At 40.1% G+C, this 51,653-nt stretch carries 49 protein-coding genes, 2 tRNA genes and 2 pseudogenes (1 of these 53 only partly in view); 48 read left to right on the forward strand and 5 right to left on the reverse strand.

Annotation, left to right across the window (positions count from 1 at the left end; translation table 11 throughout):
* From ORD22_RS07740 to chrA, 24 genes and pseudogenes are all read left to right on the forward strand, one after another.
* Positions 1 to 1,530, forward strand: the 3' portion of a protein-coding gene (locus tag ORD22_RS07740; RefSeq protein ID WP_317645346.1) for a long-chain-fatty-acid--CoA ligase. 174 nt of this gene lie to the left of the window's left edge; 1,530 of the gene's 1,704 nt are visible here — the last part of the coding sequence; its start codon lies off the left edge, out of view; its stop codon occupies positions 1,528 to 1,530.
* 88 nt (positions 1,531 to 1,618) lie between these two features.
* Positions 1,619 to 2,203 carry a fatty acid metabolism transcriptional regulator FadR gene (gene fadR, locus ORD22_RS07745; RefSeq protein WP_317645347.1) on the forward strand — a complete coding sequence of 195 codons (585 nt, stop codon included), beginning with the start codon at positions 1,619 to 1,621 and terminating at the stop codon, positions 2,201 to 2,203.
* Between the two features lie 26 nt (positions 2,204 to 2,229).
* Positions 2,230 to 3,003, forward strand: coding sequence for an enoyl-CoA hydratase (locus ORD22_RS07750; protein WP_317645349.1), 774 nt, complete (start codon positions 2,230 to 2,232; stop codon positions 3,001 to 3,003).
* 23 nt (positions 3,004 to 3,026) lie between these two features.
* The gene (locus ORD22_RS07755) at positions 3,027 to 3,800 is read left to right on the forward strand and encodes an electron transfer flavoprotein subunit beta/FixA family protein (protein ID WP_317645351.1); all 774 of its coding nucleotides are present in this window, start codon (positions 3,027 to 3,029) and stop codon (positions 3,798 to 3,800) included.
* A 34-nt stretch (positions 3,801 to 3,834) separates the two neighbouring features.
* Complete coding sequence (locus ORD22_RS07760; RefSeq protein ID WP_317645352.1) at positions 3,835 to 4,809, forward strand: electron transfer flavoprotein subunit alpha/FixB family protein; 975 nt, start codon at positions 3,835 to 3,837, stop codon at positions 4,807 to 4,809.
* A 91-nt stretch (positions 4,810 to 4,900) separates the two neighbouring features.
* Positions 4,901 to 5,215 carry a thioredoxin gene (gene trxA / locus ORD22_RS07765; RefSeq protein WP_317645353.1) on the forward strand — a complete coding sequence of 105 codons (315 nt, stop codon included), beginning with the start codon at positions 4,901 to 4,903 and terminating at the stop codon, positions 5,213 to 5,215.
* Positions 5,216 to 5,269: 54 nt separating this feature from the next.
* Positions 5,270 to 7,078, forward strand: a complete 1,809-nt coding sequence (gene uvrC, locus ORD22_RS07770; protein WP_317645354.1) for an excinuclease ABC subunit UvrC — start codon at positions 5,270 to 5,272, stop codon at positions 7,076 to 7,078.
* Positions 7,079 to 7,422: 344 nt separating this feature from the next.
* Complete coding sequence (locus ORD22_RS07775; protein WP_317645355.1) at positions 7,423 to 8,031, forward strand: succinate dehydrogenase cytochrome b558 subunit; 609 nt, start codon at positions 7,423 to 7,425, stop codon at positions 8,029 to 8,031.
* A 58-nt stretch (positions 8,032 to 8,089) separates the two neighbouring features.
* Positions 8,090 to 9,844, forward strand: coding sequence for a succinate dehydrogenase flavoprotein subunit (gene sdhA / locus ORD22_RS07780; RefSeq protein ID WP_317645356.1), 1,755 nt, complete (start codon positions 8,090 to 8,092; stop codon positions 9,842 to 9,844).
* A 5-nt stretch (positions 9,845 to 9,849) separates the two neighbouring features.
* Entirely contained in the window at positions 9,850 to 10,635 is a 786-nt protein-coding gene (gene sdhB, locus ORD22_RS07785) for a succinate dehydrogenase iron-sulfur subunit (protein ID WP_317645357.1), read from the forward strand.
* Between the two features lie 63 nt (positions 10,636 to 10,698).
* The gene (locus tag ORD22_RS07790) at positions 10,699 to 10,869 is read left to right on the forward strand and encodes a hypothetical protein (RefSeq protein ID WP_317645358.1); all 171 of its coding nucleotides are present in this window, start codon (positions 10,699 to 10,701) and stop codon (positions 10,867 to 10,869) included.
* Between the two features lie 74 nt (positions 10,870 to 10,943).
* Positions 10,944 to 11,370, forward strand: a pseudogene (locus ORD22_RS07795) (acyl-CoA thioesterase).
* Between the two features lie 241 nt (positions 11,371 to 11,611).
* Positions 11,612 to 11,824 (forward strand): helix-turn-helix domain-containing protein, encoded by a 213-nt coding sequence (locus ORD22_RS07800; protein WP_081244721.1) that lies wholly within the window; start codon positions 11,612 to 11,614, stop codon positions 11,822 to 11,824.
* Positions 11,825 to 12,018: 194 nt separating this feature from the next.
* Entirely contained in the window at positions 12,019 to 12,426 is a 408-nt protein-coding gene (locus ORD22_RS07805) for a MarR family winged helix-turn-helix transcriptional regulator (RefSeq protein WP_411567636.1), read from the forward strand.
* Positions 12,427 to 12,435: 9 nt separating this feature from the next.
* Entirely contained in the window at positions 12,436 to 13,224 is a 789-nt protein-coding gene (racE, locus tag ORD22_RS07810; RefSeq protein WP_317645359.1) for a glutamate racemase, read from the forward strand.
* Between the two features lie 134 nt (positions 13,225 to 13,358).
* Complete coding sequence (gene rph / locus ORD22_RS07815; protein ID WP_317645360.1) at positions 13,359 to 14,114, forward strand: ribonuclease PH; 756 nt, start codon at positions 13,359 to 13,361, stop codon at positions 14,112 to 14,114.
* Complete coding sequence (locus ORD22_RS07820) at positions 14,114 to 14,725, forward strand: XTP/dITP diphosphatase (protein ID WP_317645361.1); 612 nt, start codon at positions 14,114 to 14,116, stop codon at positions 14,723 to 14,725. The genes rph and ORD22_RS07820 overlap by 1 nt, the downstream gene beginning before the upstream one ends.
* Positions 14,725 to 15,216 (forward strand): metallophosphoesterase, encoded by a 492-nt coding sequence (locus tag ORD22_RS07825; RefSeq protein ID WP_317645362.1) that lies wholly within the window; start codon positions 14,725 to 14,727, stop codon positions 15,214 to 15,216. The genes ORD22_RS07820 and ORD22_RS07825 overlap by 1 nt, the downstream gene beginning before the upstream one ends.
* A 68-nt stretch (positions 15,217 to 15,284) precedes the next feature.
* Positions 15,285 to 15,358, forward strand: a tRNA-Arg gene (locus ORD22_RS07830).
* Between the two features lie 426 nt (positions 15,359 to 15,784).
* Positions 15,785 to 16,072, forward strand: a complete 288-nt coding sequence (locus ORD22_RS07835; RefSeq protein WP_317645363.1) for a metal-sensitive transcriptional regulator — start codon at positions 15,785 to 15,787, stop codon at positions 16,070 to 16,072.
* Between the two features lie 92 nt (positions 16,073 to 16,164).
* Entirely contained in the window at positions 16,165 to 16,368 is a 204-nt protein-coding gene (gene copZ, locus ORD22_RS07840; RefSeq protein ID WP_317645365.1) for a copper chaperone CopZ, read from the forward strand.
* A gap of 101 nt (positions 16,369 to 16,469) precedes the next feature.
* Positions 16,470 to 18,887, forward strand: a complete 2,418-nt coding sequence (locus tag ORD22_RS07845; RefSeq protein WP_317645366.1) for a heavy metal translocating P-type ATPase — start codon at positions 16,470 to 16,472, stop codon at positions 18,885 to 18,887.
* A 316-nt stretch (positions 18,888 to 19,203) separates the two neighbouring features.
* Positions 19,204 to 19,512, forward strand: a complete 309-nt coding sequence (locus tag ORD22_RS07850; RefSeq protein ID WP_317645367.1) for a PadR family transcriptional regulator — start codon at positions 19,204 to 19,206, stop codon at positions 19,510 to 19,512.
* Positions 19,513 to 19,530: 18 nt separating this feature from the next.
* On the forward strand, positions 19,531 to 20,709 hold the full coding sequence (gene chrA, locus ORD22_RS07855; RefSeq protein ID WP_317645368.1) for a chromate efflux transporter: 1,179 nt from the start codon (positions 19,531 to 19,533) through the stop codon (positions 20,707 to 20,709).
* Positions 20,710 to 20,762: 53 nt separating this feature from the next.
* Here chrA and ORD22_RS07860 read toward each other — a convergent pair whose 3' ends face one another.
* Entirely contained in the window at positions 20,763 to 21,230 is a 468-nt protein-coding gene (locus ORD22_RS07860; protein ID WP_317645369.1) for a YehS family protein, read from the reverse strand.
* Between the two features lie 161 nt (positions 21,231 to 21,391).
* On the opposite strand from ORD22_RS07860, the gene ORD22_RS07865 reads away from it, so the two are divergent.
* The 4 genes from ORD22_RS07865 to ORD22_RS07880 all read left to right on the forward strand — a co-directional run bounded on the left by ORD22_RS07865 (position 21,392) and on the right by ORD22_RS07880 (position 27,137).
* Entirely contained in the window at positions 21,392 to 22,111 is a 720-nt protein-coding gene (locus tag ORD22_RS07865) for an endonuclease V (protein WP_317645371.1), read from the forward strand.
* A gap of 46 nt (positions 22,112 to 22,157) precedes the next feature.
* Positions 22,158 to 22,919, forward strand: a complete 762-nt coding sequence (locus tag ORD22_RS07870; protein WP_317645372.1) for a DUF7225 domain-containing protein — start codon at positions 22,158 to 22,160, stop codon at positions 22,917 to 22,919.
* A gap of 413 nt (positions 22,920 to 23,332) precedes the next feature.
* Positions 23,333 to 25,315 (forward strand): hypothetical protein, encoded by a 1,983-nt coding sequence (locus ORD22_RS07875; protein ID WP_317645373.1) that lies wholly within the window; start codon positions 23,333 to 23,335, stop codon positions 25,313 to 25,315.
* Positions 25,316 to 25,442: 127 nt separating this feature from the next.
* A complete protein-coding gene (locus tag ORD22_RS07880) occupies positions 25,443 to 27,137 on the forward strand; it encodes an FAD-dependent oxidoreductase (protein ID WP_317645374.1) in 1,695 nt (564 codons plus the stop codon).
* Between the two features lie 170 nt (positions 27,138 to 27,307).
* Here the strand turns inward: ORD22_RS07880 and ORD22_RS07885 are convergent, their stop codons facing one another.
* Complete coding sequence (locus ORD22_RS07885; protein WP_317645375.1) at positions 27,308 to 28,186, reverse strand: hypothetical protein; 879 nt, start codon at positions 28,184 to 28,186, stop codon at positions 27,308 to 27,310.
* Between the two features lie 405 nt (positions 28,187 to 28,591).
* Between ORD22_RS07885 and ORD22_RS07890 the strand changes: the two genes are divergently transcribed.
* The 5 genes from ORD22_RS07890 (at position 28,592) to ORD22_RS07910 (ending at position 32,487) form a co-directional block, all read left to right on the forward strand.
* Positions 28,592 to 30,358 carry a choline/carnitine O-acyltransferase gene (locus tag ORD22_RS07890; protein WP_317645376.1) on the forward strand — a complete coding sequence of 589 codons (1,767 nt, stop codon included), beginning with the start codon at positions 28,592 to 28,594 and terminating at the stop codon, positions 30,356 to 30,358.
* A gap of 126 nt (positions 30,359 to 30,484) precedes the next feature.
* A complete protein-coding gene (locus ORD22_RS07895; RefSeq protein WP_317645377.1) occupies positions 30,485 to 30,883 on the forward strand; it encodes an SET domain-containing protein in 399 nt (132 codons plus the stop codon).
* Between the two features lie 60 nt (positions 30,884 to 30,943).
* Positions 30,944 to 31,017 (forward strand) — tRNA-Arg (locus ORD22_RS07900).
* 296 nt (positions 31,018 to 31,313) lie between these two features.
* The gene (locus tag ORD22_RS07905; protein ID WP_317645378.1) at positions 31,314 to 31,838 is read left to right on the forward strand and encodes a YceI family protein; all 525 of its coding nucleotides are present in this window, start codon (positions 31,314 to 31,316) and stop codon (positions 31,836 to 31,838) included.
* Between the two features lie 169 nt (positions 31,839 to 32,007).
* Positions 32,008 to 32,487: an OsmC family protein gene (locus ORD22_RS07910; protein ID WP_317645379.1), complete on the forward strand. Its 480-nt coding sequence runs from the start codon at positions 32,008 to 32,010 to the stop codon at positions 32,485 to 32,487.
* A 141-nt stretch (positions 32,488 to 32,628) separates the two neighbouring features.
* Here the strand turns inward: ORD22_RS07910 and ORD22_RS07915 are convergent, their stop codons facing one another.
* Positions 32,629 to 33,648: an LCP family protein gene (locus ORD22_RS07915; protein WP_317645381.1), complete on the reverse strand. Its 1,020-nt coding sequence runs from the start codon at positions 33,646 to 33,648 to the stop codon at positions 32,629 to 32,631.
* A 92-nt stretch (positions 33,649 to 33,740) separates the two neighbouring features.
* Positions 33,741 to 34,376, reverse strand: coding sequence for a DUF1232 domain-containing protein (locus tag ORD22_RS07920; protein WP_317645382.1), 636 nt, complete (start codon positions 34,374 to 34,376; stop codon positions 33,741 to 33,743).
* A gap of 275 nt (positions 34,377 to 34,651) precedes the next feature.
* On the opposite strand from ORD22_RS07920, the gene ORD22_RS07925 reads away from it, so the two are divergent.
* Positions 34,652 to 35,278 carry an HD domain-containing protein gene (locus ORD22_RS07925; protein WP_317645383.1) on the forward strand — a complete coding sequence of 209 codons (627 nt, stop codon included), beginning with the start codon at positions 34,652 to 34,654 and terminating at the stop codon, positions 35,276 to 35,278.
* A gap of 138 nt (positions 35,279 to 35,416) precedes the next feature.
* Here ORD22_RS07925 and ORD22_RS07930 read toward each other — a convergent pair whose 3' ends face one another.
* Positions 35,417 to 35,632 carry a hypothetical protein gene (locus tag ORD22_RS07930; RefSeq protein ID WP_317645384.1) on the reverse strand — a complete coding sequence of 72 codons (216 nt, stop codon included), beginning with the start codon at positions 35,630 to 35,632 and terminating at the stop codon, positions 35,417 to 35,419.
* 120 nt (positions 35,633 to 35,752) lie between these two features.
* On the opposite strand from ORD22_RS07930, the gene ORD22_RS07935 reads away from it, so the two are divergent.
* The 14 genes and pseudogenes from ORD22_RS07935 to hemL all read left to right on the forward strand — a co-directional run bounded on the left by ORD22_RS07935 (position 35,753) and on the right by hemL (position 51,424).
* Positions 35,753 to 36,379: an SIMPL domain-containing protein gene (locus ORD22_RS07935; protein WP_317645385.1), complete on the forward strand. Its 627-nt coding sequence runs from the start codon at positions 35,753 to 35,755 to the stop codon at positions 36,377 to 36,379.
* Positions 36,380 to 36,442: 63 nt separating this feature from the next.
* A complete protein-coding gene (locus ORD22_RS07940; RefSeq protein ID WP_317645386.1) occupies positions 36,443 to 37,363 on the forward strand; it encodes a diacylglycerol/lipid kinase family protein in 921 nt (306 codons plus the stop codon).
* A gap of 32 nt (positions 37,364 to 37,395) precedes the next feature.
* A pseudogene (locus tag ORD22_RS07945) lies at positions 37,396 to 37,642 on the forward strand (LacI family DNA-binding transcriptional regulator); the annotation flags it as partial.
* Between the two features lie 248 nt (positions 37,643 to 37,890).
* Complete coding sequence (locus ORD22_RS07950; RefSeq protein WP_317645387.1) at positions 37,891 to 38,841, forward strand: tetratricopeptide repeat protein; 951 nt, start codon at positions 37,891 to 37,893, stop codon at positions 38,839 to 38,841.
* A 248-nt stretch (positions 38,842 to 39,089) separates the two neighbouring features.
* Positions 39,090 to 40,367, forward strand: coding sequence for a trigger factor (gene tig, locus ORD22_RS07955; protein ID WP_317645388.1), 1,278 nt, complete (start codon positions 39,090 to 39,092; stop codon positions 40,365 to 40,367).
* Positions 40,368 to 40,559: 192 nt separating this feature from the next.
* Complete coding sequence (gene clpX, locus ORD22_RS07960) at positions 40,560 to 41,828, forward strand: ATP-dependent protease ATP-binding subunit ClpX (RefSeq protein ID WP_317645389.1); 1,269 nt, start codon at positions 40,560 to 40,562, stop codon at positions 41,826 to 41,828.
* 127 nt (positions 41,829 to 41,955) lie between these two features.
* Positions 41,956 to 44,277 (forward strand): endopeptidase La, encoded by a 2,322-nt coding sequence (gene lon, locus ORD22_RS07965; RefSeq protein WP_317645390.1) that lies wholly within the window; start codon positions 41,956 to 41,958, stop codon positions 44,275 to 44,277.
* On the forward strand, positions 44,274 to 44,855 hold the full coding sequence (gene yihA / locus ORD22_RS07970; protein ID WP_317645391.1) for a ribosome biogenesis GTP-binding protein YihA/YsxC: 582 nt from the start codon (positions 44,274 to 44,276) through the stop codon (positions 44,853 to 44,855). The genes lon and yihA overlap by 4 nt, the downstream gene beginning before the upstream one ends.
* A 129-nt stretch (positions 44,856 to 44,984) precedes the next feature.
* On the forward strand, positions 44,985 to 46,361 hold the full coding sequence (gene hemA / locus ORD22_RS07975; protein WP_317645392.1) for a glutamyl-tRNA reductase: 1,377 nt from the start codon (positions 44,985 to 44,987) through the stop codon (positions 46,359 to 46,361).
* A 260-nt stretch (positions 46,362 to 46,621) separates the two neighbouring features.
* Positions 46,622 to 47,452: a cytochrome c biogenesis protein CcsA gene (ccsA, locus tag ORD22_RS07980; RefSeq protein WP_317645393.1), complete on the forward strand. Its 831-nt coding sequence runs from the start codon at positions 46,622 to 46,624 to the stop codon at positions 47,450 to 47,452.
* Positions 47,453 to 47,467: 15 nt separating this feature from the next.
* Positions 47,468 to 48,397 (forward strand): hydroxymethylbilane synthase, encoded by a 930-nt coding sequence (gene hemC / locus ORD22_RS07985; protein ID WP_317645394.1) that lies wholly within the window; start codon positions 47,468 to 47,470, stop codon positions 48,395 to 48,397.
* Complete coding sequence (locus ORD22_RS07990; protein WP_317645395.1) at positions 48,390 to 49,154, forward strand: uroporphyrinogen-III synthase; 765 nt, start codon at positions 48,390 to 48,392, stop codon at positions 49,152 to 49,154. Before hemC ends, ORD22_RS07990 begins: the two co-directional genes overlap by 8 nt.
* On the forward strand, positions 49,151 to 50,131 hold the full coding sequence (hemB, locus tag ORD22_RS07995) for a porphobilinogen synthase (RefSeq protein WP_317645396.1): 981 nt from the start codon (positions 49,151 to 49,153) through the stop codon (positions 50,129 to 50,131). Before ORD22_RS07990 ends, hemB begins: the two co-directional genes overlap by 4 nt.
* Positions 50,132 to 51,424, forward strand: coding sequence for a glutamate-1-semialdehyde 2,1-aminomutase (gene hemL, locus ORD22_RS08000; protein WP_317645397.1), 1,293 nt, complete (start codon positions 50,132 to 50,134; stop codon positions 51,422 to 51,424). It begins immediately after the preceding gene.
* Positions 51,425 to 51,653: the final 229 nt, after the last annotated feature.

The following is a 51,653-nucleotide window of genomic DNA, read 5'->3' on the forward strand; positions in this document are numbered from 1 at the left end:
TTGAAGTTTGCGACATACTTGCAAAAACTAGGTGTCGTAAAAGGCGATCGGGTGGCAATTATGCTTCCAAACTGTCCGCAAGGTGCGATTGCGTACTATGGAATCCTTTACGCGGGAGGAATCATCGTACAGACCAATCCGCTATATACTGAAAATGAGCTGAGCTACCAAATGGCGGACTCTGGAGCAAAAGTTATTATTTCACTTGATATTTTATTTCCAAGAATATCAAAAGTTATGAAAGATACCTCGTTAGAACATATTATTATTACAGGAATCAAAGATTATCTACCATTCCCCAAAAATTTAATCTATCCATTTATGCAGAAGAAAGAGCATAAATTGACGGTGAAAGTAGAACATCGTGGGATTCATCATTTATATACTGAAATAATGAAGTCTACACAACCCGAGCCTATTCATGTTTCATTTGAGAAAGGTGATATTGCATTATTGCAGTATACGGGAGGAACTACAGGACCGCCAAAAGGAGTGGAATTGACACATGCCAATTTGATTAGCAATACGGAAATGTGTAGTGCTTGGTTATACAGAACAGAAGACGGAAAAGAAACAATTATGGGTGTGTTACCGTTCTTTCACGTGTATGGTATGACTACCGTGTTGATTTTCGCTGTTATGAAAGGGCACCGTATGGTATTGATTCCTAAATTTGATTTTAAGACCACATTGAAGGAAATTGATAAACAGAAGCCGACACTATTTCCAGGTGCGCCAACGATTTACATCGGTCTATTAAATCATCCAGATATAGAAAAATACGATTTATCTTCTATTAAGGCGTGTATTAGCGGATCAGCTGCCTTACCTGTCGAAGTTAAAGATAAATTCGAAGCAGTAACAGGAGGGAAATTGGTAGAAGGTTATGGCTTGACTGAAACATCACCTGTAGCGATGGCGAACTTTGTGTGGGGTGGACTAGAAAAGAGAGGCTCTGTAGGCGTGCCTTGGCCGGATACGGATGCGTGTATTTTAGGGCCGAGTTCAACTGATCCTTTGCCAATAGGAGAAATAGGAGAAATCGCTATTAAAGGTCCTCAAGTGATGATAGGTTATTGGAATAGACCCGATGATACGCTAGAGGCGTTCCGAGACGGTTGGTTATTAACAGGCGACCTAGGGTATATGGATGCTGATGGATACTTCTATATCGTGGATCGGAAAAAGGACATGATTATCGCGAGTGGTTTTAATGTCTATCCCCGTGAAATCGAAGAAGTACTTTATGAACATCCAGCAATTCAAGAGTGTATTGTGGCAGGTGTTCCAGATCCATATCGCGGAGAAACAGTTAAAGCATATATTGTCTTAAAAGAAGGATATTCCGTAACAGAAAAAGAATTGGATCAATACTGCAGAAAACAATTGGCAGCATTTAAGGTTCCAAGACATTATGACTTCCGTGAGGATCTACCGAAAACAGCTGTCGGTAAAATTTTACGTAGGACGTTAGTGGAAGAAGAAAGAAAAAAACTAATGGAAACTAATGATACATTGAAAACACTGTAACAAAATGCTTGACTACAACTTAAAAATTTATTAATATGAAAATATGAATGAATAGCCATTCATATTTTCTTTTTGGTGGTGAATCGTAATGAAACGTACAAAACCTAAATATAAACAAATAGTAGATGCTGCAGTTATTGTAATTGCAGAAAATGGGTACCACCAGGCACAAGTTTCGAAGATCGCTAAAGAAGCTGGTGTTGCGGATGGAACGATTTATCTTTATTTTAAAAATAAAGAAGATATCCTCGTATCTGTGTTTAGAGAGAAAATAGCTATTTTTGGAGAGAACATCAAAGAAATACTAGCGAAAGATCTTCCTATTTCTGAAAAGTTACTATTAGTTGTAGAAAACCATTTTAGAATATTACAAGAAGATCCGTATCTAGCAATCGTTACACAACTGGAATTAAGACAGTCAAATAGAGAGCTACGGTTCCAAATTAATAACGTATTAAAAGAATATATAGTACTATTGGATGAATTGCTTCAAGGCGGTGTAGAAACAGGAGAGCTTTCCCCAGATCTTGATCTACGCCTTGCACGCCAAATGTTATTTGGCACAATGGATGAAATTATTACTTCATGGGTAATGAATGAACAGAAGTTTAATTTGCTTGAGACAGCACCTAAAGTTAGTAGTATGTTATTATATGGTTATCTTCAAAAGTAAGTATAGTAGTAAAGGAGATGTAATAGATGACATTGATTACTTTAGAAAAGGATGGTCATGTCGCATTGGCGAAAATCGACCATCCTCCAGCGAATGCATTGTCAACAAAACTGATTGAAGAAGTGGATCAGCTGCTGACAAAAGTAGAACATGATGAAGAAGTGAGAGTCGTTGTTCTATGTGGTGAAGGGAGATTTTTCTCGGCAGGTGCAGACATTAAGGAGTTTACTACGGTGGAAACAGGTGAGGAATTTTCCGAATTGTCCGCCAAGGGTCAGGAGGTTTTTGAACGGTTAGAAAGTTTCTCCAAACCTATAATCGCTTCCATCCATGGGGCAGCACTTGGAGGTGGCTTGGAGCTGGCGATGGCTTGTCATATTCGATTAGTAACGAAAAGTGCGAAACTTGGATTACCTGAGCTTCAGTTAGGACTTATACCTGGCTTTGCAGGTACACAGAGATTGCCAAAGTTGGTCGGTGTAGCCAAAGCAGCAGAAATGATGCTGACGAGTGATCCGATTTCAGGAGAGGAAGCTGTTCAGTGGGGCCTTGCTAATCATGCATACACGGATGAAGAATTGATGGAGGCGACATTAAAGCTTGCAAAGAAAATCTCGCAAAAGAGCCCCATTGCAATGAAACATGCATTACACATGCTTTCTTATTCAAAAGACCCATCGTACTATAATGGTGTGGAAGCAGAAGCGAAATCATTTGGAGAAGTGTTCGTGTCGGCAGATGCGAAAGAAGGTATTCAAGCATTTATTGAAAAGCGTCAACCTACTTTTATTGGAAAGTAATTATCGAATAGGAGGTTCTATTAATGAACATTTATGCATTAGTAAAAAGAACATTTGATACGGAAGAAAAGATTTCAATCTCAAACGGTGCGATTGCAGAAGACGGTGCGGAATTCATCATCAATCCATACGATGAGTATGCAGTGGAAGAAGCAATTCAATTGCGAGATGAGCACGGTGGAGAAGTAACTGTGTTATCTATCGGGAATGAAGATTCCGAAAAGCAATTGCGTACAGCGTTAGCAATGGGCGCTGACAAGGCGGTGTTGATCAACATAGAAGATGATATTGACGACATAGATGAATATACATCAGCGAAAGTCATTGCAGAATACTTAAAAGACAAAGAAGTGGATTTAATACTTGCAGGTAACGTAGCGATTGACGGTGGTTCTGGACAAGTTGGACCTCGCGTTGCAGAATTTCTTGGGATCAATTACGTAACAACAATTACTCAATTGACAGTGGATGGAACAAATGTAACGGTTGTTCGTGACGTAGAAGGTGATTCTGAAACAATTGAAACATCTTTACCGCTTCTTGTAACGGCACAGCAAGGACTGAACGAACCCCGCTATCCTTCATTGCCAGGAATTATGAAAGCAAAAAAGAAACCACTTGAAGAAGTGGAGCTTGACGACTTAGATCTTGAAGAAGATGATGTGGAAGCAAAAACAGAAACGAAAGAAGTATTCTTACCACCGGCAAAATCAGCAGGTCGTCTACTAGAAGGCGAACCGGCGGAGCAAGCGGCTGAACTCGTGAAGTTATTGCATTCTGAAGCGAAAGTTATTTGATTTCATATAGAACCGTAATGAGGAGGACTACACTATGTCAAAGAAAATGTTAGTTTTAGGGGAAGCACGGGATGGAGAACTGCGTAACGTATCTTTTGAAACGATCGCAGCAGCAAAGAAAATTTCAGGTGGCGGAGAAGTTGTCGCTGTATTAATAGGAGATCAAGTGCAATCATTAGGTGAAGAAATGATTCATTATGGTGCGGATCGTGTCGTAACGGTTGAGCATCCACACTTGAAACACTACACGCCAGACGGCTATGGTCAGGCATTCATGGCGGTGTGTGAAGATGAATCACCAGAAGGTATTGTTTTCGGACATACGGCGATGGGTAAGGACTTATCACCAAAAGTAGCAAGTAAACTAGGTGCTGGACTAATCTCTGATGTTACTAAAATTGAAGGAGAAGGCGATGATGCAGAGTACATACGCCCTATCTATTCAGGTAAAGCTTTTGAGAAGGTTGAAATTAAAGAAGGTTTATTGTTCATCTCCATTCGTCCAAACAATATCGATCCATTAGCACATGATGCTAGCCGTTCAGGCGATGTAGCTACAAAATCTGTAGAAATTACTAATCTTCGCTCAATCATCAAAGACGTTGTACGCAAGTCAACGGAAGGTGTGGATCTATCAGAAGCAAAAGTTATTGTAGCGGGTGGTCGTGGTGTTAAAGGAACAGAAGGATTTGAACCGTTGAAAGAATTAGCTAATTTACTTGGTGGAGCAGTAGGTGCTTCCCGTGGTGCATGTGATGCTGACTACTGTGACTATTCACTACAAATTGGTCAAACGGGTAAAGTGGTTACACCGGATCTATACATCGCAGCGGGAATTTCGGGCGCGATCCAACACGTAGCTGGAATGTCAAACTCAAAAGTAATCGTGGCGATTAATAAAGATCCTGAAGCCAACATCTTTAAAATTGCGGACTATGGTATCGTAGGAGATCTTTTTGAAATCATTCCAATTATGATTGATGAAGTCAAAAAGATTAAGGTAAACTAAGTGAAAAGGGAATCATAAGCATTTTTTTAGCTGATAAGAATCCTCCATGATATAATGCGAATATAACTGTAGGTTAAAGGAGGAAATAATAATGGCAATTATCAATGCAACCGATTCGAATTTTGCTGAAAGCATTAAAGAAGGCGTAGTACTAGTAGACTTTTGGGCACCTTGGTGTGGTCCATGTAAAATGATTGCTCCAGTGCTTGAAGAACTTTCAGGTGAAGTTGAAGGAAAAGCAAACATCGTTAAAGTGAATGTCGATGATAACCAAGCAACTGCTAGCCAGTTCGGAATCATGTCGATCCCAACTCTTTTACTTTTCAAAGACGGAGAAGTAGCTGAAAAGGTAGTAGGCTTCCAACCAAAAGAAGCACTTGCACAACTAGTTGAAAAACACGTATAAATACAACAAACCGGGGGCTATCGTAGCATCCCGGTTTTTTAGTAGGTGAATATAATGAATGAAATCATTGAACATAAATTATCGATCCTGCCCGACTATCCTGGTTGTTACTTAATGAAGGATCGCCAAGGCACGGTTATCTATGTCGGAAAAGCGAAAGTGCTGAAAAACCGTGTACGCAGTTATTTCACCGGCTCACATGACGGGAAAACACAGCGACTGGTCGGTGAAATAGAGGACTTTGAATATATAATTACAAACTCAGAAATTGAAGCGCTAATTCTCGAGTTGAACATGATTAAAAAATACGATCCGAAATACAATATTATGTTAAAAGATGATAAAACGTATCCGTACTTGAAAATTACGAATGAACGACATCCTAAATTAATCATTACGAGAAAAGTAAATAAAAAATCAGGTAAATACTTTGGGCCTTACCCAAATGCGACTGCCGCACATGAGACAAAAAAACTATTGGATCGCTTATACCCGTATCGTAAGTGTCAAAGTATTCCAACACGTGCTTGTCTCTATTATCATATCGGGCAATGCTTGGCCCCTTGCATTAAAGAAGTACCTGCGGATGCGTATACTGAAATGATTCAAGATATCACTCGTTTTCTTAATGGTGGGTATAAACAAGTGAAAAAAGAATTGCAACAGAAAATGAGTGAAGCGGCTGAGGACTTGGAATTCGAACGCGCGAAAGAATACCGAGATCAGATTACTAATATAGAAACGGTGATGGAAAAGCAAAATATGAATGCTAATGACTTCACCGATCGAGATGTATTTGGCTATGCAGTCGATAAAGGGTGGATGTGCGTTCAAGTATTTTTCGTTCGTCAAGGGAAAGTGATTGAGCGAGATGTTTCAATTTTTCCCGCGTATCAGGATCCAGAGGACGAGTTATTAACCTTCTTAGGACGTTTTTATGGTGAAGGACAACATTTATTACCTAAAGAAGTGTTTTTACCTGAGTCAGTAGATTTTAGTCTAGCTGAACAATTACTTGATACAAATGTATATGTGCCACAACGTGGGAAGAAAAAAGATCTCGTGCAATTGGCTCAGAAAAACGCGACAATTGCATTGAACGCGAAGTTCCAATTGATCGAGCGGCAAGAAGAGCGAACGATCGGAGCATGTGAAGAACTGGGTAGGGCGATGGCTATTAGCACGCCTCTTAGAATAGAAGCATTTGATAACTCGCATACACATGGAGTAGAACCGGTATCTGCGATGATATCATTTATCGATGGCCGACCAAATCGTAAAGACTATCGGAAATATAAGACGAAGACAGCTGCTGCACATGATGATTACGGTGCTATGCGAGAAGTTATTAGACGTCGTTATACGCGCGCATTAAAAGATCAATTGCCTTTGCCGGATTTGATTGTCATAGATGGTGGGAAAGGGCAGATGGAAGTAGCTAGGGAAGTACTAGAAGATGAATTAGGTTTAGCTATACCGATTGCTGGTCTGGCAAAAGACGATAAGCACAACACGGCACAACTGTTATATGGCAGTCCTCCCGAAATTGTAGATTTGAAGAAGACGAGTGAAGCGTTTTATCTACTGCAACGTGTACAAGATGAAGTACACCGATTTGCAATTACGTTCCATAGGCAACGAAGAGGCGCCTCTACTTTAACTTCTTCACTCGATGGAATTCAAGGAGTAGGCCCTAAACGTAAGCAGCAGTTACTAAAGCATTTCAAAACAGTTAAATCAATCCAGCGGGCGACAGTGGAACAACTAAGAGAAGCGGGGTTGCCTCTAAAAGTAGCTGGAGATTTGGTGGCACACTTCCAACACACCGAACCAACAGAAGATCCCCTAAATGATAAAGGTTAAGGGATCTTCAATGTATTGAATTAAAATAATAAAAATTCTTCTTTCGACGCTTTCTGACAATTAAATATAAATAACCGATAGGCGTTTGTAGAATCTCCCAATAGTTGATTAAGTAGGTGCTTTCTATAGAAGAAACAGTAGGAAGGAACTTGCGAATCGCGCATTATCGGAAAAATCATAATATAATAAGAAAAGCAGATGACGTCTTGACCTGTCTCAAACGGAGGAGTACAATATACATGTTATCATATTGTATCACGAAAGAGAGAGACCGATGAAAATAGCAGACCAATAGAGAACTGCATCATCACAGGGAGATCTCAGAAATAAGGGAGGGTAAAAACTTGTCGAAAGAAACAGATTTTTTCTTGCGCCGCTTACACTCGTTGCTTGGTGTTATTCCAGTTGGACTTTTTGTTGCCCAACACTTAGTCATCAACCACTTTGCGACGCGCGGTGAAGAAGCATTTAACAATGCATCTAATTTTATGGGGAACTTGCCGTTTGTATTGTTCTTGGAATGGTTCATTATCTACATTCCATTGATGTTCCACGCTTTTTATGGAGTGTACATAGCTTTTTCTGCGAAATACAATGTAGGCCATTATGGGACATTCCGTAACTGGATGTTTACACTACAGCGTTTCACAGGCGTATTCCTTGTAATCTTTATTGCATGGCATGTGTACGAAACACGTATCCAAAAAGCACTTGGTGCAGAAGTAGACTTCAACATGATGGCTGATATCTTATCAAATCCATTAATGCTTGTATTCTATATCGTTGGAGTTCTATCAGCGACATTCCACTTGGCAAACGGACTATGGTCTTTCTGTGTCACTTGGGGTATTGCGCAATCACCAAATTCACAAAAGATTGTATCTTACATTACAATGATCGTGTTCTTAGTGCTTTCTGTAATCGGAGTGCAAGCACTTCTAGCTTTTGTTTAATCTACTAACTAAACTAAAAAACCAATGAAATCACGTATAATTGAGGAGTGAAACAATAATGGCAAAAGGCAGATTGATTGTCGTCGGTGGAGGATTAGCTGGTTTAATGGCTACCATCAAATCAGCAGAAGCTGGCACACCGGTTGACTTGTTCTCGCTAGTACCAGTGAAACGTTCCCACTCTGTATGTGCCCAAGGCGGCATTAACGGTGCTGTAAACACGAAAGGTGAAGGCGACTCAGTCGATATTCACTTTGATGATACAGTTTACGGTGGAGACTTCCTAGCGAATCAAAAACCAGTGCAAGCAATGACGGCAGCAGCTCCTGGTATCATCCACTTATTAGACCGTATGGGAGTTATGTTTAACCGTACTCCAGAAGGTTTATTGGATTTCCGCCGTTTCGGTGGTACACTTCACCATCGTACAGCTTATGCGGGTGCGACAACTGGACAACAATTACTTTACGCTCTAGATGAACAAGTACGTTCACATGAGGTGACAGGATTAGTACAAAAGTACGAGCACTGGGAATTCCTTGGAATCATTAAAGATGAAGAGGGAGTTTGCCGCGGTATTAAAGCACAAAACATGAAGACAATGGAAATTCAGGCATTCAAAGCGGATGCGGTCATCATGGCTACTGGCGGACCTGGTATTATTTTCGGTAAGTCTACAAACTCTGTTATTAACACAGGTTCAGCGGCTTCAATCGTTTATCAGCAAGGTGCAAAGTATGCAAACGGAGAATTTATCCAAATTCACCCGACTGCAATTCCGGGAGACGATAAACTTCGTCTAATGAGTGAATCTGCACGTGGTGAAGGTGGACGAATTTGGACATATAAAGATGGTAAGCCATGGTACTTCTTGGAAGAGAAATATCCAGACTACGGTAACTTAGTGCCACGTGATATTGCAACACGTGAAATTTTTGACGTGTGTGTAAACCAAAAACTAGGTATTAATGGTGAAAACATGGTGTACTTGGATCTATCTCACAAGGATCCTAAAGAATTAGATATTAAACTAGGTGGAATCATCGAGATTTACGAGAAGTTCACAGGTGACGACCCTCGTAAATTACCTATGAAAATCTTCCCGGCTGTTCACTATTCAATGGGTGGACTATGGGTTGACGATCACCAACAAACAAATATCCCAGGTTTATTTGCAGCAGGAGAGTGTGACTTCTCACAACACGGTGCAAACCGTCTAGGGGCGAACTCATTGCTTTCTGCAATCTACGGTGGAATGGTCGCTGGACCGTATGCTATCGACTACATGAAGCAACTGAAGCGTACTGCTGATGAACTTCCTGCAACGATTTTCGAAGATGCGGTCAAGGAAGAGCAAGAGAAATGGGAAGAATTGCTTAAAATGGATGGCACGGAAAATGCGTACCTCCTTCACAAAGAGCTTGGTGAATGGATGACCGACAACGTAACGGTTGTTCGTTTCAACGACAAGTTGAAACAAACAGACGAAAAAATTGTCGAGTTACTGGAACGTTATGAAAATATTAGTATGACGGATACACAGCAATGGTCAAACCAAGGAGCTATGTTTACACGTCAATTGAAAAACATGCTATATCTAGCACGTGTAATTACGTTGGGAGCATTGCAGCGTGATGAAAGTCGTGGCGCGCACTATAAGCCAGAATTCCCGAATCGTGATGATGAGAACTTCCTGAAGACAACTATTGCGGAATTTGATGGACAATCTGCGCCTATCATCTCTTATGAAGATGTAGATACATCACTAATTCCTCCACGTGTACGCGATTATTCTGCGAAGAAAGGAGACTGAAAAAAGTGAGTGAACAACAAACTGCAACTGCACAAAAAACAGTCGTATTTGATATTCAACGTCAAGATACTGCAACTTCAAGTCCCTACACAGAGCGTTTTGAAATTCCATACCGTCCGAATATGAACGTTATTTCAGCACTTATGGAAATCAGACGTAACCCGGTCAACGCAAAAGGCGAAAAAACTACGCCTGTAAACTGGGACATGAACTGTTTGGAAGAAGTTTGTGGAGCATGTTCTATGGTAATTAACGGTCGTCCGCGCCAGTCTTGTACTGCACTAGTTGATCAGTTAACACAGCCAATCAAATTAGAGCCTATGCGTACATTCCCAGTCGTTCGTGACTTAATCGTAGATCGTGAATTCATGTTTGATTCGTTAAAGCGTATCAAAGCATGGGTGCCAATCGACGGTACGTATGATCTAGGTGAAGGACCTCGTATGCCAGAGCGTAAACGCCAATGGGCATATGAATTATCTAAATGTATGACATGTGGTGTTTGTCTAGAAGCTTGTCCAAACGTTAACGACAAGACGAACTTCATGGGGCCTGCATTGATGTCACAAGTACGTTTATTCAACGCACACCCCACTGGTGCAATGAACAGAGATGAACGTCTAGCTACAGTCATGGCTGACGGCGGAATCACTGAGTGCGGTAACTCACAAAACTGTGTAGTTGCTTGTCCAAAAGGTATTCCATTGACGACTTCTATCGGTGCTATCGGTAGAGCGACAACAATTCAAATGTTCAAAAACTTCTTCGGAAGTGACCATCAAGTAGACTAAATTCAACAAAATGAACGACTCGCCTTTACGGCGGGTCGTTTTTTGGGTTTGTAAAGGAACAGGATGAGGAAGGGGAGTGACTCGCCACTCATAGAACGTGGCTCCTCGCTCATAGAACGTGGCTCCTCGCTCATAGAACGTGGCTCCTCGCTCATAGAACGTGGCTCCTCGCTCATAGAACCTGGTTCCACGCTCATAGAACCCGGCATCGCACTCTGGAAAATAAAAACCTAAGCAATTTGATGTGCATCCCTTTTTTGATATAATGAAAGAATGAATGTTCATTCATATAAAAGGGGGATTTCTATATGAAAGCAAATTATATTGAAGAAGTAAAAACGTGGACAGAAGGATTCAAATTCCATGCGGATGTTTCCGTGCGATTTTCTGAAACGGATATGTACGGACATTTAAACAACACAAAAGTGTTCGCATATTTTGAGTATGCAAGAATTGAATATCTCAAATATCTAAATTGCATGGAAAAATGGATCGATCGTAGCAGATCTGCAGTGTGATTATTTGAAACAAGTGTTTTTTGATGAGAAGCTTAAAATCTATGTGAAAGCAAATTCAATAGGAAAGAGCTCAGTAGATGTACATTATATGGCCAAAAACGAACGCAATGAAGTGGTTTTCACTGGTAGAGGAGCAATGGTTCAGGTAGATCGAAAAACTGGAAAACCGGTGCCTTGGACTAAAGAAGAGCGTCAAGTGTTTATGGAAACTCACTGATTGTATATCCGTCGAGGCTATATGGCGTCTTCCACTTTAGTTGTCATCTAGCTCCAGACGCCAGCCTCTCGGCCACTTCGGTCTTATCGTCAAGGTGATAGTTCACACCTTGTCGATAAGCCCTCCAGTGTCTGTCGAGGCTAGATGGCGTCTTCTACTTTAGTTGTAGCCTACACGGTAGCTCTTCCTCTGACATATCCTATGGGGAAAGTGTAAAGAGGAGGGGCGCATCTTGGATGAAATGCAAAACCGTTCTTTATTGACGAATCGAGAACGACAAATTTTTACTTTGCTTGTGGAAGACTTTACTACAAAGGAAATAGCTGGACAGTTGACGATTAGTGAAAAAACTGTACGGAATCATATTTCCAATACGATTCAAAAGCTAGGCGTGTCGGGCCGAGCACAAGCAATCGTGGAATTGTTGCGATTAGGCGAATTACAGTTAAATTAAATGTACAATTTGTGTAATCTGAAGTAGACGTGTTTTTGATCAATAGGTGACTATGTCTCCATCTCTCTCATATAGATTGCATGAAAACTATTGCGTTCAACAATGAAAAAGGTACAATGAAAAGACAGGAATCATTTCAGGGAGTTGATTTTTTGTCGAACGAACAGAAAAATACATCGCAGCAGATTGCACAGATGGAGAAAGATTTACGATATATTGCCGCAATTATTAAAGAGCAAGGACGTAAAATTCTTAAAAACTATACGATAACACCTCCCCAGTTTAGTGCGCTTCAATGGTTGTTGGAATATGGAGATATGACTATTGGTGACTTATCCAATAAAATGTTTTTGGCCTTTAGTACAACAACTGACCTAGTAGACAGAATGGAAAACAATCAGTTGGTGAAGCGTGTAAGGGATGGCAAGGATCGCCGAGTCGTTCGTGTTCATTTATTACCTGAGGGAGAACGAATTATTGAGGAAGCGATAAAGAAGAGACAAGAATATTTGCAAGATGTCTTGAAAAATTACGATACTAAGGAAATGCAACAGTTCGCAAGTTTATTAACAAAGTTGCATGAAGAGATGACAAGAGATTGAGGGATTACAGTGAATGCACCTATTGGAGTTATTGATTCGGGAGTTGGTGGCTTAACGGTCGTAAGGGAATTGCGAAAGTATTTGCCGAATGAACCGATTATTTATATTGGCGATGACGCACGGTGTCCGTATGGGCCGAGATCCGCTGAAGAAGTATTGCAATTTACGATGGAAATGGTAGAAAGTCTCTCCAAAATGGGTATAAAGATGTTAGTAATCGCCTGTAATACAGCGACCGCGGTTGCGTTAGATGAAATACGAATGCAATTTAGTTTTCCAGTAATTGGTGTTATTCGGCCGGGTGCGAGAGCGGCTGTGAAGGCATCTCAAACAGGTGAAATTGCGGTTCTCGGCACAATGGGAACAGTCAATAGTAAGGCGTATGATGGAGCGATTCAGCAGTTAAGACCAGATGCTACGGTTCATTCACTTGCGTGTCCAGGATTTGTTCCAATTGTTGAAAGTGGTGAATATCGTTCGCCACAAGCAAGGGAAGTTGTTGATCAGACGTTACAACCATTGCATATGTATTCTTTTGATACAGTCATACTTGGCTGTACACATTATCCATTGCTGCAAGAACATATCGAACAACATTTTTCCAGCCAAAAACAAATTATTTCATCTGCTGTTGAAACAGTAGTTGATGTGGAACGTATTTTGAATGAACAGCAGATACAATCCAGTTCTATGATCCAACCGATATTCTATACTACAGGCTCAATAAAGAAGTTTCAGTCAATCGTTGAAGATTGGTTGAGCATTAAGCAGCCTGATGTGCGCGCGATAAAGTTTTAAAAACAGCATAAATGACCCGAAAACAGGTAGTAGTTTTCGGGTTTTTGCTGTCGGTATGGTAAGATGAGTTGAAAGTAGAAATGAGAAATTGGATAAGCTATTTACAAAACGATACATACAATGGAGGATATTACATGCGACATGATGGTAGAGCAACAGAGGATATACGTTCAGTAACAATTGAGAAGGATTATTTAATTCACCCGGAAGGTTCGGTTCTAATTTCGGTTGGCAATACGAAAGTAATTTGTACAGCGACAATTGAGGATCGCGTACCTCCTTTTTTACGAAATAGCGGAAAGGGTTGGATCTCAGCGGAGTATTCTATGCTTCCAAGAGCAACAGGTCAGCGAACAATCCGTGAATCTTCACGTGGTAAAGTGGGCGGACGTACGATGGAAATTCAGCGTTTAATTGGTCGGGCATTACGCGCGGTTGTAGACTTAGACGCCATTGGTGAACGAACGATTTGGATTGACTGTGACGTGATTCAAGCAGATGGCGGTACACGTACATCTTCTATCACAGGGGCTTTCGTTGCGTTAGTTATCGCTGTGAATAAATTGCAAATTGAAAAGAACTTACCAGTATTCCCGGTACGTGACTTCTTAGCCGCGACAAGCGTAGGTAAATTAGCGGATGGTCAACTCATTACAGATTTAGATTATGTCGAGGATTCATCTGCAGACGTCGATATGAATGTTGTGATGACAGGTGCAGGTCAGTTTGTGGAATTACAAGGAACTGGTGAAGAAGCGACGTTCTCCCGCGCGGAAATGAATGATTTATTGACACTTGCAGAACAGGGTATCGAGCGATTGATCAACATTCAAAAAGAAGTATTAGGTGAATTGGCAGATAAAGTCGGACAGCAGGCAGGCGAAGCGTAATGAAAGAAGTATTAATAGCGACAAACAACCTAGGAAAAGCGAGAGATTTCGAAACGCTTTTTCGCCCATTGGGGATCAATGTTCTCACGTTACAAGATATCGACTGTGCAATCGATGTGGAAGAGACCGGCACAACATTTGTAGAGAATGCAGTCCTAAAAGCAGAAACCGTTGCTAAATTGCTTAATAAAGTAGTAATCGCCGATGATAGTGGACTCGAAGTAGATGCGTTAAGCGGTGAACCAGGCGTATACTCTGCTCGCTATGCAGGGGAGCCGTCAGACGATGAAGCTAATATCGATAAGTTGCTAACTAACTTGACTAATGTTGCTGAAAACGAACGTCAGGCACGTTTTAGATGTGTTCTAGCCATCGCGGGTCCATCCATTGCAACAACTACCTATTCTGGCAGCTGTGAAGGCGTAATAGCAAGTGAACGACAAGGAAAAAATGGCTTTGGCTACGATCCGGTTTTCTATGTACCCGATAAAGGAAAAACGATGGCACAATTAACTGCTGAAGAAAAAAGTGCAATTTCCCATCGTGGAGCAGCACTTGCTCAGCTAAAAGAACATCTACCTGAATTTCTTGCAAAGATAGGTGAAGAATAATGAAAATTATCGTGCTAAGTGACTCTCATGGTGATACGGCAACTGTTCAACAGATTGCCGCTTTGCCGGCGGACGCAATATTTCATTGTGGGGATAGTGAGCTGTCAGCAGATCATCCGTTATTAGAAGACCTGCATATTGTCCGTGGTAATTGTGATCTAGATGCTCGGTTACCAGCTTTTGTTGTACAGAAGGTAGGAAATGACACTGTACTTGTCGTCCATGGCCATGAACACGACGTCAAGAGGTCATTACTTACTCTTTCCTACGCAGCAGCAGAACAACAAGCAACGATTGCTCTATTCGGCCATTCGCATCTATATGGAGCAGAAATGATTGAAGGTGTATTGTTCGTGAATCCGGGCAGCACTACACAACCGCGTGGCGGTAAATCAGCGTCATATGCAGTAATTGAGACAGGTGAAACGGTGGAAGTGAGCTTTTATAACATGCACCATGAACAGATAGAAAAAGTAATTTTAAATAAGTGAAAAATAGTGTTGACTTATTATAAAAGCATGCCTATAATATAACTTGTGCCTGAGTTATTCAGGTGTTTGTCTCAGTAGCTCAGCTGGATAGAGCAATGCCCTTCTAAGGCATCGGTCGGGGGTTCGAATCCCTCCTGGGACGTTATAAGTTAAATTCTGCATAAGATAAGAGTCTGTAGAAAAATCCAAAAACATTGTTAAATCAATGTCTTTGGATTTTTTTATTTTGTAAATATCCAATGCAAACGACATATATTAACACACAGCTCCTCCTTGGTACAATCTTGCCAAATCTAGTTGTCCATCAACATCTAGAAATCATAGAACAGTATCCTCCCTAGTCATAGAACATTCAAGTAACATACAGTAAACTATAAAAATTCGTCTGATCGAATGAAAAATTGACATTGACGGACTATTTATCATGCATATTCAAAAGGTTTGCTTTTTGAATTTAAGGCTTAGGGGATACGAATAGAAATCATCCTCAAATTATTATTTGACCCTATTCAGTGACAGTGTTAATATAGGGGTATGGGGTATAAGTAATTATTGAGGAGGGTGAAGTATGCAAGAAACACCCAAAAAAACAGTCCAGCCAAATAAACAACAGCTTCTTAACCGCTTAAAGCGCATTGAAGGGCAAGTGAGAGGTATTCATCAAATGGTTGAGAGCGATCGTTATTGTGTAGATATCTTACATCAGATTAGCGCAATTCAATCAGCGATGAACAAAGTTTCTTTAGCCTTGTTAGAAGATCATACACACCATTGTGTAGCAAATGCGATTAAAGGGCAAGATGGTGAAGCTGCCATTCAAGAACTCATGACTATTATGAAAACGATGACGAAATAAAAGTCTAAATAAAACGTTTTTTATTTTCAATTTGACATACATTACGGGGGTATGGTAAATTGAGGACGATAAATAAACAGGAGGTTTTCAAAATGAAAGAAATAGTAAAAGTACAAGGAATGTCATGTAATCACTGTGTTAATTCAATTGAAGTTAATGTTGGCAATCTTGCAGGTGTTTCTTCCGTAAAGGTGGATCTTGGCAGTGGCGAAGTTTCTATAGACTTTGACAACGAGAAGATTTCATTAGGGCAGATTAAAGAAACAATCGAAGAGCAAGGGTATGACATTGTCTAGTCTTGTCTAGTTCATTAGTATGGAAGATTAGATCGTACCATCGGGTATGGTCTTTCTTTTTCTATAAAATATACCCCTACTAAGTATCGGAGGGATGACAAATGTCAACAACTGAAAGAACTCTTCAAATTAAGGGGATGACCTGTGCAGCATGCGCAAATCGAATAGAAAAAAGTCTCTCTAAAATAGAAGGTGTAGAGAAAGCGAACGTAAACTTTGCTTTAGAAAGATCAACCATCGTTTATGACACAGAGAAAACAAATGTAAATGAATTTATTGAAAGAGTAGAAAAACTCGGTTTTGAGGTTGTTCAAGAAAAAGAAACATTTGATATTACAGGTATGACTTGTTCAGCATGTGCAACGAAAATTGAAAAAAGAATTAGTAAAATGGATGGGGTTTCTAGTGCGGTAGTAAATTTTGCGCTTGAAACAATTTCCGTTGAATATGATGATAATAAAATCAAAGCTTCTGATATGATGACCGCTGTTAAGAAAATGGGCTATGAATTAATGCCAAAGCAAGACCGCAATGCGAAGATTGATTATAAAGAGGAAGAGATTCACAAGCAACAAAGAAAGTTTATCTTCTCACTCATTTTAACGATTCCATTGTTATGGACAATGGTCGCTCATTTCAGTTTTTTGTCATTTATTTATTTACCAAATATTCTTATGAATCCGTGGGTACAGCTTGTTCTTGCTACACCGGTTCAATTTATTGTCGGTGCTCAATTTTATAAAGGCGCTTTTAACGCATTGAGAAATAAAAGTACCAATATGGATGTACTGGTGGCACTTGGTACGAGCGCAGCCTATTTTTACAGTCTTTATTTATCGTTGGAATGGGTGAATGCGGGAAGTAGTGGAATGCCGGAACTCTACTTTGAAGCATCTGCCGTCATTATTACATTAATTGTTCTTGGTAAATTATTTGAAGTTCGTGCAAAAGGAAAAACGAGCCAGGCCATTCAAAAACTACTTGGAATGCAGGCTAAAACGGCTAGAGTCCTTATAGACGGGATTGAAAAAGAAGTTCCAATTGAAGAAGTGGTAGTTGGGGATACAATATTGGTGAAGCCGGGTGAAAAGATACCGGTGGACGGGGAAATCATTGAAGGACGTTCAGCAATTGATGAATCTATGATTTCAGGTGAAAGTATTCCGATTGACAAAACGGTTGGTGATCCAGTGATTGGGGCAACGATTAATAAAAACGGTTCATTGCAAATCAAAGCAATAAGAGTGGGAAAAGATACGGCATTGGCTCAAATTGTAAAAGTGGTTGAAGAGGCACAAGGATCTAAGGCGGAAATCCAACGCTTGGCAGACCGTATTTCCGGAGTATTTGTACCAATCGTTGTGTTGATTGCTGTTGTTACATTCTTTATTTGGTATTTTGCTGTGACACCTGGTGATTTCCGATCAGCCCTTATTCCAACGATATCCATACTGGTTATCGCATGCCCATGTGCGCTTGGTTTGGCAACACCGACTTCGATTATGGCTGGTTCGGGAAGAGCTGCTGAAATAGGCATTTTGTTTAAAGGTGGAGAGCATTTAGAAAACACACGGTCGATTGATACGGTTGTATTGGATAAAACAGGAACAGTGACAAAGGGTGAACCTGCGTTAACAAATATTTCAGTGATGAATGGTTTTAAGGAAGAAGAAGTTTTGCAGCTAATTGCAACAGCGGAAAATCAATCTGAACATCCTTTGGCGCAAGCAATTGTTAAAGGAGTGAAAGAAAAAGGTCTTTCACTAGTTGAGACAACAGACTTCGAAGCATTGCCGGGTTATGGAATTCGAGCTGTCGTTGATAGTAAGGAAGTGTTTGTTGGAACGCGAAAATTAATGCGTTCACAACAAATCGAACTTTTGGACGCTGAAGTCGCGATGGAAGCGTTTGAAAGTGAAGGGAAAACGGCGATGCTCATTGCTGTCGACAAAAAACTTGCAGGTATTGTCGCAGTAGCAGATACAGTGAAAGATACATCTAAGGAAGCGATAAAGCGAATGCGGGAATTGGGTCTTGATGTCATCATGTTGACAGGGGATAACCAACGTACCGCAGAGGCGATTGCGCGTCAAGTCGGCTTAACTCACGTGATCGCAGAAGTGTTACCTGAGCAGAAGAGTGAGGAAATTAAAAAGCTTCAAGAGCAAGGGAAGAATGTAGCGATGGTCGGGGACGGGATAAATGATGCGCCCGCACTTGCGATGGCAAATATTGGAATGGCTGTTGGAACAGGTACAGATATCGCAATTGAAGCAGCTGATATTACACTAATGCGTGGCGATTTAAATAGTGTAGCAGATGCGATTATTATGAGTAGGAAAACCATGCGAAACATTAAGCAGAACTTATTTTTCGCATTCTTCTATAACACGATCGGAATTCCAATTGCTGCAATTGGCTTATTAGCCCCATGGGTTGCTGGAGCAGCCATGGCATTTAGTTCTGTATCTGTAGTGTTGAATGCATTGCGTCTTCAGAAAGTGAATTTAAAAAATTAACAAGAGAATAATAACAAAAAGAGCCAATTCCAACTCATTTAAGAGTGGGAATTGGCTTTCGTATGTTACTGGAGTATACGGTCATCACAAACGTCTCATTTCATTGAATATTTGAAAAGGGTTTTTACTCCACTGATTCTCTTCTAATAATTTACTTTGGCGTTCGTTGAAAAGTACTTTGCTCATAAAATAACCTCTTTCGCTTGTCTCTATTATTTTACATAATCTTCACATTCAACTATAAACCAATCTGTTACACTATCAATAACGAGAGTCAATATTGTAATTCGATATTGTGTGAAAGGAGGAATCAATCATGGAAGATAAAGTACTACGAAAATTATTCCTCGGTTTCATTCATATCCATATCCTACATCATGCGAAAGAACATCCAATTTACGGAGTATGGATGGTGGAGGAACTTAGGGAACATGGCTATACAATCAGTCCAGGGACGTTGTATCCGATTTTGCATTCGATGGAAGCGGATGGGTTGTTGAGTAAGGAAGATGTCAATATGGATGGAAAAATTCGGAAGTATTATACAACGACGGTGAAAGGCGAAGAGGTTCTTGTAGAGGCGAGGAAAAAAGCATATGAATTGTTTAAAGAAATTAATGACTGATGATAAAGGGTGGATAGGATGAATAATCGATTGGCTTCACTAGTTGAAATACTTCTTGTGTCGATGCGACTAGGTTTCACGTCTTTTGGCGGACCGGTTGCACATTTAGGTTATTTTCATGAAGAATATGTACGTAGACGGAAATGGATGGATGAAAAAAGTTATGCGGATCTAGTTGCGCTGGCACAGTTTTTACCAGGCCCTGCGAGTAGCCAAGTAGGTATCGGGATTGGTGTCATGCGAGCGGGTGTGCTTGGTGGCATCGTTTCCTTTATTGGCTTCACTTTACCATCTGTTGTTGCATTGATTCTATTCGCGTTAGTTCTGATGAATTTTGATGTAGCGAATGCGGGTTGGATTCAAGGATTAAAGATTGTGGCGGTTGCTGTAGTGGCGCATGCGATACTTGGCATGGCGAAAAATTTGACGCCTACTTTGAAAACAAAGGCACTTGCTTTGTTTGCGCTCGTTGGTACATTGGTGTGGCAGGTGGCTGGAGCACAGATCATAGTCATTTTACTCGCTGCATTGTTCGGGTTCTTGTTATTCAAAGACGCACAAGGGGATTCTACAACTGGTTCTACATTTCCGGTTACGAAACGTGTCGGTGTAATGTGTTTAAGTTTGTTTTTCGGACTACTCATCGCATTACCACTTGTTAGAGAAATGACAGGCTCGTACTGGGTGGCGATTGTGGATAGTTTTTATCGATCGGGTTCATTAGTTTTTGGTGGCGGTCATGTAGTTTTACCTTTATTGGAACAAGAATTCGTGCCGACCGGTTGGATTAGCGAGGAGAGTTTCTTGGCGGGTTACGGTGCGACACAAGCGGTTCCCGGGCCATTATTTACGTTTGCTGCGTATATAGGTGCTGTGATGAACGGTTGGCAAGGTGGCCTAATTGGCACCATCGCGATATTCTTACCTGCCTTCCTATTGATTGTCGGAACGTTGCCATTTTGGGATATTTTACGAAACCATTCGAAAATCAGAGGCGCGATAGTAGGCGTGAATGCAGCCGTTGTTGGTATTTTGATTTCTGCGTTTTACTTTCCGATTTGGACTAGCTCGATTTTGTCGGCAATGGATTTCGCGCTCGCTGCGGTTCTTTTCAGTATGTTGGCATTTTGGAAATTACCACCATGGATTGTTGTAGTTTCAGGTGTAGTCGGAGGCTCTTTATTAACACTCATCTAATGAAAAAGATGAAAACACACACAAACGATTATTCTATCGTCTGTGTGTGTTTTTCATTCTTTATACTTATACGCCAAGCCTTTCAAAAAGTTACGAGCATAGCGATCCCCACACTCTTTGTAATTCCGATGTCCCACTTTTCTAAGAACAGCTCCTAACTCCCCTTTAGTAATCGACACACGCGCTTCTTCTAATATATCCAGCATATCTTCACTAGTAAGTGAAAGTGCGATCTTCACTTTCTTCAGTAGCAGATTATTTGCAGACTCTTCCACTTCAACTGCTGGAGCGCTACCAGGTTTCTCTTCCTGTTTACCTCTTTTGAAAATAATAAAGCCGTTTAAAAAAGCGTTAAACGTCGAAAGTGAACATTCCAGTTGATCTTCCTCTTCTTTTTTCAGCATAGCTAAAACATCTTTAGTTGTAACGTCAATTCCGCCTAATTTAAAAATCTCTACCATTTCTGCATTTTTAACATCGAGTGCATAGCGCAATCGAATAAGTATATCATTTGTTGTCATGAATGATCCTCCTGTGTAGTGAAACGAAAGTAGTTCCATAATAGCATATTTTCTGGTCGGGGAAGTGAACAAGAGTCGATCATAATGAATTTCACTATTATATTTCAAGATTCTACGATGCATACTTAATTAGGATGGTATGTTGAATTTAGGAGGCTACAATGGAGATTAAAGAAATTCATTCATTCGATTTGGAAACGGAACAATGTAAATCCATTCAATACAATCTTTCCAAGAAAGTTATGTTGGAAAATGCGATACATATCGAATCCATCAAGTTACTTGCAGGAGTAGATATAGCTTATTATGATATACAAGGTGTTGAATATGGAGTTTGCTGTGTCATTGTTTTCGATTTTAGAGCCAAGCGTGTTATTGAAAAAACCTACAGTACAGGTAAAGTCACTATGCCATACATTCCTGGATATTTAGCTTTCAGAGAACTGCCACTCATTATGGAAGCTGTTAAGAAACTATCTTGTACACCAGACGTATTTATGTTTGACGGAAACGGTATCTTACACCCAAGGAAAATGGGGATCGCTACACACGCATCGTTCTTTTTAAACAAACCCTGTATAGGAATTGCAAAAAGTTACTTGAAAATAGACGATATCATTTTCATTGAACCTAAAAATGAAGAGAATGCATTCGAAGATATTATCGTGAATGATGAAGTATATGGTAGGGCGCTTCGAACGCATATACATGTAAAACCTATTTTCGTCTCCTGCGGAAATTATATTGATTTGGAAACCGCATCAAACATTACTCTACGTTTAATAACGAAAGAAAGTCGTTTACCTATACCTGTTCGGCTAGCGGATTTGGAAACAAGAAGATTGAAAAGGTTGCTAGTTTCTTTGCGGGATGAATGGTAACATAACTTCCTAATGACAGTACCACATGCAAAGGGGAATGATCTCAATGAAAATATATGATCAAATGAAACAATTACTCGCTAGACGAGAAGGGGAAATCATTACTTCTCGTGAAATTAGACAAGAGTTGCAAAAAACATACGGAACGAAACCTTCTAGCGTACTCCCTTCAGACTTTTGCTATAATCGTTATAATAGCGGGATTGCGTTTGACAAACATTTATTTGAATACTTAACAAAAAGTACATATAAATATCTTGGAGAGCGCGCTAAGTACTCGGGGCTTATTTTTCATAAACCTAAAGGGGCCCAACAAGAACGTGTGGTTGGGGAATGGAAAGAGGGTGTGAAGACGATGTATGCAGTCAATTCGCAAGGAGTTGACTGTATTAGTCAGGAACAGATTAAGCGTTTGTATGAAGAATATATACGTGTTCTTCGTTATGAATTGCAGGTGCTACAATGTCAGCCGACAGAATTACGTCATTTGATTGGTCGGATCGGGGAGTTGCTTTGTGCGATGGTGACGGGTGGTCATCTGGCTCGCGAAACGAATCAACATGGCTTTGACGTAGTTAGTCAAGGACGTAAAATTAGTGTTAAAACATCAGCTCAACAGTTATCTGGTTTCATTTCGTTTAATCGGAATACATTCGAAACATTTGATGATGTATTCATTGTTCAATATCGTGAAGATGATTTTCATATCATATATTACGGTTCTAAAGATCTAATCAAAAAAATTGCCAGAACTTATAAAAATATTTATGAGGTAGATATAGAAAAAGTAAAGAAGTTAAGCATATGAAGAAATTACAACTCCAATATATTTACCTAAGAAAAGTACCGTTATTCTTTATATAGAAGAAGGCGGAAATTTTGTTTAACATGGAGTTGGCTGATATATAGTACGTGAACTTAGTAGATGCGTTGTATAATCCTTGATAAAAATGCAGTATACGGAATACTACTTCAGTTAATGTGAAAGAAACCTGAGTGCAACCACTATACCTTACTCCTAGAAATCTGAAGAGTTCCTGCATTTGAAGCAATAGCGAAAGTTCTACACATTCTCCTCGAAAATCTTCGATAGAAATAGAGATTCCTGTGGAGAAAAACGACTTTTAACGCTATGATTAGAATAGATAAAACTTTCTTAGGAGAGTTTTAGCGTGGCGGCTTTCAAAAGGAGAGTGTGCCAAGCGTAAAGGGGGAAATGGGTTGGATATTTATCAGGAGTTTTCGGCTCGTAATATGATGGCTTGTTTAGATTCGGAGGCATTTTTGGACTATTTGCTTAGACAATGGACGTTACGTGGACGTCATCTAGATGTCTGCCAGGTCATTGATCATCCGAAATTCGAGGAAATCATAGAAAACTGCAAAGATGAAGATCGTTTTTCTGTATTTGTGGAACTATCACAACTATATCAAGGTGAAATTGCTTTGGCGAATACATATAATGATACGTTATTAGCCATCGTCTACGGAGAGGATTTCGACCCTCTTGATATGGAGTCGACAATCGATGTCAAAGGCGATTGGAAGTATCATCTGTGGTTTTATTATTTGAATAATGAAGGCTATATTCATGAAGCTTGGGAATTATTCGACACGGAAATCTATCCACTATGCACAAGTTTAAGTAACACGCGGACAGAGCATGTGCAAGCGGTATCGAGATACTTCGATGAAATATGTATTCTTATGCAGAAGACGAAGAATCCGGATGTATTGTACGGAGTAGATGACAAAACAGTACGTAACCTGAATGAACTCTTTTTGTTAATCATCCGTAATAATATTTTAATAGAAACTTCTAGTAAACAAAGCTTTTGCGAAAGTTTAGTGCATTTCATGCTAAATAAAAATATGCATCATCTCGGTGTAGAGTTTTATATTACATTTAAAGAATTTTTCAACTTGAATGATGCACTAACTATCATCAATTTATTAGGACTTTCGGAGTACGCGAATGACTATCATGCAGTAAATGTGATTTACGGTGATATTCAGACCGTGAAGAATCGCATCGAAAAATACAGAAGCGATATCGACGGTCATTTAGAAGAGATTTCAGAATACATCTTGCGTGTGAAACAATTGATTGAAGAAAATCATAGTGAGATGTTACAAGGGGATTCATTTATTAAAGAGAGTTTTGATTTTTTCTTTGATGAATGCGCGATCTATGAATCGGCTTCCTCGGATTTTTCCATGCTGTCATTCATTGAAAAAGATTACTTATTACGTAAACTACTCGATGCGGTGATTTGTTTCTTTAAAGAACAGAAGCAGTTAACGTCGAAAGCCGGCAATAAATTAGAGCCTGCTTTATCGATGTTGATCGACTATGAATTAGGTATCGAAGGTATGCGTTTGAGAAATCGAATCATTTCTCTCTCTCCATCACAAGGTATCGACTACAAAGAAACTGTGATTCAAGACGCATTGTCGCAGCTTCATGATTTTCTGACGGAGTTCTATTTGATAGAACTGTCGGAAGATGCAAAGGTAGTTCTTCAAAAGTTCGATATGAAGGTCATAGAATCTTATGATGAAACGAAAGCATTGGAATTGCTTAAAACAACGTATGCCGATTTACGACCAAGTGATTATTCGGTGAACCATAAGACATCGTACGGCTTTACACAGGAAGAGCAACAGCGCTTTGCAGAAGAAGATAATCGTGTGGATAAGCTATTGGTATGTGATGAAGTGAAGAAATTATTGTTGACTGCTGAATGGCAATGGCAAAACCATGTTCAATTCCTCGATACAAGTCGCTCGGAAGGCGAAGATCATACAGGTCAAGAGTACACGTATATCGTGGCAAATTACTTGAAAGCTGTTGAGGTTTTCTTATGCGATAAATTAGCAGACATCCAAGTAGAAAAACAAAATTTGCCGAGAATCGGGATTTATAAATTTGGCAAACCAAAAGATGTTGTAATCGGTGAAGAAGACTATCGCAATGACGTGACGATGGGCAACCTCTATCACTATATATTGGACTATGGCACGACGATCTTGAAGCCGTCTGCAGATAAGATGAAAGTGAAAGAATATTTGACACATTGGGCAGCCAATGTACGAAATTCTCACTTCCATAAAGATACGATTTTATCAATTGATGAAACGAAAAGTATTCGAAAAGATACGTTAGTCATACTCAAGCGACTACTCTCAGACTTCGAAGGATAAGTAACAAAACGAACCGTCTAGTATATACTAGTCGGTTCTTTCTTCGTGAAATCATGTATTTGCATGTATACCCCACGTGGTATATGATAGGAGTATAGAAACAATTCAACTTAGGGGGATGATGTAATTGGCTAAGAAAATCGTAGTAGTAGGTGGCGTTGCGGGTGGCGCGTCAACAGCGGCACGTATTCGACGCATGGATGAGCAAGCGGAGATTGTTATGTTCGAGAAAGGACCCCATGTATCGTTTTCAAACTGCTCGTTGCCATTTTATTTGAGTGGGATCGTTGAGGATAGTGAAAAGTTGGTGTTGATGGATCCAGTGGCGTTCAAGTCGAAATATAATATTGAAGCACGTGTGCAGCAAGAAGTACTGTCAATCAATCGTGAAGCAAAAACCGTTAGTATTTCAAATCTAATAACTGGCAAAACGTATGATGAAAGCTATGATTATCTAGTATTATCACCAGGTGCGAGTCCCATCGTTCCAAATTTAGAAGGTGTAGATTCTAAGCATGTATTTACTGTGCGTAACGTAGTTGATATTGAGCGCTTAAACGATTATGTTCAGACGAGGAAAGTAGAAAATATTGCAGTAATTGGTGGCGGCTTTATCGGTGTAGAAGTGGCGGAAAACTTAAAGCTAGCGGAACGAAATGTGTCTTTGATTGAATTTGCCAATCAAATTATGATGCCATTCGACTATGATATGGTACAAATCTTGCATAAAGAAATGATCGACAAAGGGGTAGAAGTGATTGTAGATGATGGCTTAGCTAGTATTACAGACACGCATGTCAAACTTAACTCTGGTCTAGAAATAGAAGCACAAGTCGTTGTTCTCGCAATCGGTGTACGTCCGGAAACAAAACTAGCGAAAGATGCAGGACTTACAATTGGCGAACTAGGTGGCATTAAAGTCGATGCTAACTACAGAACGAGTGATAAGTCCATCTATGCGGTTGGTGACGCGATTGAAGTCTATCACCAACTGTTGCATAAACCAACAAGACTAGCACTTGCTGGGCCGGCACAACGACAAGCACGTGCAGCTGCCGATCACATGTATGGCATTCCGCACCAAAACAAAGGTGTCATCGGTTCATCCAGTATCCAAATTTTCGACCTAGCCGCAGCGTCTACTGGGCTTAATGAAAAAATGGCTAAACAAGCCGGTATCCAGGCAGACAGTGTGTACATTATTGCACCCGATAAAGTTGGACTCATGCCAAACAGTAATCCATTACATTTCAAGTTAGTATTCGAAGTTCCAACTGGCAAAGTACTAGGTGCTCAAGCAATTGGTAAAGGCAACGCAGATAAACGCATCGATGTGATTGCTACACTAATTTCTATGGGTGGTACACTTGAAGACTTAAAAGAACTTGAGCTAACGTACTCACCGATGTACAGTACCGCAAAAGACGTCGTCAACCTAGCAGCACTCGTCGCATTAAATATTTTATACGGCCGATTTGAGCAAGTACATGTATCAGAAGTACGTGAACTAGTAGAACAAAACGCTTATATTGTAGACGTGCGCGAAGAGAACGAATTCGAAAACGGACATTTGTTAAATGCAGTAAACATTCCACTAAGCCAGTTACGTGAGCGCATGGAAGAAGTGCCAAGTGACGTACCGGTGTATGTACATTGCCGTTCTTCCCAACGTAGTTACAATGCGGTGATGGCACTGCAGAATAGTGGATTTAGTAATGTTGTGAATATTTCTGGTTCATTTTTAGGTATTTGTTTATATGAATATTATAATGATGTGGTTACTGGTAGAGATGCTATAGTTACGAAGTATAATTTTAAGTGAGATTAAATTCTTTAAGCCAAGCACGGTATTTACTAGGCTTGGTTTTTTGATATGTTGAATCTAGATGTGCGGGAATTATCTAATTGGAATAGTAAATAATTAGAGTTGCTTGTAATAGAAATGGTAAAAAACACGCAAAACCGATTCGCACTACGATTTTGCGTGTTCTTTTACTTTACTTCTATATAAGCATTTCTGATTGTAAGGTACTGCCCGTTTACTACGTCGATATACGTATCACCTTCAACAACATCGCTTATGATGAGATCCATCATATCTTGTCTGCTACTTTTGCTTATTTCGTAAAACCCTATATCACTCGTATTATCTATCATAAGTTTATGTTGACCTGCGGGTATATCTGTACCGACTTTGTATTGGCCTGCTTTATATATGCCATTTGCAGGTTTTACATCAGGTGCTGTTTCGGCTGGATACATTACGCCACCGTCTAATGTAAAGTATTCACCTTGCTGTAGCGTTACATACGTATGGGAATTTCCATCCAATGCGATGTTAAATACGATACTATCAGGATTTCCAGACTGGTCTTTTGTATTTTCAAGAAACGTTATTCCGTTAGAGTAGACGATATATTCACCGGGCACAATATCTTGTCCCACCTGATAGGTACCTGATTTATAGGATGTAGAAGGTGCAGGCTTTGATTGTTCTTGCGATTGCGGTGTCACAGGCTGCTGAGTAGGTATTTTCGTTGATGGATTCGCTAGATTTGGCGAATTAGTAGACTCTTCTTTCGCTGAAGCAGGTGATGATTGTTCATTAATATATTCATTTGTAGGTGATTTGCCCGATTGATCCGAGCCTTTTGTTTTTGGTTCGTCTTTAATCGTATCGTCTTGAAGTGCTGGTTCCACAACTTCTTCTATTGAGTTTTCAGGCGCTGACGTTTCAATTAATGTTGAATGGTCCTTTACGGTGACTGGCATAGGTTTATTGTTAACGATTGATACGATCAATGCTAATACTAAGACACCCACAACCGCTACACTCCACCATAGGATTTTCTTTTTGCTATGTTCCTTCATAGTAGTGCATACCTCACTTTTTCTATTGTACTTATATAATACATGATAGCTTGTGGAATAATCTACCTATTCGATTACAGGCAACCGATAGATTATATTAGATGTTGTATAAAAATAAGGGAGCAGTTGAAAGACTTTGAAATGTAATCATAATGAGTAACCTTAGAAACAGAAGTTTTTAGTCTAACTGAGGTAGTAATCAAGTGTACGCATATATGTTCAATTTTTTCGTATTGACTCAGACCACGATGACAATGGAAATTGAGTGTACAGTTATCCTCGCTATATTAGATGAGTTTAATTGTGTAATGGATTTGGATTTATGAATATCAATTTGTGATACACTATTTTCAGATAACTACTAACTAATTAAATGCCTGTATAAGAAATAGGGGGACAGAAAAGATGACAAAGACATTTTCCAATCAAAGCGCATTACCACAATTACCGATACCTGAATTGAACGATACGATGAATAAGTTATTAGCTGCGATTAAACCACTAGTTAGTGATACGCAATTCCGAGAAACTACACGAGCAGTGAAAGTTTTTTCCGAAGACAGTGGAGACGCGCAGAAGTTGCAGGAGAAGTTAATGGAATGGAACCAACATATGAAAGGTAGTTGGTTAAAGCCGTTTTGGGATAATCTATACTTACAAGCTAGAGCGCCCTTACATACAAGTAGTAATTTCAATATTATTGTAGACAATCAAGATTTTAAAAATCACTATAGCGTGGCTAAATTGGCTGGTAAAGTTAGCCGATCAGTCGCGGAATTGTACCAGGCTATTATTAGTGAAGAAATTGAGCCGGAGATGGTTAGGAATATCCCACTTGATATGAGCCAGTACCCAAATTTCTTTCGTTCCATTCGTATTCCGAAATTAGGTCGCGATGAACATTATGTGGCAAAACTTACAAATGGACCACTTCATATTTGTTTACTCTATAAAGGGAATATTTATAAACTACCAGTATCTGATGATAATAATATTATGTTAACTAGCGAGGCATTATCGAACACGATCGAGTCAATGTTTTTAGCAGAAGATACTACAGGACAGAACATTGGTATTTTGACAACAGCTGAAAGAAATCATGCGGCGGAAATATGTGAGCAATTACTAAATTCAAAAGTCCATGAAGAAAACCTTCAGTGTATTGCTGATTCACTCGTCGTAATTTCAATCGATGAAGAAAGTAAGACACCTAAGGAAGCGTTGAAAAATCTTTTTGTAAGTGGTAAGAATAAATGGTTCGATAAAACGTTCCAGATTGTTATTACAAAGACAGGTGAAATCGGCTATAGTATGGAACATACTGCGATTGACGGCACGACGAGTTTTGCGGTCATTCAGTATATTACTGAACAACTAGTGAAAAATGAACCCGAAACGATACGTATTACTGAAAAACCAATTATTAAAAAGTTGCAATGGGAACTTTCGGATGAATTGAAAGAAGAATTGATGAAACTGGAGAACATCAATAAATTAACTGTAGCAGATTATTATCTAGATATCCGTAATTTCGATACTTTTGGTACGGATGAGATGAAACGCTTAAAATTTAGTCCCGATTCTTTCTTTCATATGGCATTACAGGTAGCACAATATCGTACATTCGGTCATATGCGAAGTACGTATGAAGCGGTGTCGATGCGTAGTTTCAATGAAGGTAGAACGGAATGTTTACGTCCATCGAATGCGGAAAATTTAGCGCTAGCGAAGGCGATGGAAGAGGAGGAACGGGATCTGAACTATCTGTATGGCCTGATGCAACAAGCTAGTGCAGCACATTCGATCAATATGAGAGAAGCACAAAAAGGGTTTGGAGTAGAACGGCATGTTTACGGATTAGAAAAAATATTTGAGCTATATAAGGAAGAACTTGAAATAGGTGAAATGCCAAAGTTATTTACGGATCCAGGGTATGCACTGTTACGACATGATTATATTTCGACGAGCAATATGAGTAGTCCCTTAGTGAAGAGCTGTATTTTTGGACCAGTAGTAGAGGATGGTTATGGCATCTTCTACACTTTGTTGAATGATCGCGTGGGAGTTAATTTGTCTAGTTATAAGCGTAATGAGGCGAGTGCTAGGTTGCTGTCGGATCATTTATTTCAAGCGTTAGAAGAATTACGGGAGATCGCTTTACAAGAGATGTGATTAAAAGTTAAAAATGAGGGGTGAAAATGAATGGTATAACAGACTTTTTAAGAATAGATAAGAGCAATCCATTAAAATTAATGGTATACTTGCCAAGTAGATTTTACAAGCGAGTAGGTGAAAGACATGATAGAAGTGAAGATTTCTCCAATCAGTGGCGGAGAATTTAACAGGGGAGTATTCGCGAAATGCGATATTAAAAAAGGCACGCTATTACACGAAGCGCCAGTCATTTCCTATCCTAATGAAGAACACGAACATATCGAAAAAACCATTTTAGCTGACTATGCTTTTGAGTACGGCGCAAACCATACGGCTATGCTGCTAGGTTATGGAATGCTATTCAATCACTCGTATGAACCAAATGCTACATATGATATCAATTTTGATAAGCACACATTTGATTTTTATGCACACAAAGATATTAAAGCAGGCGAAGAGATTTTGATTAATTATAATGGTGAAGTAGACGATGACGAACAGCTATGGTTTAATAAAGATTATGATGGAACAGCTAACGATTAATAATCTTAGCCAAACTTCGATTCGCAATCTGAATCGAAGTGTTCTATCTTTTAGTAATTTGTCCTAGTAGCTCAGCTGGATAGAGCAACGCCCTCCTAAGGCGTAGGTCGGGGGTTCGAATCCCTTCTGGGACGTCATTTTCTATATATTAGGATGAGAAGAAAAAATAAAACCTTTACAAATGTTGTTAAAACAACGTTTATAAAGGTTTTTTATTTCTTTATAATAGTTTCATAGCGGTGGGAAGCTAAACAAACGGGGACTGTTGGGAGTCGGTTAAAAATAGTAGAACAACTTTTTAACGGAATAGAGTAATGCAATTGATGAGTAAATAATTTCGATTCCATATGTAATTGAATCATATATATCGAATTCGAGATAACTATAGTGTATAATAAATTTAATACTTAATGAAGAGGAGAGTTTTAACATGACAAAATGGAACGTAGATGCAGCTCACACAAATGTAGGTTTTTCAGTTAGACATATGATGGTTTCAAATGTAAAAGGTAGTTTCACTGGGATCGAAGGTTCTGTTACTGGAGATCTAGAGAATTTAACGGAAGCGAAAATTGAATTTAAAATTGATGTAAACACAATTAATACAAATAATGTAGACCGTGATAACCACTTGCGTTCAGATGACTTTTTCGCGGTAGAAACGTACCCGACTATTACATTTGATTCAACTGAAATTGTTAAAACAGGAGAAAACACGTATGATGTAACAGGGGATCTTATGATTAAAGGCGTTACGAAGAAAACTACATTTAAAGTAACCCGTACTGGATCTGGAAAAAATCCTTGGGGTGTAGAAGTCGTTGGTTTTGAAACGGAAACAAAGATTTCTAGAAAAGAATTTGGTCTAACTTGGAACCAAGCGTTAGAAACAGGTGGCGTATTAGTAGGCGACGATATTAAAATAACGGTAGAACTTCAAGTAAATCCAGCATAATCAATAGCTAATGGCGATTGCTCTATTGTATAGGAGATAATCGCCTCTTTAAATCTACAGTAAATACTTTACTAGTATTTAAAATACATAAAGTAAAGCTTCTCGCAATACATCTCATCTCTCTTGCGCGTATAATGGATACACTAGCTACACACAGGAGGAAATGTACATGGGCAAAGTAGAAATCATGACGCAGATGAAGAAAATGATAGAGAAAGATCCGAAACTAGCGATCAGCGAATGGCAAGGAACTTGTAACTATGTGGTGGGAGAACTTGTTTCATTAAAAACAACAGATTTAAATGAGATTAAAATAGAGGATATAGCCAAACCTGGAGAGAAACAAGTTGTGCCAGTGGAATTATTTGTAGCTTCAGCTGTAACTAGTTTCGGAATGACTTTTCATTTAGAAGCTCATAATGAAGGAGTGATCATCGATAAAGCAAAAATTATTTTCAGTGGAACATTTGATAAAGCCCCGTTTTTAGGGATTAAGAGTGGACATAGTGGTGTAACATCACCAATGATTGTCCTGTCCGCAGAGTCTGCTACGAACAAAGGGAAAGTTGCGGAAATTGCAGCTATCGCTATCGAGCGATCACCGGTACTGACAAGTCTAAAAGAACAAGTAACGTTGCATATTCAGTAACAATAATAAACCAAAGCCCCTCCAAATCGAGAGGGGCTTTGGTTTATGTCTATTTACTTCAAGCATAAAGAATGTCTCTGTTTATATGTCGCTAATGATTCCGCGGTGTTATGATCTTGTCTAGGAAACTAAAATCTCTTGTTACTCCTTATTTCCTGATCCGGAATAGTATATAACTTCATCTGTTTCTGTAGAATCTATCTTTTCTTTTGTAACTTCTTTTTCTTCTTCTTTCTGTGCATCTGTCGATAAGAAATCTTTTAGTGCTTCTCTATTTGTATACGCATCAATAGCTAAAACAGCACCAACATTTACACGTTCGTTAGTAAATGATCCTTCTACTGGAATACGCAGTGACTCTACTTCGTTGGATTTACCGCCTGCAAGCAAACCTTTACCAATAGTAAATAATGTTTTACTGTCAATATTCGTTTCTATATATGGTTCAATCACGCCCATTAACTTTGGTAAGTTTAGTAATGTATTGACGCTCATCGCTTGATCTTTTAGTTTGGATAACGCTTCTTGTTGACGCTCAACGCGGCCAAAATCACTATGAATGTCGTGTCTGAAACGGACATAACCAAGTAGTTGATCGCCGTTTAATGATTGTTCGCCTGCTTCTAGTGTCATGCCGATTCCGTGTGACATCTCATAAGGAATATTTACCTCAATACCATCGGGAGCGATGACATCAACAATTTTCGAGAAACCTTCAAAATTAACGATTGCATAATATTGTACATCTACATCAAAATTTTGCTTAATCGTTTGGCGTACTAACTCAGGACCACCAAGAGAATAGGCCGCGTTAATCTTCTGCATGCCGTAGTCTGGCACTTCTACATATGTATCTCGCATAAGTGAGGCAAGTTTCACTTTTTTTGTGTCTTGGTCATAATGTCCAATCATCAATACGTCTGAACGAGCACCATCTTCGTCGCCTCTTGCATCGTTACCAATGAGTAGGACGTTGATCTCTCCGAATTGTGCATCTGCTCCTTCAAACGGATTGAACTGACTGTTTTGATCGTAAATCGTACTGTTATCGCTTAGTCCTGTTTGGATTTCATTTGTAGCCTCATCATTTGCTAAAGAAACACCACTATTGTATTGGTATGCAAAGTATAGTCCGCTTGCTGCGACAAAAAACATGCACATCAGAAACAATGTTCGTTTGACACTTTTCTTTAGTTTTCTTTTTTTAATTTTTTTAGTCTCTCTTTTTTTCAATGTGCCACCTACTCATTTAATTATGAATTTTTCATTAATTCGCTAGAAGCGATTTGAACAGCGACTGCATCATCGAGATACCCAACTGCGAATAAATAGTCTGGTATAACATCGATAGGCACGATGAAATAAAGTAAAGCGCTGCCGATAATAGCGAGTTCGCGTGCATTGCCGTTTTGTGTTTTGAAGCGGTTAAATAGTTTTTTCATTTGATCAGCAAGCGGACCAACTCCGCCGGCAGACTCAAGTTTTTTAGTAAACTCATATACTACTCTTTGCTTACCTTCTGTTGTATGTACATAATCCTCATACTCTACTAATTGTGACTCTACTTGAGAGAGAGAAATATCAGCAGACAATAGCCCCGACGTATTCACTAACTGCTGAATTGTCTGATCATAAACGATTGTCGAATCATTTTCTGGATCTACAGAATAGCCAGAAGCCTGCAATAGTGTAGTTAATGGAATAGCAAGAACGGTTGAAAACTTCTCTAGATGATCGAGCGTCGCTTTCCTTTTGTCGTTGATGATGCGGGAAATTGTTGCGGTGTCGATATCGGTCAATTCGCTAAGTTTGCGCATCGATAATGAGTGCTCATCCAACGTCGTACGTAATAATTGCCCAATGGAATGACCGGAATGAACTTCTAACATAAGATGAACCCCCTTCGAAAAAAACAGGAGCCAACACATCCTGATTATTACCTCTTGCACTCTCAAAGATTTTATAGGTTCGTTGACAAATTGTCAACGTTTGTGATAAATAGTTTTTACTTGTCGAATAATATTTTATTATAAGCCTTGTTATTCAAAGTATATTCTACCATTACGGCCGTTCCATTCGTTAAAAGACGCATACTATAAAAGATTAGACAGCTTTTCTACCGCGTATTTGCATATAATTATAGGGAAAGAGAGGAAGGGATACAATGATAGAAATGGTAGCAAAATGTAGACTTCTAGTGGAAGACATTTATAACCGATACGATGCTAGTCACGATTTGGATCATATAGATCGTGTAATGAAAAATGCGGAGAAGATCTTACTGACAGAAACAGGAGCTGATAAACTAGTCGTTCGGCTAGCGGTCTTACTGCATGATGTAGAAGACGCAAAATATGAATCGGTCCACGACTTCACGATAAGAGGGATATTGAAAAAAATTGGTTCCTCTACTGAGTTAATCGAAATGGTTTTATCTGTCATAGAAAGCGTGTCATTTAACGGTGGTCACGCAAAAGATATTACGTCGATTGAAGGGGCGATTGTCCGAGATGCTGACCGACTGGACGCAATAGGGGCGATTGGAATCGCACGAACCTTTGCATTCGGTGGTGCGCGTGGAAGGAAGCTATACGACTTTGAAGAAGGCGCGCGAATGACTATGTCGGCTTCCGAATACCGATCAAAAGAAACCGCATCGGTCACTCATTTTCATGAGAAGTTATTGTTGTTAAAAGATTTAATGGTTACAAAGGAAGGAAAACGGCTCGCAAAAGAACGACACGACTTTATGGTAGCATTTTTACAACAGCTTAAAAATGAAATTGAATAAGCAATCCGGCTACGAAAGTCGAATGCCTATTCTGGACTGTGTTTGTTAAAAAGAGAAAACAAATGAACTTTTCAATCAAACAATATTCCTCATGCCTAGAATAAAGTGGCATGAGGATTTTTTCGTTGAATTATGGATTCATTTCTTCAACTGGTCCATTTCACTCAACAAATAATCAATCTGTGCTTGCATCTGTGTATTTGTATTCTCTTCCTCCTCTTCGGCTTCAAGCGCGAGGTACGCAGCAAGTGTAGTAATCGCTTGACCGAACAGGCTGATGGATTCGCCAAGTAAAGCGAGTTTCGCAATTTGTGTTTCATTGGGTGGGTTGTTTTGATTGGAGTTATCGCTCATGTGAAAACCTCCCAAACCTTTTAACCTATTTTATGAAGAAATGTGGAAATTGGTACTGCACGCATGATGAGTTAGGTTGCTAGCATAGAAATAGTACTAATAAAAAGGAGTGTGTTGAATGTGTATAACGAAATAGAAAACCGTATGATCATAGTTTTTGGTGAAGGTGCAGTGAAAGTAACTCCAGATACAGTCCATATTGTTTTGACTGTACAAACAAGAGGGATGGAGTTACAGGAAATTCAGCAAGAAAATGCACAGAATATGCATAAAGTCATCGGTTCACTAGTCGAGTTAGGTATTCCAGAGCCCGCTATTCAAACGATTGACTATCAAATTCGTCCAGTCAATGATTACATCAACGGCGAACAAGTTTTTCGTGGGTATGAAGTCGTCAATACAATCAGGATTACAAGCAATGAACTTTCAAAAGTGGGTGAGATTGTAGATACAGCTGTGAAAAACGGTGTAAATCAAATCGGCTCGATTGATTTTACTGTACAAAATTCAGACGAGTTCTATCAAAAAGCATTAACTCTAGCTTTACATGATGCAGAAACGAAGATGGTGACCATTGGTTCTTCATTGAAACTAGCAAACCGACCGCTAGTAATGAAAGTGGAGGAACAACATACATCACAGCCTGTTGCGTTCCGTGCTATGGCGATGGCTGACACCGTGACTCCTATTGAGTCCGGCACATTAACGATAAGTGCAAGTTTGCTAGTAAAATACCGAATCGTTTAAGTCTAGTGTAGCGTTTCATCGTCTGCTACTATGAGAGAAAGCTTTCGAAAGAGGTGGGCGTGTATGGACGTACGGTTTATCATTAACGAACAAGCGGGAGAGGGGAAGGGGCTAGTTGTGTGGAAAGAATTAAGAGCCCACTCTTATCCCCATGAATTCACGTGTTTCCGCGGACATGCTACAGAATTAGCTAGACGAGCTGCGCAACAGCACACCAATCCACTGCTGCTAATCATAATCGGTGGCGACGGCACAATTCATGAAGTGTTGAATGGAATAGTAGGCTGTACTCATGTGACGGTAGGTGTTGTGAAGGCAGGTTCTGGCAATGACTTTGCACGGGGTGTTTCTACTTTTCGCAGTCTAGCGGATATCGAGTCTTATATAGAAGAAACGTCCGTAAAACGAAAGAAAGTGGATTTAGGTTATGTGCAACTGTCCGATCAACCAACTCTCTATTTTGCAGGTAGCTGCGGATTTGGGTTAGATGCTGAGATATCATTGGCGGTTAGTCAATCGAAATTGAAGAAAACATTGAATAAATGGAAGCTTGGCAGTCTAGTGTATGTATTGACCGTTGTGCGTTCATTGCTGCTTTTCAAACCTTTTGACGCGACTATCAAAATCGGTAATGAGGAGAGAGTTTTTAAAGATTGTTGGTTGATCACTGTCAGCAATCAAAAATATTTTGGTGGAGGTATGAAGATATCACCACATTCCGTGAACAATGATGGAAAATTCGAATTGACGGTAGTACATTCAATTCCGGTGATTAAGTTCTTGTTCGTTTTTTTACTAGTATTTACGGGTGGACACACACGATTTAAGGGTGTGTCTGCGTACAAGGGTAAAAAGTTCGTCATCGATGCCGCTCGGGAAGTGGGTTGTCATACGGATGGTGAATATATAGGGACGACGAAGATTCATCAATCGGTTGTTTGTGCGGTCGATTTGAGGAAGTTTTTTGTGGCGGACTTTGATTGATACGAACGGTTGATTTTTAAAGGTGAAGTGCAATGAAGGTGACAATGGCTGATGTAGCAAAAAAAAGCGGGCGTCTCCAAAAGTACTGTTTCACAATTTATCAATAAACGATACGAGTACATGGCTGAAACAACCCAAGTGAAAATACAGGAGTCTATAGAAGAACTAGGATATATTCCGAACAACATGGCGAGAAGTTTAAAAAGAAAAGAGTCGAATACGATAGGCATTATTGTGGCAAATATTTTGCTTACGTTCTCTACTGAAATCATTCGAGCTAATGATATTCCCGTGTCATTTGATCCGAATATCCGTTTGAAGTTATGGACGATTGAAGAATCGAGAAAAGCATATGGTGGCGGTTTTATGGCTAATCTGGCGTCTAATCCACTGCTTTTAGCGCTATTTGTGTTGTAGAATAATTAGATAGTAATTAGGAATATCCAGAACTGGAAACTCTTTTACCTGCTATGCTATAGTATTACCGAACAGGCAGGTGAATGGCGTTGCAGAAAAAACGCAGACCAGTGATAAAAAAAGGAAATGTAATCGTCTTTCCTGGAACGATGGAACGACTGCATCGAAAAGGTAAAGAAGCGATGGAGCGAGATCTCCATGATGAAGCGATTGAGCATTTTGAGGCGATCTTAGATATTAATCCTAAAGATACGTCTGTATTGGATTTACTCGCAATTTCCTTATATGAGATGAAGGAGTATAAACGCGCAAAAGAATTTGCGCTTCTTTCGATGCGAAATCAATCAGGTAATTATATAGAAATTTTGGAGTTGTATTTATCCATCTCCATTCAATTGCAACAATATGAAGAAGTCGAACTGACGATTCAGGGATTGATGGAAAAAGAAATGATTCCAGAACATAGTCTTCAGAAATTCCGGTATTTGCGGGAACTAAACGGCAGATTATCCAAACGTTATATAGAAGACTCAGCATATACTGAAGAACCAATAATTAAGATAGAAGAGTTCGTGCAGCTGTCGCCTCATGAACAACAGGATTTCCTGCTGTCGTTACAAAACCAAAAATTGGAGCCTTATATACGATTGCTTGAAGAAATTGTTCAGTTCGAAGAGAATTTGCCGATTGTCAAGACGTATGCGCTTCTTTTATTGCAAGAAGGTGGTTCGGATGAGCCAGTCCATATAAGAAAATATCATTTTGAAACAGAGACGAAGCCCACTAGACTGATCTCGCCTGAAAATGATCAATTCATAGACGAAGTACAATTCATAGCTCGATCGCGTTTTGAAAAAGATCCAACAGCTAGTGAACTAGTCGTTAATCTAATCTTGAAGTACAGTGTCTTACTATTTCCATTCCACTGGGGACCCTATACGGCGGAGGAAGTAGCGGAAGCATATATAGCGTATGCGAAGCAATTACTCTACGGTAAAATAGTTGATGAAACCGCACTGCTGCAGTTCGTACGTTCGGTCGATGAGGAAATGGATAGCTGATAAGGAAAAAATCTTGAAAGATGATTAGACTATGTTATACTAAAATGGTTGTCAACTGTTTATCTGTCTACAGCCCCGTTATCATGCATCGGACGGTAACGAAAAATAGCTGAATTCAGGTAAAGCCTTCGATAGATGCAGAAGACTTTTTCAAGTAGTACCGATAAAGTGTGAAAGCAAGTAGGCGAAGGTATAATTGATTAAAATAAACGAGTACTAGTTGTTTAAATGATTTGGAGGTCATACATATGACAGTTAAATGGGAAAAATTAGAAGGTAGTCAAGGGAAACTTACATTTGAAGTTTCTGTAGAACGTTTCAACGAAGCAGTAGATCAAGCGTTCAAAAAAGTTGTAAAGAAAGTACAGGCACCAGGTTTCCGTAAAGGGAAAATGCCACGCAAGATGTTCGACAAAATGTACGGTGAAGAATCACTTTACAACGATGCGATTGATATTGTACTTCCAGAAGCTTACTCTGCAGCAGTTGACGAAGCTGACGTAGAGCCAATCGCAGCACCTGAAATCGACATCGAAAAGCTAGAAAAAGGCGAGCCGGTTGTATTCACAGCAGTTATCGCTTTAAAGCCAGAAGTAAAATTAGGCGAATACAAAGGTCTTGAAGTAACTCGTCAGTCTACAGAAGTAACTGAAGAAGAAATTGACGCTCAACTAGAACAACGCCGTGAAAGTCTTGCGGAAATGGTTGTTAAAGAAGATGGCGCTGCTGAAGAAGGCGACACAGCTACAATCGATTTTGAAGGATTCGCTGATGGTGAAGCATTCGAAGGTGGGAAATCAGAAGGTTATGATCTTGAAATCGGTTCTGGATCATTCATCCCTGGGTTTGAAGAGCAAGTAGTTGGTATGAAAGCGGGAGAAGAGAAAGAAATCGAAATCACTTTCCCTGAAGAATACCATGCAGCTGAATTAGCTGGAAAACCTGCTACATTCAAAGTGAAAGTTCACGAAATCAAATTTAAAGAAGTTCCAGCACTTGACGATGAGCTGGCTAAAGAACTTGACGAGAGTGTTTCTTCAGTTGAAGAACTACGCACGAAGTTGAAAGAAGAAGCTGAAGCAGTGAAGAAGAATGATTCTGAAACAGCTCTTCGTGACGACCTAGTAGAACAAGCAGCTAGCAACGCTGAAATGGAAATTCCACAAGCGATGATCGATTCTGAAATGATGCAAGATTTTGAACAGCGTCTACAAATGCAAGGCATGAACCTTGAACTGTACTTCCAATTCTCAGGTCAAGACGAAGCAACTCTTCGCGACCAAATGAAAGACGATGCGTTAAGCCGCGTTCGCGTTTCATTAACACTTGAAGCAATCGGTGCTGCAGAAAACGTTGAAGTAACAGAAGAAGAAATCAATGCAGAACTTGAGAAAATGTCAGAGCAATTTGGTATGGAAATTGAGCAAATCAAGACAACTCTTGGCGGCACATCTGTACTTGAAAATGACCTGCGTTTCAACAAGACAGTTCAATTGCTTGTAGATAGCGCAAAAGTTACTAACTAATTTCTCAATAATAGATGAAACAAGGTACGGTTTACCCGTGCCTTGTTTTTCTTAAAAAGCTTACGTGTATAGTCATTGGAAAACTCCACAGACTAAAATGTAAAGCGCATACATATTTTAGCGTCAAGTTCTAAATAGTTGATAAAGTCATGGTAATCTTGTAGTATATTCACTTGAATAGGGGTGAGCATAATGTTCAAATTTAATGATGAAAACGATAACCTAAGCTGTTCTTTTTGTGGAAAATCACAAGATCAAGTCCGCAAATTAGTAGCAGGTCAAGGTGTATATATTTGTGATGAATGCGTTGAACTTTGTGCGGAAATCGTTGAAGAAGAAGTCGGGCTAGAAGAAGGCTTTGAATTGAAAGATGTTCCGAAACCAAGAGAAATCCAAAGCATCCTCGATGAATATATCATCGGACAAGATCGTGCAAAGAAATCACTCGCTGTAGCTGTCTATAATCACTATAAACGTGTAAATTCAGGCAGTAAAATTGATGATGTAGAGTTGGCAAAATCGAATATCGTCTTGATTGGGCCAACTGGTAGTGGTAAAACATTACTAGCACAAACGCTCGCTAGAATACTGGACGTTCCTTTCGCAATTGCAGATGCGACTTCTCTAACTGAAGCTGGTTATGTTGGGGAAGACGTTGAAAATATTCTCTTGAAATTGATTCAAGCAGCTGACTTCGATATTGAAAAAGCTGAAAAAGGAATTATTTACATCGACGAAATTGATAAGGTAGCTCGTAAGTCTGAGAATGCGTCAATCACACGCGATGTATCGGGTGAAGGTGTTCAACAAGCATTGCTGAAAATCTTGGAAGGAACAGTTGCTAGCGTGCCACCACAAGGCGGACGTAAGCATCCTCACCAAGAGTTCTTACAAATCGATACGACAAATATCTTGTTCGTTGTCGGTGGAGCATTTGACGGCATTGAAGACATCGTTAAGCGTCGTATTGGGCGCAAGGTTATCGGTTTCGGCACAGATCCTAACAAAGAGATTGATGAAAATGAAAGTCTGTTGTCTAAATTGATTCCAGAAGACCTCCAAGCATTCGGCTTGATTCCGGAGTTTATCGGTCGTTTACCTGTTATTGCTACTTTAGATTCGTTAGATGTCGATACTCTGTATCAAATACTAACAGTACCTAAAAACGCGATCGTTAAACAATACCAAAAGATGGTCGAACTTGATGATGTAGCTCTTCGATTTGAAGAAGATGCATTACTCGAAATCGCAAAAGAAGCAATAGCGCGTAAGACGGGTGCTCGTGGATTGCGTTCAATTATTGAGAACATCATGTTAGATGTTATGTACGAATTACCATCACTTGAAGAAGTGAAGGAATGTATCATTACGAAGGATTCAGTCCTCGGTAAAGCAACTCCTATTCTTTATAAAGAAGATGGAACCGTATATGATAACGACAAAGAAAAAAATACCGCATAACGCCGAAAAGGCAAAAAAGCCGGCTCTACCGATGCGTAATTCCACGCTAGGCAGTCGGCTTTTTTCTTACATATGATTGCATTAGTATTCAGTCAATACATACATAACTTACTGGAGGTGGCTTGCAATGCCGAGTATTCAAAAAAATAACATACCTTTATTGCCACTCCGCGGAGTGATTGTTTATCCGACAATGGTTTTACATATTGATGTTGGCAGAGAACGTTCGATTTACGCGCTCGAACAAGCTGTATCTGAAGATCACCAAGTATTTTTAGCGATGCAGATTGATCTTAGTTTAGAAAATCCTGAGATGGAAGATTTACATCGTATCGGGACATTAGCTACGATTAAATCGATGACACAACTTCCTAATGGTACATATCGCGTCTTAATAGAGGGTTTACATCGTGCAGAATGGATTTCGTATGAAGAGGCGGATCTTTTTCCAGTGGTTAATATCGTTGGATACGAAGAGAATCAGGAAAAAGATGCGGAAACTGAAGCGTTGATGCGGATGTTGCTTGAACAATTTAAACGCTATGCGAAGAATAGTAAGCGTATATCTGACGAAACGTTGCAAACAGCAGCAGAAATCCCTGATGCCGGACGTTTAGCTGATATGATTGCATCTAATCTTCCGTTGAAATTATCGGCGAAACAAGAAATTCTGGAGATGACAGATGTTCAGAAACGTTTAGATTGGTTAATTACTCGTATGTATAACGAACAGGAAATTATGGAACTCGAACAAAAGATCAATGAGCGAGTGAAGGAAGCAATGGAGCGCACGCAGAAAGAATTTTATTTGCGTGAACAACTAAAAGCAATCCAGACAGAGCTTGGCGATAAAGATGGTAAAGGGCTTGAAGTGGCAGAACTGAAGAAGAGAATTGAAGAAGCCAAAATGCCTGAAAGTGTTAAAGAAGCTGCAGAGCATGAGTTGGAACGTTTTGAAAAGATTCCAGTTATTTCTGCGGAAAGTGGGATTATCCGTACCTATATTGAATGGCTCATCACGTTACCATGGTCTAATGCAACTGTAGACCAGTTGGACTTATCTAGGTCAGAAGCAATTTTAGATCGTGATCATGAAGGACTAGAAAATGTCAAAGAGCGGATTTTGGAGTTTTTAGCAGTGCGTCAGATGACCAATTCATTGCGTGGACCGATTCTTTGTTTGGATGGACCGCCGGGAGTCGGAAAAACGTCATTGGCACGTTCGATTGCAGAATCACTTGGTCGCAAGTTTGTGCGTATTTCGCTTGGTGGTGTGCGTGATGAAGCTGAAATTCGTGGCCATCGCCGCACATATGTAGGTGCGATGCCAGGCCGTATTATACAAAGTATGAAAACAGCGGGCACGATCAATCCGGTGTTCTTACTAGATGAAATCGATAAAATGTCCAACGATTTCCGTGGAGATCCATCTTCCGCAATGCTGGAAGTATTAGATCCAGAGCAAAATAGTACATTCAGCGACCATTACATTGAAGAACCGTATGATTTATCCAATGTTCTTTTCATTGCAACGTCGAATGACCTAGGTGCGATTCCAGGACCGTTACGCGACCGTATGGAAGTCATTTCGATTCCTGGATATACGGAACAGGAGAAACAGTCGATTGCACTTCGTCACTTAATTCCGAAACAATTGAAAGAGCATGGATTGACGAAGTCTCAAGTGCGCTTCAAAGAGCAAGCTGTATTAGATCTCGTGCGTTATTATACGCGTGAAGCTGGCGTTCGTTCATTGGAGCGTCAAGTGGCAAGTATTTGCCGTAAAGCTGCACGTCAAATCCTTGCTAAAGATAAGAAAAGTCTGACGGTGAGCTCGAAAACATTGGAATCGTTGCTTGGTAAAAAGCGCTTCCGATTTGGACAAGCTGAAACAGTCAACCAAGTCGGGATGGCTACAGGACTTGCGTATACAGCGGTTGGTGGAGATACACTTCAAATCGAGGTTTCTTTATCACCGGGTAAAGGAAAGTTATTGCTGACTGGAAAACTCGGGGATGTCATGAAGGAATCTGCTCAAACCGCATTATCGTATGTGCGTTCAAAAGCCGTGCAGTTTGACATTGATCCTACGTTCCATGAAAAATGGGATATCCATATTCACGTTCCTGAAGGGGCTACACCAAAAGATGGACCTTCTGCGGGGATTACCATCGTTACTGCATTAGTTTCCGCGTTGACGGAACGACCAGTGCGCCGTGAAGTCGGTATGACAGGGGAAGTGACATTGCGCGGGCGTGTGTTGCCCATAGGTGGTCTGAAGCAGAAGACGCTTAGTGCCCATCGTGCAGGCTTACGTACAATCATTATTCCGAGTGACAATGAACGTGATCTAGATGATATACCAGAAAGTGTACGCGAAGAACTAACATTTAAACTCGTGTCGGATGCTCATGAAGTACTCGATATCGCTTTGGAGGAAAAGAAATGAAAGTCCATAATGTAGAAATGATTATGAGTGCAGTTAGACCCGAACAATATCCAACAGAAGGCTATCCGGAATTTGCGTTAGCTGGGCGTTCGAATGTCGGAAAATCTTCATTCATTAATAAGATGATTGGTCGCAAAAGTTTGGCGCGCACGTCATCTAAACCAGGAAAAACTCAAACGTTGAACTTTTATAAAATTGAAGAACAACTATTTTTTGTCGATGTCCCAGGTTACGGCTATGCGAAAGTCTCGAAATCAGAACGTGAAACTTGGGGTGGAATGATTGAGCGTTATATAACTGGACGTGAAGAGTTACGTGCGGTCATTCAAATTGTCGATCTACGCCATCCACCATCCCAAGATGACTGCATGATGTATGATTTCTTGACACATTACAATATTCCGACAATTGTTATTGCGACTAAAGCGGATAAAATTCCAAAAGGGAAATGGGAAAAGCATAAGAAAATTGTGCGTACTACGTTGAATATGCAAAAACACCATCCACTAATCGTTTTTTCATCTGAATTAGGATTAGGTATGGAAGAAGCTTGGCGTGAAATTGAAAGTCGTATGTAACTTACTATACATCTAAGACAGTTATGGCTAAAATGACGTCAAACGATGTTCACAATTTGTATTCCGAGCACATCACTATGTATGCTATAATGAATGTACGAAAAGATTTTTGAAAGGTGTGAGCACCTAATGTATACAGTTGTTGTCGGTGTCAATCACCGAACCGCCCCTGTCGAAATTAGAGAGAAATTATCATTCGTCGAAACTGAACTACCACAAGCGATGCAAACGTTGCAACAGCAAAAGAGCATCTTGGAAAACATTATTATTTCCACTTGTAACCGCACAGAAATTTACGCGGTAGTTGATCAGATTCATACAGGACGATACTATATAAAACGATTTCTTGCGGATTGGTTTTCTATTCCAATCGAGGAATTCTCCACTCACTTGATTATTCATGAAGAAGATGGCGCTGTTGAACATTTATTACGAGTAGCTGCTGGTATCGATTCTATGGTACTTGGCGAAACTCAAATTTTGGGACAAGTTCGTAGCAGTTTCCTAGCCGCTCAAGAAATCGGTACTACAGGTACCATTTTCAATGAATTGTTCAAGCAAGCAATTACTACTGCGAAAAGAGCTCATACAGAAACAGCAATCGGTGAAAATGCCGTTTCTGTTTCGTATGCTGCTGTAGAACTTGGAAAGAAAATTTTTGGTTCATTGAAGAATAAACATATCGCCATCTTAGGTGCTGGTAAGATGGGTGAGCTAGCTGTTAAAAACTTGCAAGGAAGCGGCGTAGGTAAGATCACTGTGATTAACCGTACGTTCTCCAAAGCAGAGTTACTAGCTGCGAAGTTCGACGGTGAAGCGAAGTCTATGCAAGAGTTGCAATGTCTTTTGCTTGAAGCGGATATTCTAATCAGTTCAACTGGGTCAACAGAGTATGTCATTGACTTTGAACTGATGGGCTTCGTTGAGAAGTTACGTAAAGGGAAGCCTTTATTCTTAGTAGATATTGCAGTTCCACGAGACTTAGATCCGAAAATCAGTGATCTACCAAACATGTTCTTGTACGATATCGATGATTTACAAGGAATAGTTGAAGCAAATCTTGCAGAACGCAAACGTGCAGCAAATGAAATTGGTCTAATGATCGAAGGCGAAGTCGTTGCTTTTAAAGAATGGCTATCGACTCTAGGGGTAGTTCCAATGATTTCCGCATTGCGTAAAAAGGCGAACCGCATTCAAAGCGAAACAATGCTCAGTATCGAAAATAAGATGCCAGACTTAACAGAACGCGAAAAGAAAGTGCTGAACAAGCACACGAAATCCATCATCAATCAATTGCTTAAAGAACCGATTCTACAGGTGAAAGAGTTGTCTACTGACAAAAAGGCTGCAGAAAAACTAGCTCTATTCGAACAAATCTTTGGTATAGCGGAAGATGTAGTCGCAGAAAAAGAGCAGTTAGGCGTTCAAGCAAAGAAGCGCCTGCAAAAGCGTGCAGATGAAAAGAACAAAGAACTTAACACAAACGAATTAAATTACTTATACTAATTGACTGGTGGTTCTGTATCTGCTCTTTCACAAGAACGATACAGAGCTCCTTTTTGTTTGTGGATTTACTACAACATTCATGCACTTATAAATAAGTTATACTTTTCAAGTGTGCTGAAGTAAGTTAGTGAAGTTGATTTTAGTGTTTTAACACTATAGATGCATTAATTTGCAGGAATGGCCTTACGTTTGAGACAATGTAGGGGAAAAGCTCGAAACGCAAAAAGAGAGGGATCCGCTCGAAAGGCAGAGAATAACTTATGGTGGAATTGACAATGGCAAGGCTTCAGGAATTCATGATTGTCCTTTACGCCCTCGGACTTGTCTTTTATTTAATAGACTATATTAAAAAACAAAAAGCCATGCAACGCATAGCATTCTGGCTAATCGTTACTGTCTGGGTGACTCAAACCGCTATACTATCACTGTATATCATTGAGATGAAACGGTTCCCAGTACTATCGTTAGTCGAAGGAATTTATTTTTACGTCTGGTTGCTAGTCACCCTATCGATCGTGTTCCAACTCATTTACCGAGTGAACTTCATGGTCTTCTTTACGAACATTATCGGATTTGGGTTCTTAATGATTCACGTATTTTCAAACTTGAAATACTCAGCTTCTACAGTCGGAGATTCACTCATATCCGAAGTATTATTTATTCATATTACGACAGCGATCCTCTCATACGCGGTGTTCGCCCTAGCATTTGTCTTTGCGGTCTTATATTTAATCGTTTATAAAGTATTAAAGAAGAAAAAATGGACGAAACGATTTTCAAGCCTTCCGAATTTACATCAGACGATGATGGGTATGAAAATGTCTATTTATACAGGCATCCCTATTTTATTCGTCAGCTTATTGTTCGGTGTTCAGTGGGCATACGTCGCACTTTCCGAATGGTCTGTGTGGGATGTTAAAATTATGGGTTCGTTCGCGGTATTACTGATTTATACATCCGTAGTGTATTTTAACTATAAAGGGAAACTGCAGTCGATGGAGTTTGCTTGGATGACGATTTTTGCATTTCTATTAACCGTCGTAAATTTCTTTTTAGGCAGCACGCTGTCTCAATTTCATATATGGATATAAGGAAGGAAGAGTCTAGTGAGAAAAATTATTGTAGGTTCCCGCAGAAGTAAATTGGCAATAACGCAAACAAATTGGTTTATCGATCAAATGAAGCAAGCAGGTGCACCATTTGAGTTTGAAGTGAAAGAAATCGTTACGAAAGGTGACCAGATTCTGGACGTCATGTTGTCGAAAGTCGGCGGCAAAGGATTATTCGTTAAAGAAATTCAACAAGCGCTTTTTGATAAAGAAATTGATTTTGCAGTTCATAGTATGAAAGATATGCCTGCAGAAATCCCTGCTGGTTTAACAGTTGGCTGTATTCCAAAACGTGTGGATCCGCGCGATGCGTATATCGCAAATGATCATGTTCGTTTCATGGACTTGCCTATAGGTGCAGTCGTCGGAACGTCAAGCTTACGTCGTAGTTCGCAGCTATTGATGCTACGTCCTGATCTTGAAATCAAGTGGATCCGTGGTAATATCGACACACGCTTACGTAAAATGCGTGATGGCGAATATGATGCGATTCTTTTAGCGGCTGCGGGACTGAAGCGCATGGGCTGGGACGAGGATATTGTTACGGAACATTTATCGCTTGAAGACTGTATCCCAGCTGTTGGACAAGGTGCATTGGCGATTGAGTGTCGTGAAGATGACGCTGAATTACTCCGTGAATTGTCTAAGCTAACAGACCAAAATACGTGGATAGAACTACAAGCTGAACGTACATTCTTAAATGAAATGGATGGTTCATGTCAAGTTCCAATCGCAGGATTCGCAAAGTATGATGGAAAAGAAGTTGAGCTAACAGGTTTCATTGCTTCTCCTGATGCGATTGAAGTCTTCCGTGAAACGGTGAAAGGAACAGACCCGATTGCCGTTGGTAAAGAAGTGAGTAAACTTTTACGTGATCAAGGGGCCGCTGAAGTTATCGAGAAAGTGAAGGCGGAAATGGATGCGTAAAGATCTACCGTTATTAGGGGAAACGGTTATTTTCACAGGTACCCCGAAATCTCAGGAAGCTGCCGATTTGGTTAAATCCTACGGTGGTACGCCGATTTCGATTCCATTGATTGAAGTGGAAGAAGTGATAAAGAAAGCAGATTTACAAAAACTTCGACAAGCAATGAAAGCAGATTGGCTAATTTTCACTAGCCAATCCGCTGTTGCGGCATTTCGTGCAAAAATGGAACGCTTTCAAGTGTCTTCAGAAATATTTAAAGGAAAAGTGGCGGCTGTTGGAACGAGGACAGCCGCTGCACTTGATAAGCTTGGCTTTACGGTGTCGTTCATTCCTAGTGTTTTTAGTGCGGATGTCTTCGTCAAGCAGTTCAAACCAAATGAATCCGAAAAATTGCATGTCGTGTTTTTGAAAGGTTCGCTCGCAGGCAGTTTGATTAGGGAACAACTACCATTCCATGTTTCCGAGTGGACCGTCTATCAAACGAAAAGCACAACGAGTGAAATAGACAAACTGATTCGACAAATCACCCATAAAGATCAAGTATCCGTATTATTCGCTAGTCCGTCTGCAGTCGAAGTCTTTTCTTCGCGCATTGCCCCGAAGACGACATGGAGCGGTTTTACGATATGCGCAATCGGTCATGTGACAGAACGCGCATTGTTAAAAGTAGGCGCGCCTGTACACGTAAAACCTGAAACGTACACATTAGTCGAGCTAGTCCACGCGCTAGCTAAAGGAAAGGAAGTAATGAAATGAATCCAGTAGAATTTAAGCGTCACCGCAGACTTCGTGCAAACGCAAACTTGCGCTCAATGGTGCGAGAGACAGAACTCAAAGCAGCGGATTTCATTTATCCCATATTTGTAACAGAAGGCGAGAACGTTCGTAATCCAATTGCGTCTATGCCTGGAATCGATCAGTTTTCAATTGACCAATTGCTTCTAGAAACAGATGAAGTCGTAGCACTCGGCATTCCATCCATTATTCTATTCGGTGTTCCGACTGAAAAGGACGCACTTGGAACGGGTGCATATAGCGATCAAGGAATTATTCAGCGTGCGACGCGTGCCGTAAAAGAGCGTCATCCGGACCTGGTCGTTGTTGCGGATACTTGTCTATGTGAGTATACTGACCACGGACATTGTGGTGTGGTGCATGGAGAAGATGTGGATAATGATGAAAGTCTCGTACTACTTGCAAAAACGGCGGTGAGTCAAGCGCAAGCAGGAGCAGATATTATTGCACCTTCGAATATGATGGATGGTTTTGTTGCCGTCATTCGTCAAGCGCTTGATGAAAATGGATTTAAACACATTCCAGTTATGTCGTATGCGGTGAAGTATGCTTCGGCTTATTATGGTCCATTCCGTGAAGCGGCAGGTTCAACTCCACAATTTGGTGATCGAAAAACTTATCAAATGGATCCAGCGAACCGTATGGAAGCTTTGCGTGAAGCAGAGTCTGATATTGTTGAAGGTGCAGACTTTTTAATCGTTAAACCCGCGCTATCGTATTTAGATATTATCCGTGATGTGAAGAATCATGTGCTATTACCAGTCGTTGCTTACAACGTAAGTGGTGAGTATGCGGTGATCAAAGCTGCAGCGTTAAACGGCTGGGTGGATGAAAAGAAAATTGTACTAGAAACGTTGACAAGTATGAAGCGTGCAGGCGCGGATATTATCATGACGTATCATGCAAAAGATGCCGCTCGCTGGTTGGAGGAGAAGTAATTGGGAAATAACTATTCGAAATCAAAACAAGCATTCAAATTAGCGGAAGATCTTATGCCTGGTGGCGTGAACTCTCCAGTTCGTGCATTCAAATCCGTCAATATGGATCCGATTTTCATGGAAAGCGGTAAAGGTGCTATCATCAAAGATATCGATGGCAATGAATATATCGACTTTGTATTATCTTGGGGTCCCCTTATTTTGGGTCACACACATCCTGATGTTGTTTCGTCAATTCAGAAAGTTGCTGAAACAGGAACAAGCTTCGGAGCACCTACATTGCTTGAAAACGAGTTAGCAGAACTTGTAATTGACCGTGTACCATCTATTGAAATGGTACGTATGGTATCTTCGGGTACAGAGGCTACAATGAGTGCACTTCGTTTGGCGCGAGGTTATACGAAGCGTAATAAAATCTTGAAATTTGAAGGTTGTTATCACGGGCACGCGGATTCATTACTGATTAAAGCGGGATCTGGCGTTGCGACGTTAGGCTTGCCTGACAGCCCGGGTGTACCGGAATCAATCGCTCTAAACACGATTACTGTTCCTTACAATGATTTAGCAAGTGTTAAAGAAGCATTCGAACGATTTGGAGACGATTTGGCAGGCGTTATTGTCGAGCCAGTTGCTGGTAATATGGGTGTTGTTGGTCCAGATCACGGATTCTTGCAAGGTTTACGTGATTTGACAGAAGCGAATGGTACGTTATTGATTTTCGATGAAGTCATGACTGGTTTCCGTGTAGGGTATAAATGCGCACAAGGTCATTTCGGCGTCAAGCCTGATTTAACATGCCTTGGAAAAGTAATCGGTGGCGGTTTACCTGTTGGAGCATACGGTGGGAAGAGAGAGATTATGGAGCATATGGCACCTGCAGGAACGGTTTATCAAGCAGGTACATTATCTGGAAATCCACTAGCGATGACTGCAGGAATCGAGACGTTGAAGAAGTTAACACCGAAATCTTATGAGCGCTTTATTAAGCTAGGCGATCAACTAGAAGAAGGGTTCCGTGCAGCAGCTACTGCCAATAATATTCCGCATACAGTTAACCGCGCGGGATCAATGATTGGATTCTTCTTTACAAATGAGCGCGTCAATAATTATGATAAAGCTAAAACCTCTGATCTAGAGTTATTCGCTGAATATTACCGTCTGATGGCGGAAGAAGGTATTTTCCTACCACCTTCCCAGTTTGAAGGAATGTTCTTGTCAACAGCACATACAGAAGAGCATATTGCGAAAACAGTGGAAGCATTCCATACTGTGTTTGAAAAATTGAAGAGATAATTTAGAGCACCAGGCAGATAGACTTGTCTGGTGTTTTTTTGTGCGTTCAATATGTTCGAGGAATGGCGCGGTTTGGTCGTTGTGCCTTACACCCTGTCAAGTAGACATCTTTAGAAACCGCTCACTATTCTCTTTCCGCTTGTTTATTCCGTTGCTATTTCTATCAAAAGGGCGACTTGACATGGAGCCTCCACAGGCATGACTTCCACGTCTGGAAGCCAGCTGTTGT

Origin of the sequence: Sporosarcina sp. GW1-11, assembly GCF_033088395.1 — a bacterium.
Taxonomy (GTDB): domain Bacteria; phylum Bacillota; class Bacilli; order Bacillales_A; family Planococcaceae; genus Sporosarcina.

Excerpts from the sequence above, each read along its gene's own strand:
- yihA (WP_317645391.1), top strand. The coding sequence starts at position 44,274 with ATGAAAGTCCATAATGTAGAAATGATTATGAGTGCAGTTAGACCCGAA.
- ORD22_RS07820 (WP_317645361.1), top strand. The coding sequence starts at position 14,114 with ATGAAAGAAGTATTAATAGCGACAAACAACCTAGGAAAAGCGAGAGAT.
- clpX (WP_317645389.1), top strand. The coding sequence starts at position 40,560 with ATGTTCAAATTTAATGATGAAAACGATAACCTAAGCTGTTCTTTTTGT.
- ORD22_RS07850 (WP_317645367.1), top strand. The coding sequence starts at position 19,204 with ATGGAAGATAAAGTACTACGAAAATTATTCCTCGGTTTCATTCATATC.
- tig (WP_317645388.1), top strand. The coding sequence starts at position 39,090 with ATGACAGTTAAATGGGAAAAATTAGAAGGTAGTCAAGGGAAACTTACA.
- ORD22_RS07750 (WP_317645349.1), top strand. The coding sequence starts at position 2,230 with ATGACATTGATTACTTTAGAAAAGGATGGTCATGTCGCATTGGCGAAA.
- ORD22_RS07890 (WP_317645376.1), top strand. The coding sequence starts at position 28,592 with ATGACAAAGACATTTTCCAATCAAAGCGCATTACCACAATTACCGATA.
- ORD22_RS07895 (WP_317645377.1), top strand. The coding sequence starts at position 30,485 with ATGATAGAAGTGAAGATTTCTCCAATCAGTGGCGGAGAATTTAACAGG.
- ORD22_RS07845 (WP_317645366.1), top strand. The coding sequence starts at position 16,470 with ATGTCAACAACTGAAAGAACTCTTCAAATTAAGGGGATGACCTGTGCA.
- fadR (WP_317645347.1), top strand. The coding sequence starts at position 1,619 with ATGAAACGTACAAAACCTAAATATAAACAAATAGTAGATGCTGCAGTT.
- hemA (WP_317645392.1), top strand. The coding sequence starts at position 44,985 with ATGTATACAGTTGTTGTCGGTGTCAATCACCGAACCGCCCCTGTCGAA.
- ORD22_RS07905 (WP_317645378.1), top strand. The coding sequence starts at position 31,314 with ATGACAAAATGGAACGTAGATGCAGCTCACACAAATGTAGGTTTTTCA.
- ORD22_RS07760 (WP_317645352.1), top strand. The coding sequence starts at position 3,835 with ATGTCAAAGAAAATGTTAGTTTTAGGGGAAGCACGGGATGGAGAACTG.
- ORD22_RS07930 (WP_317645384.1), bottom strand. The coding sequence starts at position 35,632 with ATGAGCGATAACTCCAATCAAAACAACCCACCCAATGAAACACAAATT.
- ORD22_RS07865 (WP_317645371.1), top strand. The coding sequence starts at position 21,392 with ATGGAGATTAAAGAAATTCATTCATTCGATTTGGAAACGGAACAATGT.
- ORD22_RS07870 (WP_317645372.1), top strand. The coding sequence starts at position 22,158 with ATGAAAATATATGATCAAATGAAACAATTACTCGCTAGACGAGAAGGG.
- uvrC (WP_317645354.1), top strand. The coding sequence starts at position 5,270 with ATGAATGAAATCATTGAACATAAATTATCGATCCTGCCCGACTATCCT.
- ORD22_RS07940 (WP_317645386.1), top strand. The coding sequence starts at position 36,443 with ATGGACGTACGGTTTATCATTAACGAACAAGCGGGAGAGGGGAAGGGG.
- ORD22_RS07860 (WP_317645369.1), bottom strand. The coding sequence starts at position 21,230 with ATGACAACAAATGATATACTTATTCGATTGCGCTATGCACTCGATGTT.
- copZ (WP_317645365.1), top strand. The coding sequence starts at position 16,165 with ATGAAAGAAATAGTAAAAGTACAAGGAATGTCATGTAATCACTGTGTT.
- ORD22_RS07925 (WP_317645383.1), top strand. The coding sequence starts at position 34,652 with ATGATAGAAATGGTAGCAAAATGTAGACTTCTAGTGGAAGACATTTAT.
- ORD22_RS07885 (WP_317645375.1), bottom strand. The coding sequence starts at position 28,186 with ATGAAGGAACATAGCAAAAAGAAAATCCTATGGTGGAGTGTAGCGGTT.
- sdhA (WP_317645356.1), top strand. The coding sequence starts at position 8,090 with ATGGCAAAAGGCAGATTGATTGTCGTCGGTGGAGGATTAGCTGGTTTA.
- hemB (WP_317645396.1), top strand. The coding sequence starts at position 49,151 with ATGAATCCAGTAGAATTTAAGCGTCACCGCAGACTTCGTGCAAACGCA.
- rph (WP_317645360.1), top strand. The coding sequence starts at position 13,359 with ATGCGACATGATGGTAGAGCAACAGAGGATATACGTTCAGTAACAATT.
- trxA (WP_317645353.1), top strand. The coding sequence starts at position 4,901 with ATGGCAATTATCAATGCAACCGATTCGAATTTTGCTGAAAGCATTAAA.
- ORD22_RS07755 (WP_317645351.1), top strand. The coding sequence starts at position 3,027 with ATGAACATTTATGCATTAGTAAAAAGAACATTTGATACGGAAGAAAAG.
- lon (WP_317645390.1), top strand. The coding sequence starts at position 41,956 with ATGCCGAGTATTCAAAAAAATAACATACCTTTATTGCCACTCCGCGGA.
- ORD22_RS07800 (WP_081244721.1), top strand. The coding sequence starts at position 11,612 with ATGCAAAACCGTTCTTTATTGACGAATCGAGAACGACAAATTTTTACT.
- ccsA (WP_317645393.1), top strand. The coding sequence starts at position 46,622 with ATGGTGGAATTGACAATGGCAAGGCTTCAGGAATTCATGATTGTCCTT.
- chrA (WP_317645368.1), top strand. The coding sequence starts at position 19,531 with ATGAATAATCGATTGGCTTCACTAGTTGAAATACTTCTTGTGTCGATG.
- ORD22_RS07835 (WP_317645363.1), top strand. The coding sequence starts at position 15,785 with ATGCAAGAAACACCCAAAAAAACAGTCCAGCCAAATAAACAACAGCTT.
- ORD22_RS07790 (WP_317645358.1), top strand. The coding sequence starts at position 10,699 with ATGAGGAAGGGGAGTGACTCGCCACTCATAGAACGTGGCTCCTCGCTC.
- ORD22_RS07825 (WP_317645362.1), top strand. The coding sequence starts at position 14,725 with ATGAAAATTATCGTGCTAAGTGACTCTCATGGTGATACGGCAACTGTT.
- ORD22_RS07990 (WP_317645395.1), top strand. The coding sequence starts at position 48,390 with ATGCGTAAAGATCTACCGTTATTAGGGGAAACGGTTATTTTCACAGGT.
- ORD22_RS07915 (WP_317645381.1), bottom strand. The coding sequence starts at position 33,648 with ATGTGCATGTTTTTTGTCGCAGCAAGCGGACTATACTTTGCATACCAA.
- ORD22_RS07910 (WP_317645379.1), top strand. The coding sequence starts at position 32,008 with ATGGGCAAAGTAGAAATCATGACGCAGATGAAGAAAATGATAGAGAAA.
- ORD22_RS07920 (WP_317645382.1), bottom strand. The coding sequence starts at position 34,376 with ATGTTAGAAGTTCATTCCGGTCATTCCATTGGGCAATTATTACGTACG.
- ORD22_RS07805 (WP_411567636.1), top strand. The coding sequence starts at position 12,019 with ATGGAGAAAGATTTACGATATATTGCCGCAATTATTAAAGAGCAAGGA.